Consider the following 57671-nt stretch of genomic DNA (forward strand, 5'->3'; position numbering starts at 1 on the left):
GCGTCGCCGTCGGAGTGGGCGATGATGCGCCAGGCGCAGGGGATGTGGACGCCACCAAGATGGACGCCCTCGCCCGCCTCGATGCGGTGGGCATCGAAGCCGTGGCCGATACGGAGTTTCACGGACTGTTCTCCTGTTGCGCCAGCCAGAACTCCGCCAGCGGCAGGTCTTCCGGATAGGTCACCTTGATGTTGCTCTCGCGGCCCCGCACCAGGCGCGGCTCGTAGCCGGCGCGCTCCATGGCGCTGGCTTCGTCGGTCACCGCCAGGCCGCGCTCGCTGCAGTCGCGCAGGGACTGCATCAGCAGGTCCAGCCGGAACAACTGCGGGGTCTGGGCGCGCCAGACGGACTCGCGGTCCACGGTGCCGGCCACCTTGCCCTTGCGAGCCTGCTTGAGGGTATCGCTGACCGGCAGGGCCAGCAGGCCGCCGTTCTCGTCGGCCGCCTCCTCGCAAAGGTTCTCGATGTCGCTCCAGGCGACGCAGGGCCGGGCGGCATCGTGCACCAGGGCATAGACCTCGCCGAAGACGGCGCTGCGCCGGGCCACCACCTCCAGTCCCGCCAGCACCGATTCGGCCCGGGCGGAACCGCCGGTGGTGGTGACGATCTTGGGGTGCCGGGCGATCGGCAGGCGCTGGAACTCGGTGTCGCTGCGGGCCAGCACCACCACCACGCCGTCCACCCACTCGGACTCGATGAAGGGCGCCAGGCTCCACTCGATCAGGGAGCGGCCGCGCAAGGGGAGATACTGCTTGGGGCGGGCGGCTCCCATACGGGTACCCCCGCCGGCGGCGGGAAGCACGGCCCAGTAACGCACCCGGGGATCCACGACGACTACTGGGCGACCACGAGGTAGAACGTTTCGTCCGACTTGATCATGCCCAGCGTGGTACGGGCCCGGGCCTCGATGGCCGCGGTACCGCTGCCCAGGTCCCGCACCTCGGCATCGCGGGCGGCGTTGCGCGCCCGCAGCTTGGCGTTCTCTTCCTGCTGCGCCTGGACCTGGGACTTGAGGCGGTGGGTGTGGGCCACACCGCCGTCGGCAACCCACAGCCGCCACTGCAGCCCCGTCAGCATCAGGGCGAGGACTGCAATGGCGACACGGTTGTTCATTACCCTAGCTTACAGCACCACGGGGAAAGCGCCAGCACCCGGGTAGCGGGCCCGCTTGCCCAGCTCGCGCTCGATGCGCAGCAGCTGGTTGTACTTGGCCATGCGGTCCGAGCGGCACAGGGAGCCGGTCTTGATCTGGGTGGCCGTGGTGCCCACCGCGATGTCGGCGATGGTGGCGTCCTCGGTCTCGCCCGAGCGGTGGGACACGACGCTGGAGTAGCCGGCGTCGGTGGCCATCTGGATGGCTTCCAGGGTCTCGGTCAGGGTGCCGATCTGGTTGGGCTTGATCAGGATCGAGTTGGCGGTGCCGCGGATGATGCCCTCGGCCAGGATCTTGGTGTTGGTGACGAACAGGTCGTCGCCCACCAGCTGCACCTTGTTGCCCAGCTTCTCGGTCAGGTACTTCCAGCCCTTCCAGTCACCCTCGGCGCAGCCGTCCTCGATCGAGATGACCGGGTACTTGGCGCAGATGCCGGCCAGGAAGTCGGCGAACTGCTCGGAGGTGTAGCTCTTGCCCTCGCCGTGCAGGGTGTACTTGCCCTTGGCGTAGAACTCGGTGGAAGCCACGTCCAGGCCCAGGTAGATGTCCTTGCCCGGCTTGTAGCCGGCCTTCTCGATGGCCTGCAGCAGCACGTCCAGGGCCGCGACGTTGGACGGCAGGTCCGGGGCAAAGCCGCCCTCGTCGCCCACCGCGGTATTCAGCTTGCGGCCCTTGAGCACGCCCTTGAGGGTGTGGAACACCTCGGCGCCCCACTGCATGGCCTCGGAGAAGCTCTTGGCGCCGACCGGCAGGATCATGAATTCCTGGATGTCGACGTTGTTGTCGGCGTGGGCGCCGCCGTTGATGACGTTCATCATCGGCACCGGCAGGGTCACGCTGGAGATGCCGCCCAGGTGGCGGTACAGCGGCAGGTAGTTCTCGGCGGCGGCGGCCTTGGCGGCGGCCAGGGACACGGCCAGGATGGCGTTGGCGCCCAGGCGCGACTTGTTCTCGGTGCCGTCGAGTTCGATCATCGTGCGGTCGACCAGGCCCTGGTCCTGCGCATCCAGGCCCAGCACGGCCTGGGCGATCTCGCCCTCGACGTTCTTCACGGCCTTCTGCACGCCCTTGCCCAAGTAGCGGGCCTTGCCCTTCTTGGGGGCGCCGTCACGCAGTTCCACCGCCTCGCGGCTGCCGGTGGAGGCACCGGAAGGCGACGCGGCGCGGCCGCGGGCGCCGGAATCCAGCACGACCTCGGCCTCCACGGTCGGATTGCCGCGGGAGTCGATGATTTCAAGGGCGGTGACTTGGACGATGTGGGACATGGAAGCTCGGCAGTTCGGGTGGTACGGATTTTGGGCGGCATTGTAGTGGAGGGGCGCAAGGCCCGCCACGCGGGGTTCCGGGGCGTTTCAGTCCTCGGCCAGCACGATCAGCTGGTCGCGGTCGCTGAAAGACACCCGCTCCGACTTCCTCGGGTTCACCACCACGCCGTAGCCCTTGTCGCGGTCGTTGGCGTTGGCGTGCAGCCGGTAGCCGATGGCGGTCTCTCCGCGTTGGGCGGCCGCCTCCAGGACGGTGTGGAAATCCACCGGCAGGCCGGGCCGCAGGTACTGGGTGACGGGACGGATGTAGATCTCCGAGCCCTCGGAGCTGAACAGGCTGCGGAACACCCGGTCCAGCTGCTTGTTTTCCGACAACTGCGACAGCATCAGGCTGACCAGCTTGTCGCTGACGATGAAGTCGTCGGCGCGGGCGACCTGGGCCAGCGCGCGATTGCGCATGTCCATCATCTCGCTGACGATCGAGAGGTGGCGGCCGCAGGATTCGGAGATGTTGCGCAGGTGCAGCAGCGCGATCAGCGTCTGGGCATCGGCCTCCTGCACCGGCAGGTCGCTGTAGCTGAGCAGGATGATGTGGTTGAACTCCGGCACCCGCAGCGCATCCAGCGTGGCCCGATCGGTGATGTCGCCGCCGGCGAAGCGCAGACGCTGGCGCTGCAGGCGCTTGGACAGGGACAGCAGCGTCTCGCGCGCCCCTTCGCGGCGGCACAGCACGATCACCTCGGAGCCGGGCGCCACATAGTTGTCCAGCTCGCGGATGATGGCCTCGGCCTTCTCGTTCCAGCCCAGGATCAAGGTGCGCTCCGGCACCGCGGCGGGACGCGCGCCGTTGACGATGGCGCGCAGGTTGGGTGCCGGCGGCGGGATGTCCGACAGCACCACGGTATCGTCGTCCTCGCTGATGGCGATCACCTGGTCGCCCGGGCCGATGCGCGTGTTCATCGGCGGGTTGACCAGGGCTTCGCCGTCGGCGCGCATCAGGCCCATGACGGTGGACTCCTCGTAGGCGCCGAGGGCCTCGCGGTAGGTCCGGCCGACGAGGCCCGGCTCCTGCTTGAAATAGATCTCGGCGCCGTCGAAGTCCAGCAGTTCGGTGTAGACCACGCTCAGGCCCGACTGGCGGCAGGTCTGGGCGGTGACCCGCGCGATCAGGTCCTCGCCCTGGATGAAGATCGCCTCCTGCCCGCCCACCAGCGCGGCCGCCTCCAGGTTCCTGGCGTCGCGGATCTCGCCGACGATGTGGTAGGGCTCGGCCTTGCGGGCGGGGTTGTTGGTGATGGCCAGCACCGACTTGATGACGTAGATGTCCGGGTTGTCGGACTCCGGCGCCAGCACGACGATGGACCGCGCCGAGTGCGGGTCCACCACCGCCAGGTCGTCCAGGTCCAGCGGGTTGCCGCGGCGGCAGATCACCCGGGTATTGCCGGTGTCCGGGAACTTGGCCTTGATGTCGTCCTCCATCTCCACCTTGTCCCGGTCCGCCAGGATCACGATGCGCGGATCCTTCTGGTTGGAGTTGGCGATCAGCAGCTCGCCGATGATCGAGTAGACCTTGCTGGACCAGCCCAGGATCAGGGTGTGGTTGGACTCGATCACGCGCGAGCGCCCCTTGCGCAGCTCGGTGAGCTGGGATTCCAGGCCCGAGGTGATGGTGCCGATCAGGATGCTGACCACGAACAGGCCGCAGATCGTCACCAGCAGCATGACCGCCCGCAGGCCCCAGCCCTGGTCGCCGGCCAGCGTGCCGGTATCCAGGGCATGCATCAGGCTCAGCCACAGGCCTTCGACCGGCCCCGCCCCCTCCGGCGCCACGCCGAACAGCATCAGCAGCAGCGAGGCGACGAGCACGACGGCGGCGGATACCAGCGCCAGCCAGCCGATGATGGCGATGGCACCCTTGGACAGGGTGTTCTCGAAGCGATAGCGCAGGTGGTCGCGCCAGTGGATCGACTTGGACGTCATGCCGCCCCCGGTTCGTGGACGTTGGAAAGCACAACGCCGCCCGGAAGGCGGCGTTGCGGACATCGGCGAGTATAGAGGAGCGCCTGGGCCGGACCCGGCCGCGGGCACTTCGCTCTGTGACGCAGTGCCCCGCAATCAGGGGCGAAAACGCAACCCGGCCCCTTCAGGCAACCTTGGCAGGGCTGACGCTGCCGGGCTGGCTGGACTGGTTGGCGATGTGATGCTCGCGGGCGGCACGGATGAAGCCCTCGAACAGCGGATGGCCATCGCGCGGCGTGGAGGTGAACTCCGGGTGGAACTGGCAGGCCAGGAAGAACGGATGGTTGGGCAGCTCCACCATCTCGACCAGCTCGTTCTCGGCCGACTCGGCCACCAGGTCCAGGCCGTTGTCGGACAGGATCTGCTTGTAGTTGTTGTTGAACTCGTAGCGGTGGCGGTGACGCTCGGAGATGATCTCCGAGTTGTACAGCGCGCGCGCCTTGGAGCCGGCCTTGAGGCGGCAGGACTGCACGCCCAGGCGCATGGTGCCGCCCTTGCCGGTCTGCGAGCTGCGCTGGTGCACGGAGCCCGAGGCGTCGCGCCACTCGGTGATCAGGCCGATCACCGGGTGCGGGGTATGCGGGTTGAACTCCGTGGAATGCGCGCTGCCGAGGTTGCAGACGTTGCGCGCGTACTCGATGACGGCCACCTGCATGCCCAGGCAGATGCCCAGGTAGGGAATGTTGTTCTCGCGGGCGTAGCGCGCCGCGGCGATCTTGCCTTCCACGCCGCGCTCGCCGAAGCCGCCGGGGACCAGGATCGCGTCCATGCCCTGCAGGATGCGCACGCCCTGGGTCTCGATGGCCTCGGACTCGATGTAGCGGATCTTGACGCGCGTCGCGGTGTGCAGGCCGGCATGGGCCAGGGCCTCGTTCAGCGACTTGTAGGCGTCGGCGAGGTCCACGTACTTGCCGACCATGGCCACCTGCACGTCCAGGTCGGTCTTGCTGCGGGCTTCGACCAGCCAGTCCCAGGCGGACAGGTCCGGCTTGCGCAGCTCCAGCCCGAAGTGCTCGACCACCAACTGGTCCAGGCCCTGCTGATTGAGCCAGGCGGGAATCTTGTAGATGTCGTCGAGGTCGATCGCGGCGATGACGGCCTGGTAGGGCACGTTGGTGAACAGCGCGATCTTGCGGCGCTCGGAATCCGGCAGCGTGCGCTCGGAGCGGCACAGCAGGACGTCGGGCTGGATACCGATGCCGCGCAGTTCCTTCACCGAGTGCTGCGTCGGCTTGGTCTTGAGCTCGCCGGAGGCCTTGACGTACGGCACCAGGGTCAGGTGCATGTACATGGCGTTCTTGCGGCCCAGTTCATGCCCCATCTGGCGGATCGCCTCGATGAAGGGCAGCGACTCGATGTCGCCCACCGTGCCGCCGATCTCGACGATGCAGATGTCGCAGCCGGCCGCGCCCTTGCGGATGCCCTGCTGGATCTCGTCGGTGATGTGCGGGATCACCTGCACCGTCTTGCCCAGGTAGTCGCCGCGGCGCTCCTTCTCGAGCACGTTGCGGTAGACCTGGCCGGTGGTCAGGTTGGAATAGCGCGTGGTCTTGCCACGCAGGAAGCGTTCGTAGTGTCCGAGGTCCAGGTCCGTCTCGGCGCCGTCCTCGGTGACGAAGACCTCGCCGTGCTGGAACGGGCTCATGGTCCCCGCATCGACGTTGATGTAGGGGTCCAGCTTGATCATGTGGACCTTGAGACCGCGCGATTCGAGGATCGCACCAAGGCTGGCGGCGGCAATGCCTTTGCCAAGCGAGGACACCACGCCCCCGGTTACAAAAATGAATCGCGTCTGCTGCGGCGCGTCGGGCATGGGAATCATCGGCAGGAAGTTTGCGGGATTTTACAGGCTGCCCCTCCCCCTCTCAATGATCAGAGTGACAAAGATGCTCCGGGACACCGGGCAGGTCGTGCAGCCAGGCCGCCTGCGGCGCGCCTTCCGCGCGCCAGAACCCCGCGACGGCCAGCAGTTCGCCGCCGCGCCAGATCAGGGGTGTGCGCTGCCGCACCCAGACCGGCAGGCCGGCCTCCTGGAACAGGTTCTTCAGGCTGCGGCGGTGCTTGGCGCCGGCCGGGCGCAGTTCCTCGCCCCCGGCGGGAAAACGCACGGTCAGCGGTGCCGCAGGGAGGCGCGCCAGGCGCAGGCGCCCGCAGCCCGGCGGCAGTTCCAGCTCGCGGCGCCCCGGCCAGGCCAGCTCCAGGCCCCTGGGCGGGGGCGGCAGGGCCGGCAGCCGGTACAGGACATCCCGGTAGCGCCGCAGTTCGGCACCGTCGTGCAGCAGGCGGGGCGAGGCGTCGGGCCGGGCCGCCAGCAGCTCCCGCTCCAGGCGGTCCAGCAGGGCGGCCGGCGGCGCCTGGAGCCCGGCCTGGGCCAGCCAGTGGCGCAGCAGGTTGTTGCGCCGGGCCACCGGCAACTCCAGCAGGGCCGGGATCGCCAGCCCCCCGTCCTTCCGGGCGGATTGCAGGTCGATCTCCGCCAGGTCGGCCAGCAGGCCGGCCGCTTCCGCGGCATGGCGCGAGAAGCGCCCCAGGGTCTCGGACGCCTGGGGCCAGCGCTGCTGCAGGCGCGGCATGACCTCGCGGCGCAGCCAGGAACGGGCATGGGCCGGGTCGCGGTTCTGCGGGTCTTCCACCCATTCCAGCCCCTGCGCCAGGGCCTGTTCGCGCAAGGCCTGCCGGGAAAGCGCCAGCAGCGGCCGCCACAGCTTGCCAGGCCCGAAGGGCAGCAGCGGCTGCATGCCGGCCATGCCGGCCACGCCGGTGCCGCGCAGCAGGCGCAGCAGCAGGGTCTCGGCCTGGTCGTCGCGGTGATGCGCGGTGACCAGGCAATCGCCGGGCCGCATCAGGCCGCGCAGGGCCTCGTAGCGCGCTTCGCGCGCTGCGGCTTCCAGGCCGCCCGGGTGCCGGCGATCCACCTCGACCCGGCACAGCGTAAGGGGAACGCCGAGGCGCCGGCAGACGCGCCGGCAGTGGGCCGGCCAGGCATCCGCCGCCGGCTGCAGGCCGTGGTGGACGTGCACCGCGCGCAGCCGCCGCGGCGCGGCCTGGGCCAGCCACTGCAGCAGCACGGTGGAGTCGCAGCCGCCGCTGTAGGCCAGCCAGAAGCGCGCACCCCGCGGCAGCTGCGGCAGTTCGGGCAGCTGCAGCGGCGGGCTCACGTCCGGCTCAGTTCAGGCGGTCGTGGGCGCCGTAGGACATCAGGCGCTGGTAGCGGTTGGCCAGCAGCTGCGGCATCGGCGTATGGCGCAAGCGCTCGAGGTTGGAGATGAGCTTCTGCTTGAGCGTGTTCATCATCGCGGCCGGGTCGCGGTGGGCGCCGCCCAGCGGCTCGCTCACGATCTCGTCCACCAGCTTGTGCTGGAACAGGTCGCGCGAGGTGATGCGCATGGCCTCGGCGGCCTCCGGCGCACGGCCGGCGTCCTTGAACAGGATCGAGGCGCAGCCCTCGGGCGAGATCACCGAGTAGATGCTGTACTGGAGCATCATCACGTGGTCGGCCACGCCGATGGCCAGCGCACCGCCGGAGCCGCCCTCGCCCGTCACCGTGGCGATCACCGGCGTGCGCAGGCGCGACAGCTCGAACAGGTTGCGGGCGATCGCCTCGGACTGGTTGCGCTCCTCGGCGCCGATGCCCGGGTAGGCGCCCGGGGTGTCGATGAAGGTGACCACCGGCAGGTTGAACTTCTCCGCCAGCTTCATGATGCGCAGCGCCTTGCGGTAGCCCTCGGGCTTGGGCATGCCGAAGTTGCGGTAGACGCGCTCCTTGGCATCGCGGCCCTTCTGCTGGCCGATCACGCAGACCGCGCGGCCCTCCAGCCGGGCGACACCGCTGACGATGCTCGGATCGTCGGCGTAGTGGCGGTCGCCGTGCAGCTCTTCCCACTCGGTGAAGAGCGTCTTGATGTAGTCCAGGGCATAGGGACGCTGGGGGTGGCGCGCCAGCTGCGCCACCTGCCAGGGAGTCAGGTTGGCAAAGATCTGCTCGGTCAGTTCGCGGCTCTTGAGGTCGAGCCGGGCGATCTCCTCGGTGAGGTTCACGCCGCTGCCGGAAGTGGCGAAACGCAGCTCTTCGATCTTCTGCTGCAGTTCCGCGATGGGCTGTTCGAAATCGAGGTAGTTCAGGTTCATAAGCGTCTATTCGTCGTCTCCGCCCCCGCCGCCGGAGAACGCGCGGTCGAAGCGGCGCTCGGTCACGGGGGGCACATATCGCTTGTACGTCACTTTAACGCAGTCCGGGCCGGCAATCTGCTGCACTGCGGTCAGGCAGTTCTCGTCCAGGCGCAGCTTCCATTCGGGAGCCAGGTCCAGCACGCAGGCCTGCCGCCCGTTGCGGTAGTGCACAACCATTCCGACATTGCCCTTCTGGTAGGGCTTGAGGGCCTTGTGCATCGCCTGGACGTCGGCCACCGGCTTGCACCATTCCAGGGCGAGCTTCTGCGGATAGTCCTTCAGCACGTCGGCCAGGGCGAAGAACTCCGGACGGTACATGCGCGGCTCGGACTCCCGGCCCTCGCGCGGCGGCGAAGCGCCGATCTCGGCGATCACGAAGACCAGGCTGTCCGGCTTGACCACCGGCTGCAGCCGCGGCCAGGCGTCCACGTCGATCCAGGTGGAAAGCTGGGCGGTCTGGTCGTCGAAGGTGAGCTTGTAGCTGGCACGCCCGCTCTTGCCGTCCGCCGACTTGTCGCCCTTGAAGAAACGGATGTCCACCACCCAGGCCGCGAACATGACCTTCTGGCGCGGCTGGAACTGCACCTTGCCGTCCGCTCCGACCACCGGCGGCCTGGCATGCTGCTCGATCAGCGGCCGCATGCGGTCGGTGCAGACCTGCTCGATGATGTCGCGATAGGCGTCGATCGGATGGCCGGACAGATAGAAGCCCAGGGTATCGCGCTCGTGCGCCAGCTTCTCCCGCTTGAGCCAATCCTGCGCAAGCTCCGGCTCGACCTTTTCCTCGATCGTGCCGGAACTGCTGCCGCCTCCCAGTCCGAACAGGTCCACCTGGCCGCTGTCGGCGGACTGCGCCGCCTTTTCCGCCAGCCCCAGGGCCTTGGGCAAGGTGGCCAGCAGCGAGGGCCGGTTGAGGCCGAATCCGTCCAGCGCGCCGGAGTAGATCAGCGCCTCGAGCACGCGCTTGTTCGCCTTCTTCAGGTCGATGCGGCGGCAGAAGTCGAACAGGTCCTTGAACCTGCCGTTCTTCTCGCGCTCGGCGATGATGCCCTCCAGCGCCGCCTCGCCCACGCCCTTGATCGCGCCCAGGCCGTAGAGGATCTGGTTCGGGCCGGGCACGGTGAAGCGGTAGAAGCTGCGGTTGATGTCGGGCGGGATCATCTCCAGCTTCATGCGCAGGCATTCGTCGCGCATCAGCACGACGGAGTCGGTGTGCTGCATTTCGCAGGACAGCACCGCCGCCATGAACTCCGCGGGGTAATGCGCCTTGAGCCAGGCGGTGTGGTAGCTCACCAGCGCGTACGCGGCGGCATGCGACTTGTTGAAGCCGTAGTCCGCGAACTTGGCCATCAGGTCGAAGACCTTGCTCGCGACCTCGCCGTCGATGCCGCGGCCGGTGGCGCCAGTGGTGAAGATCTCGCGCTGCTTCTCCATCTCGGCGCGGATCTTCTTGCCCATGGCGCGGCGCAGCAGGTCGGCGCCGCCCAGCGTGTAGCCGGCCATGCGCTGCGACATCTGCATGACCTGCTCCTGGTACACGAAGATGCCGTAGGTGGGCTGCAGCACCGCCTCCATCTCCGGATGCAGGTACTCGATCTTGCTGGTGTCGCGCTTGTTCTCGCAGAAGGTCGGGATGTTCTCCATCGGCCCCGGGCGGTACAGCGACACCAGGGCGATGATGTCCTCGAAGCAGTCGGGCTTGAGATCCCGGCTGGCCTTCTGCATGCCCGGGGATTCCATCTGGAACACCGCCGAGGACTCGCCGCTCTGGTAGATCTTGCGGAAGGTTTCCTGGTCGTCCAGCGGCAGGGCCAGCATATCCAGCTGGCGGCCGTGCTGGCGCACGATCGTGTTGACCGCCTCCTGGATCACGGTGAGCGTCTTCAGGCCCAGGAAGTCGAACTTCACCAGGCCCACGACCTCGAGGTCCTTCATGTCGAACTGCGTGCGCATGCCGCCGCCGCCGGGTTCGCACAGCAGCGGGGCGTAGTCCGTCAGCGGCCTGGGCGCGATCACCACGCCGCCGGCATGCACGCCGACCCCGCGCGTGGTGCCTTCCAGCGCCAGGCCCAGGTCCACCACCGCCTTCACTTCCTCGTCGGTGTCGTAGAGCCCCTTCAGTTCAGGGACCGTCTCCAGCGCGTCCACCAGGGTCGCGCCCGGGGTGCCCGGCACCAGCTTGGAAATCCTGTCGCCGAAGCCGTAGCCATGGCCCAGCACGCGCGCCACGTCGCGGATCACGCCGCGCGCCGCCATGGTGGCGTAGGTGATGATCTGGCCCACGTGCGGACGACCGTACTTCTGCGTGACGTACTCGATCACGCGGTCGCGGTTGTCCATGCAGAAGTCGACGTCGAAGTCCGGCATCGACACGCGCTCCGGATTCAGGAAGCGCTCGAACAGCAGGTTGTAGGGCAGCGGATCGAGATCGGTGATGCGCGTGGCATAGGCCACCAGCGAGCCGGCACCCGAACCGCGCCCCGGGCCCACCGGGCAGCCGTTCTGCTTGGCCCACTGGATGAAGTCGGCCACCACGAGGAAGTAGCCGGCGAAGCCCATCCGCTCGATGATGCCCAGCTCGTAGTCGAGCCGCTGCCGGTACTCTTCCTCGGGCTTGGCCAGGGTGATCTCGGTGAAGCGGCGCGCCAGGCCATCCTCCGAGACCTTCCTCAGCCAGGAGTTGGTGTCGTGACCCTCCGGCACCGGGAAGTTCGGCAAGTGGTAGGGCGGCGCGAACTTCAGCGTCAGCGTGCAGCGCCGCGCGATCTGCAGCGTGTTCTCCAGCGCCTCGGGGATGTCGGCGAACAGCGCCTGCATCTCGTCCGCCGACTTCAGGTACTGCTCCGGCGTGTAGTCGCGCGGACGCTTGTCGTCGCCCAGCACGCGGCCCTGCGCGATGCAGACGCGCGCTTCGTGCGCGTCGAACTCCTCGCGCGACAGGAAACGCACGTCATTGGTCGCCACCACGGGAACCTGAAAGTGGCGCGACAGGGCGCAGGCGGCCTGCACCCATTCCTCGTCGCCGGGCCGCTGGCAGCGGCTGATCTCCAGGTACAGGCGCTGCGGGTAGAGCGCCGACAGCTCGGCCACCGCGCTCTTCGCGGCCTCCACCTGGTCGCCGGCGGCGGCGCGGAACGTGCTGCCGTCGCGCCCGGTGAGGGCGATCAGGCCCTCGGCATGCGGCGCCAGCCACTCGCGCTTGACCAGCGGCGTGCCGCGCTGCTGGCCGTCGGTGTAGGCCAGCGAGATCAGCTTGGTGAGGTTGCGGTAGCCCGTGTCGTTCTGCACCAGCAGGGTCAGGCGCTCCGGCGCCTCGCCCGCGACACGCTCCTCCAGGCGGATGTCGGCGCCGATCACCGGCTTGATGCCGGCCCCTTCCGCGGCCTTGTAGAACTTCACCATCGCGAACAGGTTGTTGATGTCCGTGACGGCGATCGCGGGAAACTTCAGCTCCGCTGCGCGCGAGGTCAGTGTCGCGCCGACGCCGCCACCCTTGCGCTTGGGCGGCTCGACGCGCACCACGCCGTCGGTCAGCGAGAACTCGGTGTGCACGCGCAGGTGGACGAAACCGCTCATGCGTTCCCGCCCGCGAAGAGGTCTGGCTGCGCGCAGGGCGCGAAACCCATGCGATGGATGCTGCTGGGCCCCTGCCGGCGCAGCGCCGCCAGGTGCTCGGACGTGCCGTAGCCCTTGTGCTTGGCGAAGCCGTAGCCCGGGAATTCGGCGTCGAGCCGCTGCATCTCGCGGTCGCGCGCCACCTTGGCCAGGATCGACGCAGCCATGATCGGCGAGTGGATGGCATCGCCCTCCACCACCGCCTCGGCACTGCATGGCAATGCGGGGGGCAGGCGATTGCCGTCGATCAGGCAATGCCGGGCGGCGGGACTTAGCGCCTCCACCGCGCGCTGCATCGCCAGCATCGAGGCATGCAGGATATTGAGCCGCTCGATCTCCTCGACCTCGGCGCGGGCGATGGCGCAGGCCACGGCACGGCGCTGGATCAGGTCGAACAGGTTCTCGCGCTGCAGGGCCGTGAGCTGCTTGGAATCGTCCAGGCCGCGGATGCCGTGACCCGCGTCGAGGATCACCGCCGCGGCATAGACCGGACCGGCCAGGCAGCCGCGGCCGGCCTCGTCGACGCCGGCGACGAAGGACAGCGTGTACGAGGAAATGGCGACCCGGCGCGGCATGGGCTAAGCGGCGCGGGCGGCCAGCAGGCCGGCGATGGCTTCGGCGGCGCGGCCGGCCGCATCGCGGCGCAGCTCCTCGCGCACCGCATGGAACTGCGCCAGCTGGCGCCGGCGCGGCCCGTCGTCCGCCAGCAGCAGGCTCACCTCGTCGGCGATGCGCCCGGGCGTCGCGGCCTCCTGCAGCAGCTCGGTCACGGTGGGCTCGTCCGACAGCAGATTGGGCAGGCTGACGTAGCGGGTCTTGAGCAGGCCGGCCTTGAGCATCAGCCAGGCCGTGAAGGCGGCACCGCGGTAGGCCACCACCATCGGCCGGCCCAGCAGCAGGCATTCCAGGGTGGCGGTGCCCGAGGCCAGCAGCACGGCGTCGGCCGCGCGCATGCACTCGCGCGAACGGCCTTCCACCACGGTCCAGGGCAGGCCCGGGGCCTGCTCGCGGATGACGCGCTCCAGGCCCCCGCGCAGCTTGGGCTTGGCCACCGGCGTGACGAATCGGATGCCGGGATGGCGTTGCGCCAGCAGGACCGCCGCCTGCGCGAAGGGCTCGCCCAGGTACTTCAGTTCCGAGCCGCGGCTGCCGGGCAGGATCGCCACCAGCGGGCCCTCGGCCGGCAGGCCCAGTTCCGCGCGCGCCGCGGCCGGCGTCACCGAATCGTCCAGCTCGTCCGCCAGCGGGTGTCCGATGTAGTCGGCCGGCACGCCATGCTCGGCATAGAACTTCGGCTCGAAGGGGAACAGGCAGAGCATGCGGTCCACCGAGCAGGCGATGGTCTTCACTCGCCCCTGCCGCCAGGCCCAGACCGAGGGGCTGACCACGTGCGCGGTCTTCAGGCCGCGCTCGCGCAGCCGGCGCTCCAGGCCCAGGTTGAAGTCCGGCGCGTCGATGCCGATCACCACGTCCGGGCGATCCTGCAGGAAGCGGCGCAGCAGTTCCGCGCGCAGGCGGAACAGCCGCGGCAGCGCCGGGATCACCTCGGCGATGCCCATCACCGACAGCAGCTCGATGGAGGCGATGCTGTCGCAGCCGGCCGCCGCCATGCGCGGGCCGGTGACGCCGTAGATCTGCGCCTGAGGGTACCGCGCCTTGAGCGCGCGGACGATGGCGGCGCCGAGGATGTCCCCGGACAGTTCGCCCGCCACCAGAGCGATGCGCATCGGCCGCCCGAGCCTAGCGCGACAGGGAGCGCTTGGAGGTTTCGATGAAGCGCAGCATCGCGCCGGCATGCTCGGAGGACCTGGCCATCTCGGCCAGCTTCTCCTTGACCTCGGCCATGATCGAACCCGACATGTAGATCAGCTTGTAGGCGTCCTTGATCTGGTCGATCTGCTCGGCCGTGAAGCCGCGGCGCTTGAGGCCCTCGCTGTTGATGCCGCGCGGGCGGGCCGGCTGCCCTTCGGCGATGACGAAGGGCGGCAGGTCGCGCAGCACCACGGTGCCGCCGCCGGTGAAGGCATGGGCGCCGATGCGGCAGAACTGGTGCACCAGGGTATAGCCGCCGAGGCCGGCGTAGTCCTCGATCGTGATGTGCCCGGCGAGGGTCGTGCCGTTGGCCAGGATCGTGTGCGAGCCCACCACGCAGTCGTGCGCGATGTGGACGTTGGCCATGATCCAGTTGTCGTTGCCGACCCGGGTCACGCCCGTGTCCTTCAGCGTGCCGCGCTGGATCGTGACGTACTCGCGGATGGTATTGCCGTCGCCGATCTCCACCGAGGTGGCGTCGTCGTAGCGCGCGGTCTTGTCCTGCGAGATCTCGCCGATGGAGCTGAACTGGAAGATGCGGTTGTCGCGGCCGATCTTCATCGGGCCGCGCAGCACCACGTGCGGACCGATCCAGCTGTTTTCGCCGATCTCGACGTCGGCCCCGATGACGGTGTAGGGACCGACTTCGACGGTAGGATGCAGCCGCGCGCCGGCGTCGACGATCGCGGTGGGATGGATGCGTGTGCTCATCAGTCGCTCCCCGTGTCGCGGCCGGCGTTCTTCAGCACGCAGATCATTTCGGCCTCGCAGGCCAGGTCGTCGCCCACCTTGGCCTGGGCGATGAACTTCCACAGGTCGCGCTTGTGCTTGTCGAGCTTGATGTGGAAGTGCAGTTGGTCGCCGGGCACCACCGGCCGCTTGAAGCGGCAGTTGTCGATGCCGGCGAAGTACAGGATGTAGCCGGAGTCGCAGCGCAGCCCGGAGCGCATCACCGCCAGCAGGCCGCAGGCCTGGGCCATCGCCTCCAGCTGCAGCACGCCGGGCATGGTCGGCAGGCCCGGGAAATGGCCGGGGAAGAAGTTCTCGTTGTAGGTGACGTTCTTCAGCGCCACCAGGTGTCCGGCTTCGGCGTCGACCGACAGCACGCGATCCACCAGCAGGAAGGGATAGCGGTGCGGCAACAGCTTCAGGATTTCGCGGATATCAAGATTCACTGGATTCATTGTCCTGTTCCCGGGGGTCGAGTTGCAGGTGGCGCTCGACCTCGCGCAACCGCTCCTCAAGGCGCGCCAGGCGCCGGATGCGTGCGACGGTCTTGCGCCACTCACGCGCGTCGCTGAGCGGCAGGCCGGAGCCATAGACGCCCTTCTCGGTGATTGAATTGGTGACCATGCCGCGGCCGAGGATGACCACGTCGTCGGCAATGCTGATGTGGCCGGCCATGCCGACGGCGCCCCCGATCAGGCAGCGTGCCCCGACGGTGGTGCTGCCGGCGATGCCGGTGCAGGCGGCGATGGCCGTGTGCTGCCCGATGCGGCAGTTGTGGGCAATCTGGATCAGGTTGTCGAGGCGCACGCCGTCCTCGATCACGGTGTCCTCGATCGCTCCGCGATCGATGCAGGTGTTGGAGCCGATCTCGACGTTGTCGCCGATCACGACGGTACCGAGCTGCGGCACCTCTTCCCAGCCGTTGGGGCCGCGGGCATTGCCGAAGCCGCGCGAACCGATCACCGCTCCGGGCTGCAGGGTGCAGCGCCGGCCGATGCGCACGCGCGCGCCGACGTGGACCTGGGCCACCAGGCGCGTACCGGCACCGATCACGGCATCGCGGCCGACCAGGCAGCCGGGCCCCACGTAGGCGCCCTCGCCCAGTTCGGCCCCGGCCTCCACCACGGCGTTGTAGCCGACATGCACGCCGGCGCCGAGCTTGGCCTGCGGGGACACCTGGGCACCGGCCTGAATCCCGGCGGCGAACTCGCGGTCCGGGTCGAACAGGGCGGCCAGGCGGGCATAGGCCAGATAGGGGTCCTTGGCGACAAGGCCCGGGGTCGCCAGCGTCGCGGCGTCGCGCGGGCCGACGATGACGGCGGCGGCGCGGGTGCCGGCCAGTTGGGCGCGGAACTTGGGGTTGGACAGGAAGCCGATGCAGCCCGGCTTGCCGGGGTCCAGCGAGCAGACGCCCTGGATGAGCGTACCGCCCTCCCCCTTCAGTTCCAGACCGAATCTTGCGGCCAGGTCGGCCAGGCTATACGTGGTCATGCGTCGATTATCGCAGGTCCGGCGGGCCTGCGTCCCGCCCCCGGAAGCCTGTCGGCAGCATTGCAAGCGCCGCATCGGTCCGCAGAAAAGCGGTGGCAACCCTGCAGGGGGATCGCCTGGACACAGGGCTGCGCTCGGAGTCGCTTACGCACTGCTGTACGCCGCGCGCCTCGGGGCGCAGCCCTGCATCCGGGCGCGCACCGCCGCAGCGAACGCGATGGCGTCAGCAAGGCCTCAACGAAAAACGGCCCGCGGCGAGCCGCGGGCCGTCCTTGAAAAACAACCGTTTACTTGCCGCCGCCGGCCTGCAGGCGCTTCAGCACCTCGGCGGTGATGTCGACCGAGTCGGTAGCGTAGATCGGGTCCTGCACCACCAGGTCGGCGCCCTTCTCCTTGGCCACCTGCACGATCACGCCCTTGATCTTGGCCATCATCTCGGTGGTCAGCTGGCGGTCGCGGTTGGCGAAGTCTTCCTGGAACTGGCGCTGCTTGTACTGCAGGTCGAGCTGGCGCGTGGTGAGGTCCTTCTCGCGCTTGGAGGCGTCGGCGGCGGAGAGCATGTCGCGCTCCTTCTTGAACTTCTCGGCGTCGTCGACGAAGCGCTTGGCCTCGGCCTCGAGGTCGTTCTTGCGGCGGTCGAACTCGGCCTTGATCTTGTCGGCGCCGGCCTTGAACTGCGGCGACTGCTGCACCAGCTCGGCGGCGCGGATGCTGACGATCTTGCCGTCGGCGGCCATCGCGGGGGCAGCGAGCAGCGCCGCGGAAGCCAGGGCCATGACGCTGAGGATTCGGGTGAGGTTACGCATCGTTGGATCTCGGTGTTCCGTCTATGAATGGAGTAATGATGACAGGAGAGTATTGAAGCGGATTTGCAGCAGGATCAGAAGCCGCCGCCAAAGCGGATCTGGAAGCGGTCCACCTCGTCGCCCTGCTCCTCGTTCAGCGGGAACGCGTAGCTCAGGTCGAGCAGGCCGAGGAACGGCGTGAACCAGGAGAACGCGATGCCGGCGGACTGGCGCAGGTCGGCGGTGTCGAAGTCGCCCGGCTGCGGGAAGACCTGGCCGATGTCGAAGAACAGGTTCAGACGCGTCGACTTGCCGTCGCTGGCGATCGGCAGCGGGATGATCAGGTTGTTCTGCGCCGTGGTGCGGAACTTGCCGCCGTAGGGGTTATCGAACGGCGTGTCGCGCGGACCGAGCGAGCCGTCGCGGTAGCCGCGCACGGTGCGCGGGCCGCCGGCAAAGAAGTGCTCGTAGGGCGGCACTTCCTGGTCGTTGGCATAGGTGTCCACCAAGCCCACGGAGCCGTTCATTTCCAGGAACAGGCCCTTGTAGATCGGCACGTATTGCTGGCCGCGGTAGCTGAGGTTGTAGAACTCGATGTCGCTGCCCGGCATGCCCAGGTCGAGGCTGAGGGAGTGCATCGAACCGCGGTCCGCGAAGAAGGTGCGGTTGCGCGTGTCGTAGGTGATGCCGGTGCGGAACGAGTAGTTCAGGAAGCGCGTGCCGTTGTCGATCACGAACTGCAGGATCTCGTTCGACGAGGAGCCGGCGAAGGTCTCGATCGAGGTCTCGTCCAGGCCGAAGCCGGCACGCAGGGTCATGAACTCCGACAGCGGGATGCCGTAGGTCAGGTTCAGGCCCAGCACGTTGGTGTTGAAGCCCGAGCTGTAGCGGATCACCGACTCGGAACTGCGGTAGAAGGCCGACACCGTCTGGCTGATGCCGTCGGCGGTGAAGTAGGGATCGGTCCAGGACAGGCTCAACGCCTTGGAGATCGAGTTGTTCTCCGCCGACACCTCGACGCGGTTGCCGGTGCCCAGGAAGTTGGTATGCGTGAGGCTGCCGGTGATCAGGAAGCCCTGCGCACCGGAATAGCCGACGCCGAACTGCACCGATCCGGGCGGGCGCTCCTTGACCTTGAACTGGATGTCGACGAGGTCGTCGGAACCGGCCACGGGGCGGGTATCGACCTCGACGTCCTCGATGAACGGCAGGCGCGCCAGGCGCACGCGGGAGCGCTCGACGGCGCTCTTGGAGAAGGGCGCGGCCTCGAGCTGGCGCATTTCGCGGCGCAGGGTCTCGTCGTTGGTGCCGAGGTTGCCGCTGAAGCCGATGCGGCGCACGTAGGCGCGCTTGCCCGGCTGCACCACGTAGTTGAGGCTGACGAGCTTGCTGCCCTCCTCCACTTCCGGCACCGGGTTGACCTCGGCGAAGGCATAGCCGATGTCGGACAGCGCGGCCTCGATGCGGTTGGCGCTGTCGGTGGCTTCCTTGCGCGAGAAGATGTCGCCCGCCTTGGTCGTGACCAGGGCGTTGAGGAACTGCTCGTTGAGGATGGTCTCGCCCGAGAAGCGGCGATCCTTGATCTTGTAGATCTCGCCCTCTTCCAGGTTGACGGTGATGTAGATCGAGTCCTTCTCGGGCGTCAGCGCCACCTGCACGGAGGAGACGTTGGCCTTCAGGTAGCCGCGGTCCTGGTAGTAGGACTGCAGCTTTTCCAGGTCGCCGACCAGCTTCTGCTTGGAGTACTTGTCGCTGCTTTGGAAGGGCATCCAGTGGGTACCCTCGAGCGCGAACTGCTTGAGCAGCTCGCTGGTCTCGAAGGCCTGGTTGCCCAGCAGGTTGATGTCCTTGATGCGGGTGACCTTGCCTTCGACCACGTCGATCTTGATGCTGACGCGGTTGCCTTCTTCCTCGGTGACCGCCGCCTTGATATCGACGTCGTAGTAGCCGTTGGCGTAGTACTGGCGGCGCAGTTCCTGCTCGACGCCGTCGAGCAGTTCGCGCTTGAACAGCTCGCCTTCGGCCAGGCCCAGGTCCTTCAGCGACTTCTTGAGATCGTCGCCGCCGATCTTCTCGTTGCCTTCGATCGTGAAGCTGGTGATGGAGGGACGCTCCTTGATCACGATCACCAGGGCGTCGCCGTCACGCTGCAGCTGCACGTCCTGGAACAGGCCGGAACCGTACAGCGAGCGGATCGCCTGGCGCGAGGTGGCGTCGTTGAGCTCGTCGCCGACCGACAGCGGCAGGTAGGTCAGGATCGTGCCGATCTCGAGGCGCTCCAGGCCGTCGGCCCGGATTTCCTTGATCGTGAAGGGCTGGAAGGCATGGGCCTGGCCCGCCAACACGAGCGCCGCGATGGCGCTGGCCAGCGCCGTTTTCTTCGTTCTCAGCGGTTTCACTGATCTGGTTTCTTTTTTAGTCGGTGCCGCAGTTCAATTCAGCAGGCGCATCACGTCGTTGTAGAACGCCAACCCCATCAACATCACCAGGAAGGTCAGGCCCATCCGCTGGCCCGCCTCCTGCGCCCTCTCAGACAGCGGCGATCCCTTGACCGCCTCGATTGCATAGAACAGCAGGTGTCCGCCATCGAGCAGCGGCACCGGCAGCAGGTTGAGCACGCCGAGGCTGACGCTCACCACCGCCAGGAAGCTCAGGAAAGATACGAGACCGACCTGGGCGGAATACCCGGCCACCTGGGCGATCTGGATGGGACCGCTGACGTTCTTCACCGACACGTCGCCGAGCACCATGCGCCACAGCATCTTCAGCGTCAGCGCGGACATGCGCCAGGTTTGCTCGACGGCACCCGGCACGGCTTCGAGGGGGCCGCGCCGGCTTTCGGCGCGCAAATCCTGCCACAGATCGGGGGAGGCTGCTATCTCCACGCCGATGCGCCCGATGACCCGTCCGCCCTCCTCGACACGGGCCACGATGGCTTGCAGTTCAAGGGTTTCGGCGCCGCGGCGGACGCCGACCTTGACCACCTGCTCGGGCCGGGCGCTGAGCCAGGCGATCATCTCGCGGCGGCCGGCAATGGGCTGGCCGTCCAGGCTGACGATATGGTCGCCGCCCCTCAGGCCGGCGGCCTCGGCCGCCCCGCCCGGAATCACCCGGGCCACGATCGGGGGAATCGGCGGCTCGTAGGGCTCCAGGCCCAGATCGGCGAAGACGTACTCCGGGTCCACGCGGACCCCGCCGAGGTCGAGCCGGACGCTGCGCTGGCTGCCGTCGGCGGCCAGCACCCGCAGCGGCAGGCTGCCGCCGCCCAGGGCCTTGTCCAGCAGCTCGGTCCGCAGGTCGATCCAGGTGGGGGTGGCCTCGCCGTCCACCTCGACGACCTGCTCGCCCTCGCGCAGGCCGGCCTGGGCGGCGGCGCTCTTGGCGGCGGGTGCCGCGATCATGGGCTTGATGCTCTGAACGCCCATCAGCAGGACCAGCCAGTAGAAGGCGATGGCCAGCAGGAAATTGAACACCGGGCCGGCTGCCACGATCAGGAAGCGCTTGCCCACCGGGGCGTTGTTGAAGGCCTGGGAACGCAGCTCCGCCGGCACCGGGCCCTCGCGCTCGTCCAGCATCTTGACGTAGCCGCCCAGGGGGATGGCCGACAGCGTCCATTCCACGCCGTCGCGGGAAGTCCGGCTCCAGATGCGGCGGCCGAAGCCGATGGAGAAGCGCAGCACCTTGACGCCGCAGCGGCGGGCGACCCAGTAGTGACCGAATTCGTGGAACGCGACCAGGATGCCGATGGCAAGGATGAACCCGCCTAGCGACCAGAGGAAATCAGGCATGCCGCAGGCTCCGGCCGAGCTCGGCCACGGCCGCGGCGGCCGCTTCGCGGGCCCAGGCGTCCAGCGCCAGGATGCCGTCCAGGTCATCGCCCGCCTGGCGGCCGGCGGCGGCGTCCATCACCTCTTCGATCACGGCGGGAATCCCCGGGTAGTTCAGCCGATGCTGCAGGAACGCTTCGACAGCGACTTCGTTCGCCGCGTTCAATGCATTCGGCAGCGCCCCGCCCTGCCGCAGCGCAAACCGTGCCAGGCGCAGGCAGGGGAAGCGGCGCTCGTCCGGCGCCTCGAAGCGGAAACGGCCCAGGGCGGCCAGGTCCAGGCCGCCGACGCCCGACTCCCAGCGCTCCGGCCAGGCCAGGGCATGGGCGATCGGCACCCGCATGTCCGGCTGCCCCAGCTGGGCCAGCATCGAACCGTCGACGTACTCCACCACCGAATGGATCGCGCTCTCGGGGTGGATCACCACGTCCAGGCGGTCGGCCGGCAGGCGGTACAGCACGGCGGCCTCGATCAGTTCCAGGCCCTTGTTCATCATCGTGGCCGAATCGACGGAAATCTTCTGGCCCATCACCCAGTTGGGATGGCGCACGGCCTGCTGCGGGGTCACCGCCTCCAGCTGTGCCAGCGGTGTCTCACGGAACGGGCCGCCGGAGGCGGTCAGGATCAGCCGGTGGACCCCCTTGGGCCGCTCGCCGCAACGTGCCGGCGACGGCAGGCACTGGAAGATGGCGTTGTGCTCGGAGTCGATCGGGATCAGCGTGGCCCCATGGCGGGCCGATTCGGCCATCAGCAGCGCGCCGGCCATCACCAGCGGCTCCTTGTTGGCGATCAGCACGCGCTTGCCGGCGCGCACCGCCGACAGGGTCGGCAGCAGGCCGGCGGCACCGACGATGGCGGACATCACCTGCCCGGCCTCCGGGTGGGCCGCCAGCTCGCAGATCGCGGCCACGCCCTCCATCACCTCGCAGTCCAGCGCCGCGTCCCGGCACAGATCGCGCAGGCGCGCAGCGGCGGCGGGCTCGACCAGCACGGCATAGCGCGGCCGGTGCAGGCGGCAGAGTTCGAACAGGCCCTCGACATCGCGCTGCGCGGTAAGCCCCTGCACCCGCAGCTTGTCGGGGTGACGCGCGGCCACGTCGAGCGTATTGCGGCCGATGGTGCCGGTCGCACCCAGGACGACCAGGTTCTGCATCAGGCTAGAGTCCCGTGGCCAGCAGGCCCAGCACCATCACCGGCGCGGCGGCGAGGATGCTGTCGACGCGGTCCAGGATGCCGCCATGGCCCGGCAGGATGTTGCCGCTGTCCTTGATGCCGGCCACGCGCTTGAACATGGATTCGGTCAGGTCGCCGACGATGGACACCGCCGCGACGATCATCGTCAGCAGCAGCAGCAGCGCGGCCTGTACGGCTCCGGCGGGGGCAAAGATCGGGATACCGGCCAGCAGCGCCCATACGCCCGCGAGCAGCAGGCCGCCGATGGCGCCCTCCACGGTCTTGCCCGGGGAGATGTTCGGCGCCAGCTTGCGCTTGCCGAAGCGGCGGCCGGCGAAGTAGGCACCGGTGTCGGCGGCGAAGACGATGAACAGGAAGAACAGCAGCTTCAGCGGCCCCGTCGCATGCAGCGCCGCCAGGGACAGCAGGGTGGAGACCGTCAGCAGCAGCCCCAGCAGGGCCATCGGCAGGCCGGAGGTCTGCCGGCGGCTGAGGTTGTCCGGAAAGCCGGGGAACAGGCTGACGGCGAAGATCCACCACAGCACCGCGGCGCCCAGCAGCACGGGCAGCAGGATGTCGCGGCCCGGCGCCAGCCAGGCCAGGGCCAGCAGCAGGCCGCAAGCCGCGGTGTAGGCCCAGCGGCGGCCCTTGGCCGCCCAGCCCATCAGCCCGGTCCACTCCCAGGCCATCAGCAGTCCCACCAGGGCCAGCACGCCGTAGAGCACGGGCGTGGGGGCGTACCAGACCAGGGCCAGCAACAGGGGCAGCAGGACGAGGGCGGTGACGACGCGCTGGGCGAGCATGGAGGGCGGTGTTCGGTGGCGTCGGTAAGTTGGGCGCGCGGCGCGATGCCGCAGTTTGTCACTTAAGGCAGGAAACTACTACGGTTCAGGCCGACTCGGGCAGGCGCCCGAAACGGCGCTCGCGCCCGGCGTACCAGTCCAGCGCCTCGCGGAACTCGGCCTCGCCAAAATCCGGCCACAGCACGTCGCTGAAGTAGAGCTCGGTATAGGCCAGCTGCCACAGCAGGAAATTGCTGATGCGCTGCTCGCCGCCGGTGCGGATCATCAGGTCCGGCTCGGGCAGGCCTGCGGTCTGCAGGCGGGCTTCGATGCCCTCGGCGGTGATCGGCTGACCGGCCTCGGCCAGGGCCTGGGCAGCCTGGACGATATCCCACTGCCCGCCGTAGCCGACGGCAATGGACAGCTTCACGCCGGTGTTGGCCGCCGTGCGCCTTTCGGCGCGCTGCATCTCGGCGCGCAGCAGCTCGGGAAAGCCGCTGCGGTCGCCGATGAAGCGGATGCTGACGCCGTTGCGGTGCATGGCATCGAGCTCCCGGCCCAGCGTCCGTACGAACAGCTGCAACAGCAGCTTGACCTCGAGTTCGGGCCGCTTCCAGTTCTCCTGCGAGAACGCGAACAGGGTCAGGGCCTCGACGCCGGACTTGTGGGCGGCACGCAGCACGCGGCGCACCATCTTGACGCCGGCGCGATGCCCGAAGGCCCGCGGCTGCCCGCGCGACTGCGCCCAGCGCCCGTTGCCATCCATGATGATGGCGACATGCCGGGGCAGCGGTTGCGGCGGCAGCGGGGGGGCTTCTCGGGTCATGCGGGGCACAGGAGGGATCAGGTCATCCGGAAGACCGGATCACATCGACATCAGTTCCTTTTCCTTGGTCGCGGCAGCCTCGTCGACCTTGGCCACGAACTGGTCGGTCAGCTTCTGGATTTCGGCTTCGCCGCGCTTGACGTCGTCGGCGGTGATCTTCTTGGCCTTTTCCTGGTCCTTGATCGCCTGATTGGCGTCGCGGCGCACGTTGCGGATGGCCACCTTGGCACCCTCGGCCTCGGTCTTGACCACCTTGGCGAGGTCGCGGCGGCGCTCCTCGGTCAACGGCGGCATGTTGATGCGGATGGTCTGGCCGGCGGTGTTCGGGTTCAGGCCCAGGTCCGAGGTCATGATCGCCTTCTCGATGGCCCCGACCATGGGCTTCTCCCAGGGCGTGATGGTGATCGTGCGGGCGTCCTCGACCACCACGCTGGCCACCTGCGAGAGGGGCACGTCGGAGCCGTAGTAGTCGACCCGGACGTGATCCAGCATGGCGGCATTGGCACGGCCCGTGCGCAGCTTGGCCAACTCGGTCTTGAGCGTGTCCACGCACTTCTGCATGCGCTTGGTGGCGTCGTTCTTGATTTCGGCAGTCATTGCAATCTCCGGAATTCGGGTCGGGTTCAGGCGTCGACGTAGGTGCCGAAGCTGCGGTCGCCCATGACGATCTTCATCAGCGCACCGGGGCGGTCCATGTCGTAGACACAGAGTTTCATCTTGTTGTCGCGGCACAGCACCATGGCGGTCTGGTCCATCACGCCCAGGCGGCGGCTCAGGGCCTCGTCATAGGTGACCGTGTCGTACCGCGTCGCGGCAGGGTCCTTCTTGGGGTCGGCGGTGTAGATGCCGTCCACCTTGGTGGCCTTGAGCATCAGGTCGGCGCCGATCTCGATGGCGCGCAGGGCGGCCGCCGAGTCGGTGGTGAAGAACGGGTTGCCGGTGCCGGCGGCGAAGACCACGACCCGCCCCTTCTCCAGGTGGCGCACGGCCTTGCGGCGGATGAAGTCCTCGCAGACCTCGTTGATGCGGATGGCGGACTGCACGCGGGCCTGCAGGCCGGTGCTGCGCTCGATCGCGTCCTGCAGGGCCAGGGCGTTGATGACCGTGGCCAGCATGCCCATCTGGTCGCCGGTGATGCGGTCCATGCCGGCCTTGGCAAGGGGCTCGCCACGGAAGATGTTGCCGCCGCCCACCACCAGGGCCACCTGCACGCCGGCCTCGACCACGGCCTTGATCTCGTTGGCCAGGAAGGAGGTCACCGGGGGCGAGATGCCGAAGCCCAGTTCGCCCATCAGGGCCTCGCCAGACAGCTTCAGCAGAATTCTCTTGTACGCAGGCTGGGCGGACATGGTGGGCTCTATCTGGCGGATTTTGCTGAGTTTATATAAAAAGAGACCCCGTTGCCGGGGTCTCGTTCACAACTGTTGCCGATTTTAGCGCAAATCAGGCGGAGAGGCTGGCCTGGGTTGCGGCGACTTCGGCGGCGAAGTCTTCCTTCTTCTTCTCGATGCCCTCGCCCACGGCGAAGCGGACGAAACGGGCCACGGAAGCCTTCTTGTCGGCCAGCACCTTCTCGACGGACTCGCCGTTGGCAGCCTTGACGAACGGCTGGCCCAGCAGGGTCAGCTCGGCCTTGAACTTGGCGACCTTGCCGTCGACCATCTTGGCCAGGATCTCGGCGGGCTTCGGCTTGAAACCGCCGCCGAACTTCTTCTTGACCGCCGCGTACTCCTCGTCCCAGGCCTTCTTGCCCTCGTCGGACAGGCCGGCATAGGTGCCGTCCTGCTTCTCGCCGTCCATTTCCTTCAGGGCGGCGCCGTACTTGTCGGCATCGGCCTTGGCATCGGCCTGTTCCTGGGCCACGGTGGCGTCGATCACCTTGCGCTCGGCTTCGATCACCTCGGCGGGAATCTCGCTGGCGCTCAGGTAACGAGGAGCCATGGCGGCGGTGTGCATCGCCAGGTCCTTGGCCAGCTCGGCATCGCCCTTGTCCATGGCCAGGGCCACGGCGATCTTGTCACCCGGGTGCACGTAGGTGACGAGGTCGGCGCCGGCCTTGGAGACGATCTCGAAGCGGCGCAGGGTGATGTTCTCGCCGATCTTGGCCACCAGGCCGCGGCGCTTCTGGTCCACGGTCTCGCCGCCGGCCGACAGCTGGCCGAGGGCTTCGACGTCGGCCGGGCGGTGCTTCAGGGCCAGTTCGGCGGCCTCGCGGGCCAGGGCGCGGAAATCCTCGCCCTTGGCCACGAAGTCGGTCTCGCTGTTCAGCTCGACCAGGGCCACGGCGTCGTCCGACCTGGCCAGGGCGATGACGCCCTCGGCGGCGGTGCGGGCGGCCTTCTTGTCGGCCTTGGCAGCACCATCGAGGCGCAGCTTCTCGGCGGCGGCGTCGATGTTGCCCTCGGTGGCTTCCAGGGCTTTCTTGCAGTCGGACATGCCGGCGCCGGTGCGCTCGCGCAGTTCCTTGACCTGGGCAGCAGTAATCTGGGTCATGGGGTCTCTCTGTGGGTCTGCGGCTTACTCGCCGGCCTGGGGGGCGCCGCGGCCACGGCCGCCGCGGCCGCGGTCACCGCGGTCACGGTCGCCGGCGCCGGGCTTGCGCGGGGGGCGCGGCTTCTTCGGGGCCGAACGGTCCTCGGTCACTTCCGGCGGGGCCTCGCGGAACGGGATCGGGTTGGCGCCGCGGGCCTCGATGATGGCCTCGGCCACGCACTGGGTGTAGACGCGGATGGCGCGGGTGGCGTCGTCGTTGCCCGGGATCACGCACTCGATGCCCGAGGGGTCATTGTTGGTGTCGACCACGGCGATGACCGGGATGCCGAGCTTCTTGGCCTCGGCCACGGCGTTCTTCTCGTAGCCGGTGTCGATGATGAACAGGCCGTCCGGCAGGGTCGGCATTTCCTTGATGCCGCCCAGCGACTTGCGCAGCTTCTCGAGCTCGCGCTGGAAGGTCAGCTGCTCCTTCTTGGTCAGGCGGTTGATGGTGCCGTCCTCGACCGACTTCTCCATCTCCACCAGGCGCTTGATCGAGGCCTTGACGGTCTTGAAGTTGGTCAGGGTGCCGCCCAGCCAGCGCTGGGAGACGAAAGGCATGCCGCAGCGCTTGGCCTCTTCCTCGATGGCCTCACGGGCGGCGCGCTTGGTGCCGACGAACAGGATGCGGCCACCGTTGGCGGCCAGCTTGCCGGCGAAATTGCAGGCGTCCTTGAGCAGCGGCAGGGTCTGCTCGAGGTTGATGATGTGGATGCGGCTGCGTTCGCCGAAGATGAATTCGTCCATCTTCGGGTTCCAGTAGCGGGTGCGGTGACCGAAATGGACACCGGCTTCCAGCAGCTGGCGCATGGTGATGTTCGCCATTGACACTTCTCCTTGGGTTAGGCAAATCGCGCCCTATGTGAGAGCTCACCCAAGTGGGGCGCGAGTGGATTTTCAAAGGGGTTACAATCGGGGAATCCGGTTGATTGCCTTTGAAGGGCGCGCTTTATACCATAATCAACCTTTGATTTCAAAGATTTCCCGGTAGCCAAGCCCCCATGGGCGTCACCATCAAAACCCCCGCCGAACAGCAGAAGATGCGCGAAGCCGGACAGGCCGCTGCGCAGGTCCTGCAAATGATCGCCCCCTACGTGAAGCCCGGCGTCAGCACCGAGGAGCTGAACCGGATCTGTCACGACCATATCGTCAAGGCCGGCGATGTCCCCGCCCCGCTGGGCTACGGTGCCGCCCCCGGCCGGCCGCCGTTCCCCAAGTCGGTCTGCACCTCGGTCAACCACGTGGTCTGCCACGGCATCCCGGGGCCCAAGGTCCTGAAGAAGGGTGACGTGATCAACATCGACGTCACCGTGATCAAGGACGGCTTCCACGGCGACACGAGCCAGATGTTCTATGTCGGCGAGCCCAGCATCCTGGCGCGCCGCCTGGCCGAGACCGCCCACGAGGCCATGATCGAGGGCATCCGGCTGGTGCGCCCCGGCGCCCGCCTGGGCGACATCGGCCATGTCATCCAGAAGTACGCCGAGGCCCGCGGCTTCTCGATCGTGCGCGAGTACTGCGGCCACGGCATCGGCCGCATCTTCCACGAGGACCCGCAGGTGCTGCACTACGGCAAGCCGGGTAGCGGCATGGAGCTGGTGCCGGGCATGACCTTCACCATCGAGCCGATGGTCAATGCCGGCCGTCCCGAGGTGAAGCTGCTGCCGGACGGCTGGACCGTGGTGACCAAGGACCATTCCCTGTCGGCCCAATGGGAGCACACCGTGCTGGTGACCGAATCCGGCTACGAGGTGCTGACCCTGCGCGGCGGGGAGATGTGATGGGAGCCGAATTCGACCTGGCGGACGAAGACGCCTCCGCCATCTTCAGCGCACCCCGCATCCGCTCCCGCCTGGCCCAGGGGGCCTCCCCGGTAGCGGCCTTCCGCGAGACCCTCAAGTGGGGCCGCGAGCGGCTCTACACCCTGTTCCATGAGGGCACCGCGGCCGACGCCCTGGTGCACGCCCGCGCCCACCTGGTGGACGAGGTCCTGCGCACGGCCTGGCAGAAGTTCCTGCCGGAACTGACCGACGGCCTGGCCCTGGTGGCGGTGGGCGGCTATGGCCGCAGCGAGCTGCTGCCGCACTCGGACATCGACATCCTGCTGCTGCACTCCGGCGAGGCGCTGGAACAGCACCGCAAGGCGCTGGAGCAGATGACCGCCTTCGCCTGGGACATCGGCCTGGAAGTCGGCCAGAGCGTGCGCACCGTGCAGGAATGCGTCGACGAGGCGGCCAAGGACATCACGGTGATGACCAACCTGCTGGAGGCGCGCATGCTCACCGGCGACGCCGCGCTGTACCAGCAGATGCAGCAGGCCCTGACGCCGGAACATGTCTGGCCGGTCAAGGCCTTCTTCGAAGCCAAGAAGGCCGAGCAGGCGGCGCGCTACCGCAAGTACGACGACACCGGCTACAAGCTGGAGCCCAACGTCAAGGAAAGCCCGGGCGGCCTGCGCGACATCCATACCATCGGCTGGGTCGCCAAGCGCCACTTCAACGCGCAGACGCTGGCCGAGCTGCGCGAGCACGGCTTCCTCAACAAGCAGGAAAGCGACGAGCTGTTCGCGGGCCAGGACTTCCTGTGGCGGGTGCGCTTCGCCCTGCACATGATCACGAACCGCCGCGAGGACCGCCTGCTGTTCGACCACCAGATCAAGGTGGCGGCGCTGTTCGGCTACGAGGACAACGACAAGAACCGCGCGGTCGAGCAGTTCATGCAGCTGTACTACCGCACGATCAAGTCGCTGTCCTGCCTCAACGACATGCTGCTGCAGCTGTTCGACGAGGCGATCCTGCACCCGGACGCCGGCGAGCCGGAGGTGCTCAACGCCCGCTTCCAGGTCCGCAACCAGACCATCGAGGCGCGCGACGACGACGTCTTCCGCAAGCAGCCCTGGGCGCTGCTGGAGATCTTCCGCCTGCTGCAGGAGCACCCGAAGATCGCAGGCATCCGCGCGCAGACGCTGCGCATGATCATGCGCGACGGCCGCCTGATCGACGACGCCGTGCGCAACGACGTGCGCGCCCGCGCGATCTTCATCGACATGTTCCGCGAAGGCCGCGGCCTGACGCGCAACCTGCGCCGCATGAACCGCTACGGCGTGCTGGGCCGCTACCTGCCCTCCTTCGGCAAGATCGTGGGCCTGATGCAGTACGACCTGTTCCACACGCTGACCGTGGACGAGCACGTGCTCTACGTGCTGCGCAACGCGCGCCGCTTCGCCATGGGCCGCTTCCAACACGAGCTGCCATTTGCCAACGAGGTCTTCACCCGCATCGCCAAGCCCGAACTGCTGTACCTGGGCGCGTTCTGGCACGACATGGCCAAGGGCCGCGGCGGCGACCACTCGACGCTGGGTGCCGAGGAGGCCGAGCAGTTCTGCCTCGATCACGGCCTGTCGCATGCCGACGCGGCGGTGGTGGCATGGCTGGTGGAAAACCACCTGGTGATGTCGCTGACCGCGCAGAAGCAGGACGTGCAGGATCCCAATGTGGTCGCCAGCTTCGCCCGCAAGGTCGGAGACCGCGACCGCCTGGACTACCTGCTGCTGCTGACCTGCGCCGACATCCGCGGCACCAATCCGGCGCTGTGGAACTCCTGGCGCGAATCCCTGCTGAAGGACCTCTACAGCTCCACCGCCCGCGCCCTGGAGCGCGGCCTGGACGACCCGGTGGTGCCGGAGGAGCGCGTGGCGGAAACCTGCGCGCGCGCCCTCAAGCTGCTGACCGAGCGCGGTACCGATACCCAGGCCGCCGCGCAGGTCTGGCAGCGCTTCGACCGCGACTACTTCCTGCGCCACTCGCCCGAGGAACTGGCCTGGCACCTGCCGGCGATCGTGTCGGCCAAGGAAGCCGACCTGCCGCTGGTGCTGGTGGAAACGCTCAGCGACCGCGGCACCACGGTGTTCGTCTACACCCGCGACCGCGACCACCTGTTCGGCCTGTCGGCCGGCGTGCTCGCGCGCCTGGGCCTGAACATCCTCGACGCCCGCCTGCACACCACCAACGACGGTTTCGTGCTCGACTCCTATGCCGTGATGGAGAGCGACAATTCGCCGATCCAGCCGGGCATCCGCTTCGAGGAGATCCGCAACGCGCTGCGCAAGGTGCTGAGCGATCCGGAGATGTCGACCGTGGAGGTCAACCGCCGCGTGTCGCAGCGCCTGCGCCACTTCAACACGCCGACGCACATCCACTTCAGCCAGGACGAGGCGCGCCGCCGCACGGTCATGGAACTGGTGGCCGCCGACCAGCCGGGCCTGCTGTCCATGGTCGGCCGCGTGTTCCAGAAGCGCGGCATCCTGCTGGACGCCGCCAAGATCGGCACCATCGGCGAGCGCGCCGAGGACGTCTTCTACATCACCGACCGCATGCACCGGCCGATCCGCGACGAGCGCGTGCTGGACGACCTGCGCGAGGTGCTGACGCGCACGCTGGACCGCACGGACGCGGCCTGAACCTTTTTCCTTTTTCGCCCCTGACAGAATCATGAGCAACCAAGAACTCAAGAGCCGTATCGAAGCCGCCTGGGAGGCCCGTGACGGCCTCGACAAGAGCGACGCCGCCCTGCGCAACGACGTCCAGGCCGCCATCGAGCTGCTGGACAGCGGCCAGGCCCGCGTGGCCGAGCCGATCGGCAACTCTCAGTGGCAGGTCAACGATTGGCTGAAGAAGGCGGTGCTGCTGTACTTCCGCCTGCACGACAACATCGTCATCCCGATGGGCGAGCACCAGGGCTTCGACAAGGTCCCGCTCAAGTACAGCGGCTGGACGCAGGAGCAGTTCGCCAAGGCCGGCGTGCGCGTGGTGCCTCCGGCGGCGGTGCGCAAGGGTGCCTACGTGGCCCCCGGCGCGATCCTGATGCCTTCCTACGTCAACATCGGAGCCCACGTCGGCGCCGGCACCATGGTGGACACCTGGGCCACGGTCGGGTCCTGCGCGCAGATCGGCAGCAACGTGCACCTGTCAGGCGGCGTCGGTATCGGCGGCGTGCTGGAACCCCTGCAGGCCTCGCCGACCATCATCGAGGACGAGTGCTTCATCGGCGCCCGCTCGGAGATCGTCGAGGGCGTGGTGGTGGAACGCGGCTCGGTGATCTCGATGGGTGTGTTCATCGGCCAGTCCACGCCGATCTACGACCGCGAGAACGACCAGATCCTCTATGGCCGCGTGCCGGCCGGCAGCGTCGTGGTGGCGGGCTCCCTGCCCAAGAGCGAGCGCTACAGCCTGAACTGCGCCGTGATCGTCAAGCGCGTCAACGAGCAGACGCGCAAGAAGGTCGGCATCAACGCACTGCTGCGCGACCTGTAAGCCTGCCATGGCAGACGGCGCCTCTCCGGTCCTGGACTTGCTGCGGCAGCTGATCGCCCGGCGCTCGTTGACGCCGGACGATGCCGGCTGCTGCGAGCTGATCGGCGAACGGCTGAAGAAACTGGGCTTCGCGCTGGAATACATCGATGCCGGCGGCGTCACCAACCTCTGGGCCACCGCCGGCAGCGGCGGCCCGCTGATGATCCTGGCCGGCCATACCGACGTGGTGCCCACGGGGCCGCTGGAGCAGTGGACCAGCGACCCGTTCCAGCCGCAGGTCCGCGACGGCCTGCTCTACGGCCGCGGCGCCGCCGACATGAAGTCGGGCATCGCCGCGATGGTCTGTGCCACCGAGCGCCTGATGGCGCGCCGTCCGCTGCGCGGCACCCTCGGCTACCTGATCACCAGCGACGAGGAGGGTGTGGCGCAACACGGCACCCGCCACGTGGTGGAGGTGCTCGAGGCCCGTGGCGTGAGGCCGGACTACGCCATCGTCGGCGAAGCCTCCAGCAACGAGAAGCTCGGCGACCGCATCGTCATCGGCCGCCGCGGCTCGCTCAACGGCATCCTCACCGTGCTGGGCAAGCAGGGCCACGTGGCCTACCCGCACAAGGTCGAGAACCCCATCCACCGCCTGGCCCCTGCCCTGGCGGAACTGGTGGGCACGGCCTGGGATCCGGGCAACGCGCATTTCCCGCCCACTTCCTTCCAGGTCTCGAACATCCACGCCGGCACCGGCGCGAACAATGTCGTGCCCGGCGAGTGCCAGGTGGTGTTCAACTTCCGCTACTGCACCGAATCCACCGCAGCCTCGCTGCGCGAGCGCGTGGAGGCCACGCTGCAACGCCATGGCCTGCGCTACAGGCTGGACTGGCAGCTCTCCGGAGAGCCCTTCCTGACGCGCCAGGGCGGCCTGATCGCTGCTGCCGAGGCCGCCATCGGCGCGGTCACGGGACTGAAGCCGGAGCTGTTCACCGGCGGCGGCACCTCGGATGCGCGCTTCATCTCGCCCTGGGGTGCCGAGGTGGTGGAGATCGGTCCTATCAACGACAGCATCCACAAGATCAATGAGCACGTCCGCGTCGCCGACCTGGAGCCCCTGTCGGCGATCTACGAGAAGGTGCTGGAGCAGTTGCTGTGAACGACGCGGGCTTCCGCCCGCCGCTGCTGATCCGCCATGCGCAGCTGCAGTCGATCCTGGCCACCAAGAGCCCGCGGCGCAGGTTGTGGCTCCGGCGCGGCAGCCGCATGGAAGCAGTGGCGAGCCGCCATGAACTGGACTGCGGCGACGGCGTGCGCCTCGCCGGCTTCCACTCGCGCCAGCCGGAAGGGAGCCCCCCGCTGGGCCTGGCGCTGCTGATCCATGGATGGGAAGGCAGCCACGAGTCCTCCTACCTCTACTCGATGGCCTGCACGCTGTATGCGGCCGGCTACAACGTCTTCCGCCTCAACCTGCGCGACCATGGCGGCACCCATGGCCTGAACCGCGAGCCCTTCCATTCGGCCCGTATCGACGAGGTGCTGGGCGCGGTGCGGGCGGCGCAGCAGCTCGACGGCGACGGCCGCCTCTACGTGGTCGGATTCTCCCTGGGAGGCAATTTCGCCCTGCGTGTCGGCCTCCACGGGCCGCGTGCCGGCGTCACCCCCCGGCTTTCGGTGGGCATCTCGCCGGCGATCCATCCGGGATCGACCCTGGACGCCATCGAATACGGGCCGCTGATGTTCCGCTGGTATTTCATGGACAAGTGGCGCAAGACCCTGCGCGCCAAGAAGAACGCCTGGCCGGAGCACGACTTCTCCGCCTTCGACGGTGTCCGCAGCTTCACCGAGTCGACGCGGCGCTTCGTGGCCGGTTTCACCGACTATCCGTCGATGGACGACTACCTGGCCGCCTATACGCTGACGCCGGAGATGCTGATGGCGGCGCCCAGCCCGCTGGCGGTGCTGACGGCCAAGGACGATCCGGTCATTCCCTGGCGCTACTTCGACGGCCTGCGCGCCGAGGGCGCGGTGCGCGCCTTCCTGGCGACGGACCAAGGGGGCCACTGCGGCTTCATCGAGGACCTGCGGATGACCAGCTGGGCGGAGGCGCGCGTGCTGGAACTGCTCGCGACAGCCTAGAGTCCCCACAACGAAAAAGGCCGCCCCGAGGCGGCCTTTTTCGTTCAGCGGACAGCTCAGGCCGCCTTTTCCAGCGCGGCGCTCCACTGGCCCAGCGCGGCCAGGCCATTCATCTTGGCGCGGTGCAGGTGGGCCTTGCGGCCGGCGTCGGCGTTGTTGCCGCCCCAGGCCTTCAGCGCAGCGGCCTGCAGGGCGCGGCCGTAGGAGAAGGTCAGCTTCCAGGGGTTGGGGCCGAGCTTGTTCATCTCGTCCAGGTGCGCGGTGGCGTCTTCGTCGGACTGGCCGCCGGAGAGGAAGGCGATGCCCGGCACGGCGGACGGCACGTGGCGCTTGAGGGTGCGCAGCGTGGCGGCAGCCACCGTCTTGCGGTCGGCCTGCACCGGGCACTTCTTGCCCGAGATGACCATGTTGGGCTTGAGCACCATGCCCTCGAGCAGCACGCGCTGCAGGTTCAGTTCCTGGAACACGGCGGCCAGCGTACGGTTGGTGACCTCTTCGCAGACTTCCAGGCTGTTGTCGGCGTCCATCAGCACTTCCGGCTCGACGATGGGCACGATGCCGGCTTCCTGGCACAGGGCGGCGTAGCGGGCCAGCGCATGGGCGTTGGTGTGGATGCAGTAGTCGGAGGGGATGCCGTTGCCGATGGTGATGACCGCGCGCCACTTGGCGAAGCGGGCGCCCGCCTCGTGATACTTGGCCAGGCGCTCGCGCAGGCCGTCGAGGCCCTCGGTCACCAGCTCGCCCGGGGCGCCGACGAGATCCTTGGCACCCTTGTCGACCTTGATGCCCGGGATCACGCCCTTGGACTGCAGGAGCTTGGAGAACGGCGTGCCGTCCAGCGCCTTCTGGAACAGGGTTTCCTCGAACAGGATCACGCCGCTGGTGTACTGCTCGAAACCGGCGGTGGTGAAGAGCATGTCGCGGTAGGCCTGGCGGTTGGCCTCGGTGTTCTCGACGTTGATGCTCTTGAAGCGCTTCTCGATGGTGCCGGTGGATTCGTCGGCGGCCAGCAGGCCCTTGCCGTCGGCCACCATGGCCAGCGCGATCTGGTTGAGGGTTTTCTCGTTCATGTAATCAAAAGCTCCGCGGTCAGGTGCGTTAGTTGAGAAGTCTTTGCGTTTCAGGGCGCGCGAATTTTAAAGAAACAGGCGGGCAAATTCAGCTATGGGACGTGAAATAGGGCACGGAAAGTCAATTTTTCGCGCCATTCCGGGGGATTGCGCCGGAGATTCCGACACCTTGGGTACGGCCTCGTTCCCGCAAGGATCGCCACCAGGCCATCCTTGTCCTCCGCAGAAATGGCCGGGTCGGCGCCTGCCCCCGGCCGTGCTGCCCTGCGCCTTCGCGCAGGGCCCGAACCCTCATCCGTACGGTCCGGGGGTTCGAATCCCCGTTTCCATCCCGTCGCTTACCGCACATCCTTGAAGCTGGCTGATTCTGGCGGAGAGAGAGGGATGGCTCGCCGCCTGAGGCGGCTCGGGGCTGCGCCCCGCGTCCCTCCGGGACGCGCAGCCCTGCGCCTTCGCGCAGGGCCCGAACCCTCATCCGTACGGTCCGGGGGTTCGAATCCCCGTTTCCATCCCGTCGCTTACCGCACATCCTTGAAGCTGGCTGATTCTGGCGGAGAGAGAGGGATTCGAACCCCCGGACCCGTGAAGGTCAGCGGTTTTCAAGACCGCCGCAATAGACCGCTCTGCCATCTCTCCAGAGATGGGCATTTTACCTACAAATCCTTGGCCCTGGACGGATTTTTACCACCATAAAGGGGGTGCGTCGGCACTTTGGCAGCCGCTAAGCTTTCAGCATGGACCTCCGCCCGCCCCATTCCGCACCCGCTCGCTGGCTTGCAGCGCTCGGTGCCGTGGCCGCGGCGGCCGCGGCGGCGGTGCTGGCGCTGGCCCTGTCCCAGCCTTCGCTGGGCTTGGAACTGGGCATGGCGGATACGGCCGGGGCACCTCCGCTGATACCCCAGCGCCACCAGGGCGGGAGCGTCATGGCGGTGCTGGCCGGCCTCGGCACCGCCGACGGCCTGCGCATGGAGCTGCGCAGCGACGACCTGGCTCCCGAGCCGGACACCACCTTCCCCGCCTATGTGGACTACAACCGCTTCCTCCAGCGCCAGGGCGAAATCGCCGCGCTGCTGCAGGCCCCGGAGGTGACTCTGTACGGGACGCAGGGCTCCCTGCAGACGCTGGCGCCGGCACCGCGCCGGCTGGACCAGTTGCCCTGGCAGTTCTGGCTGCAGCTGATCGTCTCCGTGGCAGGCCTGGTGGTCGGCGGGCTGGTCTGGATCTTCCGCCAGCAGGACCAGGCGAGCCGCTATTTTGCGCTGACCGGCGTGGGCCTGTACCTGAGCGCTGGCAGCGCGGCGGTCTACAGTACCCGCGAGCTGGCGCTGGCATCCGAACTGTTCAGGGCCCTGCACATGGCCAATGGCCTGGGAACCATGCTCTTCTGCGGCGCCTTCGCCGCAGTGTTGCTGCACTACCCCACGCGCCTGACCCGGCTGAGCCTCGGACCGCTGCTGGTGAGCGTCTACCTCCTGCTGTCGCTTGCCAGCGCAGCCCAGTTGTTCGATGGATTCGACACGGCCTTGCGCGTACCGGTGCTGCTGGGCTTCCTGGCGACTCTCGGCCTCGCGGCCTGGCAGTGGGCCCGCGTGCGCCAGGACCTGGTGCTGCGTGCGGCCTTCCAGTGGTTCCTGTTCGCCTGGTTCGTGGGCAGCGGCCTGTTCCTGATGCTGGTCTTCGTGCCGGCGCTGATGGGGCGCGACACCGGCAGCGCACAGGCGCCGTCGTTCGCCCTGTTCCTGCTGATCTACCTGGGTGTCGCCTTCGGCATCGCCCGTTACCGCCTGTTTGACCTGGGCCTGTGGTGGTTCCGGGCCTGGGTCACGGTCATCAGCGTGGGCAGCCTGGTGGCACTGGATCTGGCCCTGATCGCGGTACTGCACGTCGACCGGGCACTGGCGCTGACGGTGAGCCTGCTGGTGATCGGCACGCTATACCTGCCGCTGCATGCCTGGCTGTGGCGCCGCCTCACCGGCAATGAACAGAAGCGCGATCCCATCGCGGTGATGCAGGACATGGTGCTGTCGGCCCACCGCGGACCGGCCGAGGCCTGGAGCGACACCCTGCGCGGCCTGTTCCAGCCGCTGCAGATGGAACGGCTGTCCCCCTCGCCCCCGCAGCACCGGCTGGCCGATGATGGGCTCACCCTGGAGCTCCCGGCGGATCGGCTGCTGCCCGCCTTGCGGCTGCGCTACGCGGACCATGGCCGGCGCCTGTTCTCCCCGCACGACGTCCAGACCGTACGCACCCTGCAGATGCTCTGCGGCCGGATCTTCGCGTACGGCGAAGCCACCCGCCTGGGCATGGAGCAGGAACGCCAGCGGATCGCCCGCGACATGCATGACAGCCTGGGCGGACGCCTGCTGACCCTGCTGCACCTGGCCCCGGAAACGCTGCAGCCACAGATCCGCGAGGCCCTGGACGACATGCGCCTGACCGTGAACTGCCTCAGCAGCGGCGGCGCCTCGTTGGGCGAGGCCCTGGGCCAGTGGCGTGCGGAAGTGGATGAGCGCTGCGACTCGGCGCAGGTACAGTTGCGCTGGCAACAACCGGAACAGGGCCCGGGCCTGGACCTGCAGCTGGAGCCGGAAACGCTGCTGCACCTGCAGCGCTTGCTGCGCGAGCTGGTCAGCAATGCGCTGCGCCACGCCAAGCCCACCGTGCTGCAGGTGCGCTTCATGCTGAGCGGCGGCGCACTGTCCTTCAGCGTCGAGAACGATGGCTGCCGCCTGCCGCCCTCCGGCTGGAAGTCCGGCGTGGGGCTGAAGAGCATCCGCTACCGGGTGGAAACACTGGGCGGCCAGGTCAGTTGCCAGGAGCCGCTGCCCGGCAGCGTGCGCCAGACCTGCATCCTGCCGCTGATGCCGGAACCGGTGGAACCCGGAACCTCCGGTCCATCCGCCGCGCCGGCGGACATGGTGGATCTGCCGAAACAGGCACTGGGCAGCCCCTCATGAGCACCTACTTCCCGGACCGCAGCGATCGCCTCGATGCCACGGCCGTGCCCCGGAAGCTGCCGCGCCATCTGCTGGCCGCGGCAGCGGTGATGCTGCTGGCGCTGGCGGAGTTGCTGCTGAGCCTGCAGCTGGCCACCCGGCAACCCTGGCTGGGACTGGACCTGGCCGTGCCGGCCGATGGCCAGGGCCTGGAGGTGGAGAATGTCGCCGCCGACGGCCCCGAGGCGCAGTTGCGGCACGTGGGACTGCGACTGCTGGCCCTGCGTGGCAGCGACGGCCGGGCACTGCGCCTGGAGCCCGGCGACCTGGTCGAGGAACCGGATTACTTCAACGCCTACGCCGACTACCGCGCCTTCTTCGCCCGGCAGAGCCAGCTGCACCGGCTGCTGCAGGACCCGCAGCTGGAGGCGCTGGGCTCCGACGGCCGCTGGGCACCCCTGCCGCGCGCCGCGACCCGCGATCTTTCCGACCTGCCCAGCCTGTTCTGGCTGCAGCTGCTGTTCGCCGTAGCCGCGCTCAGTGCGGGCGCCGCCGTGGTGGCGATCCGCCCGCAGCGCGAAACCTGGTGGTACCTGGCCACCAGCCTGGCGCTGTCGCTCACCTGCGCCACCGCGGCGATCTACAGCACGCGCGAACTGGCGCTGAACGGTGAGCTGTTCCACCGGCTGTCGCTGCTCAACCACCTGGGCGGACTGCTGTTCCCGGCCTGCGCGATGAGCATGCTCTGGCACTATCCGCGCCCGCTGGGCCGCCGTCAGGTCGCCTGGCTCTTCCCCGGTGCCGCCGTGGCGATCTGGTGCCTGCACGCCCAACAGCTGCTCGGCAATCACGACCTCGGCTTCCGCCTGCAGGTCATGTTCGGCATGCTCGGGTTCTGCTGGCTGGCCTGGAGCCAGTGGCAGCGATCCATGGCCTATCCCGCCGATCGGGCCGCCCTGAAGTGGTTCCTGTTCTCCTGGGTGGCCGGCAGCGGCCTGTTCATCGTCGCGCTGTTCCTGCCGCTGATGCTGGGCCTGGGGCCGTTGATCCCGCAGGGCTACCTGTTCGGCCTGCTTCTGCCCTGCTACCTCTGCATGCCGCTGGGCCTGACCCGCTACCGTCTGTTCGACCTCGACCGCTGGTGGTTCGAAGCCTGGGCCCTGTTCGCGGCCGCCTGCTCGATCCTGGTGCTGGACGGTGTGCTGATGCACCTGCTGGAACAGTCCGCCCAGTCCGCACTCGTCGTGGCCCTGGCAGTGACGGGCTGGTTGTACTACCCGCTGCGCCGTCTCGCCTGGCAGTGGCGGCAGCGCGAGCGCCAGGCTTCGCGCATCGAGCGCTATACCCAGGCCTCGGCCCTGATGCTGACCCTGGCGCCGGACACGGTGCCGATCCACTTCTGGAAGAAGCTGCTGCAGGCGGCCTTCGCGCCGCAGCAGATCCGCGCGGCGGGCGAAGCACTGCGGGACATCGCCCTGCTCGACGAAGGTAACGTGCTGGCGCTGCCGCCCGCGCCGGGGACCGAAAGCCTGCTGCTGTTCGGCGCCGAAGGCGGCCAGCGCCTGTTCGACCCCGACGACCTGAAGACGGCCCAGACCCTGGCCGGGTTGTTCGGACAGGCGATGGCGGCACGGGATGCCTATGCCCGCGGCGCCGAGGAAGAGCGCGGCCGCCTGCGGCGCGAGTTGCACGAGGATCTGGGGGCGCGCCTGCTGAATCGCATGCACAGCACGGCCGACAGCGGCGAAGCCGCCAGCAGCCGCGTGCTGCTGGAGGAAGTCCGCTCACTGATCGACCTTCTGGACCACCGCGAATTCCTGCTGGACGAGTGCCTCAACGAGTGGCGCGCGCAGTTCGAGGAGCACGGCGAGGCTGCCGGCACGGCCTGCCGAGTGACGGTACCGGCTACGGCGCCGGCGCTGCGCCTGAGCGTGGTGGAGCGCAGCTACCCCGCCCGTATCCTGCGCGAGGCCGTCAGCAACGCGCTGCGGCATTCGAAGCCCACCCGGCTTTCGCTGGAGATCACCATCGTGGGCCGCGATCTGGTCTGCGTTTTCGAGCATGACGGCCTGACCCACCCGGTTGCGGGGTGGCGCCCTTCGCGTGGAATTCGCAATATCGACATGCGGGTGCAGGATCTCAAGGGCAGCCTCCAGTGGCAGCAGGCAGCGCCCGACCGACTCCGCATGGAGTTGCGGTTCCCGCTGACTGATGGAGGCTCGAATTGAAAACCGGACTTGTCGTTGAAGACCTGCCTGCACCGGCCCAATGGCTTGCGGCCGTGCTGGAGGAAGCCTTCGCCGGCATCCGCGTGGACGTCGCGTCCAGCCTGGCGGAGGCCCGTGCGATCCTGGAGAAGCGCAGCCCCGACATCGCGCTGATCGATCTGGGCCTGCCGGACGGCTCCGGGGTGGACCTGATCCGAGACATCGCGCAGTCGCAGCCTCACTGTCAATGCGTGGTGACCACGATCTACGCCGACGACCGGCACCTGTTCCCGGCCCTGCGCTCCGGTGCCTCCGGGTACCTGCTGAAGGACCAGCCCAAGGAGCGCGTGGTGTCGGCGCTGCGCGGCATCGCCTCCGGCGAGCCGCCGCTGTCGCCGGTGATCGCCCAGCGCCTGCTGCGCGTGTTCGGTCAGGACCAGGCCGAGACCGCCGCCCAGGACAACCCCCTGTCCAGCCGCGAGCGCGAGGCCCTGGTGCTGATCGCCAAGGGCTACAAGCTGCCCGAAGTCGCCGAGCAGCTCGGCGTGACGCGCAATACCGCGGCCGGATTCATCAAGTCGATCTACCGCAAGCTCAATATCTCCAGCCGGGCCGAGGCGACGCTGGAAGCCGCCCGCATGGGCCTGGTGAGCACGCGCTTCTAGGGCCATTTCAGAACGCGATTGTTTGCGGTGGGGGCTTCCGCCTATAATCCGCGCCCTTCTACCATGCCGAAATAGCTCAGTCGGTAGAGCGACTGATTCGTAATCAGTAGGTCGCAGGTTCGATTCCTGTTTTCGGCACCAGCACTTAGGTACGTTTCCGGTTATGCAGATCCGGAAGCTTTTTACAAAAAAGGGGCAGCTTCGGCTGCCCCTTTTTTGTTTCCGGCTCAGGACTGACGTTTCCCCTCCCCTCGCGGCGCTCGCGCCTATGGGGCGTTGCCATGGTCGTTTTAGGCCGAATTAGGCTCAAAAGTCACCGAATGACGCCTCATAAACCCGTTGGCAATACCCTGGTCGGGCAATTCACACCGTCTGTCGCTACCGTCCGTCGGCGAAGAACCGCCCATTCCAGACTGTGAGTATGTTTTCTCTAACCGCTTTGGAGCGGTTCAGGGATGCTGGAGAGGCAGTATGAAAAACACTGCCCCTGGCCGGGGGAGGGAACGGATGAAGCGCGGTTTTGTTGCGACCAGATCAGATCGGAAAGTGCCCCGAGTGACGGGTGGGCGGAGCCGTACCCGGCCTTCCGCGGCGCTCCGGAACCGCGACAGGGGGTTCAACCTGCTGGAGGCCATGATCGTGGTGTCGATCGTCTCCATCTTGGCCATCATCGGCGTTCCATCCTTCCGGGACTTTTCCGCCTCCCGCGCGGTACGCAGCCACGTCGACGATCTGGCCGGCGCCATACGCTTGGCGCGCACGGAGGCCCTCAAGCGCGGTGTCCCCGTGACGCTTTGCCGTACCGGTAACGCCAACGCGGCAAGCCCCAATTGTGAAGCCGGCACCGACTGGTCCTCGGGATGGCTGATGTTTGCGGACCGCAATCCGCGCGGCACCGTGGATGCCAACGATACGCTGATCCAGGTCCAGCAGGCTTCCAGCAATACCGACGGCATCATCCGGACCGGCACTGCCGCCATCACGTTCATCCCGGCAGGCATCGCGCCCGGGGCCGATGGCAACTTCCTGATCAGGCCCAGGGTGAACGCCAGCTCGCCCCGCTATACCACGCTCAGCCGGCGCATCTGCGTGACCAACAGCGGCGCGACCCGGCTCATCAATGGTACCGGCGCATGCTGAGCCCACTGCCATCCCCGTCACTCCAGGGCCAGCGCGGCGCGAGCCTGATCGAGGTACTGGTCACGGTCCTTCTGCTTTCGTTTGCCATGCTGGCCATGGCCAACATGCATGCCATGTCCCTCAAGTACGTCAAGATGGCGGAGTTCCGCGGTATCGCCACCGAGCTGGCCCTGGACCTTGGGGACCGCATGCGGGCCAACGCCAGCGGGGCCGGCAGCTACGTCTACACAGCCACTTACAGTCCCACCTCCTCCGCCGTGACCGTTCCGGCCTGCTCCAACACCCTGGTCTGCACGCCGGCGGAGATCGCGGCGATCGACCTGGCGGAGATTCGCAATGCCGTGCGTCTGGCCGTTCCCGGCGGCGGCCTGCGAGTGGAGCGCGATGCCGCCAACCCCACCGTCATGAACGTCTGGGTCATCTGGCAGGACCCCGAGGGCAATGTGGCATCCACCCTGCTGACCTGCCCGGGCACCATCACCGCGACCCCGCAACCCAACTGCCTGGCCATGAGGGTGGCGCTATGAGCAGCATCCGGATGCCTCCCCACCGGACCCGTCAGCGCGGCTACTCGCTGATCGAGATCATGATCTCGCTGCTGATCGGCGCCGTGATGATCGGGGCGGTGCTGACGGCCGTCTCCGGCACTGGGCTCAGCGGCACCCGCCAGAGCGGGCATGCCCAGTTGTCGGAAGACGGGCAGATCGCCCTGAACCTTATCGCCACCCAACTGCGCATGGGCGGGTTCTGGGAGCCCACGTCTCCGGTCTCCTCGCTGCACAACACGCAACCCATGCTGTTCGGCTGCCGCAACGGATTCTCCAGCGTGACCGCCGCCTTCGGCTCACTGGCTTGCGCAACCGGCACCGGTAACGACTCCGTGGCGGTCCGCTACGACACCAACGAGGGCGGCACGACCGGCTTCGATTGCCTGGGTGCCGCAGTACCTGCCGGCGCCACGCCTCCAGGCTGGGTCGACAATCGCTTCTACATCGCCACCGGCCCCAGCGGGAACCCCTCGCTGTTCTGCCGCGGCAACGGCGGCGGCGATCCCCAGATGCTGGTCGATAACGTGGAGACGCTGCAGTTGCGCTACGGCATCGCCCAGGCTGCCGCGGCCGGGAACTCGGACCTGCTTTTCGACCGGGGCACCTTCGCGGGACAAACGGTGCGATACGTCAGGGCCGATGCCCTGCTGACGACCTGCCCCCGCTTGTCGCCAGCTTCCAACTCTTGGTGCGGCGTCACCGCCGTGCGTGTCTGCATCACCATGCGCACGGCGCCCGGGGCAGGCCCCACCACCGGCACCGCCTTCGTCAACTGCGACGGGACCAGCACCACGATCGCCGACAGCCGGCTCCGGCGAAGCATGGTGACGACCGTCAGCCTTCGCAACCGCATGCCCTGACCGTATGCCCTCCATGACCAGCACACGCCATATTCGTTATCACCCCGGATTCCACGGCAGGCGCAGCCGATCCGGCGGCGTGGTGCTGGTACTCGCCCTGGTCCTGCTCGTGGTCATGACCGTCTCGTCGGTGGTAGCCATGCGCGGCGCCACCGCCAGCGACATGGTCAGCCAGAACATCCGCTCGCAGAACCTCGCCTTGCAGGCCGCAGAGATCGCATTGCGCTACTGCGAGCGCCAGTTGATGAACAACGCGACGCTCAACGTCTTCTCCTTGAACAACGGAGCCGTGCTGGACGAGTGGCGCGTCGCCGGCAACTGGACGGACACGACGCGCGTCAATACAACGCCCTCTTCGTTCCTGGGCAGCACGGTCACCTACGCGACACCACCGCAATGCATCGTCAGGCGGCTTTCCTACGACGAGATGTATGGCTCCATCAACATGGACCAAACCACGATCCGCCCCGAAGACCGCGGAGTGCCGCCGGGCAACGTCTTCATCTACCGGATCACGGCTCGCGGATTCAGTCCCGAATTCCAGCGCAATTCGTCCGGCAAATCGATCTCGGGCTCCGAAGCCTGGGTCCAATCGACCATCCGGACCATTCTCTAGGCCATGGCCCAAACAGGGGCTCACCGCTTGCAGCAACCGAGGCTTCATATGAACACGCAGAAGGCCGGCTCCAGTCTCGCTTCGCTCTTCCTCAACCGTATACCACTGCGAGAGGCAGCGGCACTGGCCGCATTCTTCGGCGCCGCCGCACTGAATCCGGCCTGGGCAGACCCGGCGCAGTCACCGCTGCTGACCCGTTCGGAGAACCCCGCAAAGCCGAACGTCATGTTCACTTTCGACGATTCGGGCTCCATGGCCTGGCGCTTCATGCCCGACGCCGCCTCCTGGAGCACGACCAACGCGGTCCGCTGGTCGACGACTTTCCACCCGCTTGACGACGCCACCTTCGGCAATGGTGGTTCCGGCGATGGCGTACAGTTGGTCGCTACGCGACCCAATTTTCGAACCAGTTCCACGACCACGGTTTGCAGCCCTGACACCCAGTTCGCCGACTGCCGCGCCTTGGATCTGATCTCCGCGCGCATGCGCTCGTCGGCATGGAACACGGTCTATTACAACCCGGAAATCCGCTACCAGCCTTGGTACAACTCGGACGGTTCGCAGTTCCCGAATTCACCCCCCACTGCTGCCTGGCTGAACCCGAACAATCGTGTTGCCACCGACTCGGTCGATCTAACCGGCCTGCAGCCGATCCCGTCCGGGACCTACGTCTGCCGCTCGTCCACGACCACCACGCCGAACACCACGCTGACTGCAGACCGCAACAAGACGGCCACCTGTGGCCCCATCTCCACGGCTCCAGTCGGCACGGCCATCGCCTACGGCACGGGAAACTGCACTGCCGCCGTGCTGGGTACGACAGCGACCTACAATGGCACCGGCACCGGCAGTTCGACCTATTGCCGACTGACTGCTCCGACGACGCAGGCCCAGTGCACCACGCTGACCGGTGACAGCGCCAATTGGACCAGCAGCCAATGCCGCGTCAACTCCTCGCGCTGGGCCACCGCCACCTTCTGCACCACCCGTCTCGGTGGCGTCTGGCTCAACAGCGCGTGCTACCCAGGGAGCGCGGATGAGGCTTTCGCGCCGGCGACCTACTACGAGTACGTGAGCGGTGCCACCAGCACGTCGGAGGCCCAGAACTACCGCCGCATCCGCATCATGGACTACAGCACGTTCACCCGTGGCGCCGGCCGTACGGATTGCACGGTCTCGGGCTCCACCAGCTCCTGCACCCAGGCGCAGGAGTATCAGAATTTCGCCAACTGGTTCACCTACTACCGTACCCGCAACTACCTGTCGATCGCGTCCGCCAGCCGCGCGTTCTCCGAGCAGGGCACTGAACTGCGCGTGGGCTACGGCCGGATCAACAAGGCCAGCGCCAGCGTTGACGGCACGGCCGCCGCCACCGTCCAGCGTGGTGTCAGGACTTTCACCGGCAACGACCGTACGGCCTTCTTCAACTGGCTGTATACGGTACCGGCTTCCGGAGGTACGCCGCTGCGCCGCGCCATGGACGACGTCGGCAAGTACTACCAGCGAACTGACAACAGAGGGCCTTGGGGCAACACTCCGGGCACGGACGATGGCGTCGCCGTCAATACGCACCTGCAGTGCCGCAAGTCCTACCACATCCTGATGACCGACGGCTTCTGGAACGGAGACACTGCCTCCAGCACCATCAACGGTTCAAATGTGGACAATGTCGCCGGCCCGACGATCACCGGCCCGAACAGCCAGTCCTACCGTTACGTCAAGGCACGGCCCTACCAGGACGCCAGCGACAGCACCACCGGCACCCTGGCGGACGTCGCGATGTACTACTGGAACCGCGACCTGAGGACAGATCTCGACAACCGCGTCAAGCCGGATGCCAAGAATCCCGCGTTCTGGCAGCACATGGTCAATTTCACCGTGGGCCTGGGCGTCGGCGGCACGCTGACCTATCCCGACGATATCGCTGCGCTGCAGGCAGGCACGAAGAACTGGCCGGTCCCGGTCGGCGATACATCCACCGCGGTCGACGACCTCTGGCATGCCGCCGTCAACAGCCGCGGCGAGTATCTCAGCGCCAAGGACCCGGATGAGTTCGCCGCCTCGCTTTCCTCGATCCTCAATGAAATCACGGTTCGTAACGCCAGCGAAGGCGGCGTGGCTGCTACGGCCGCTACCCTGCAAGCTGGCAACCGCAAGTACGTCCCCGAATACAAGACTGCGATCTGGACCGGCAACTTGACCGCCTACGAGCTGGATCAATTCGGTCAGCAGCTCTCCCCGATCTGGAATGCCGCCAGCTCGCTTCCGGCGCATGGGTCACGCAACATTTTCGTCGGCACGCGCAACGGGACCCCGAAGGCTGAGACGTTTACCTGGAGCGGCATGAGTGCCGGCGTCAAGGCCGATCTGCCGGGCGCAACGGAAAACCTGGTGAACTACCTGCGCGGCGATGCGACCTATGAGGGCGGCCTTTACCGGGAGCGTGCCTCGCGCCTGGGCGACTTCGTGAATTCGCAGCCGGTTTACGTCAAGAGCCTGGTCGACATGCAGTACAACTTCTTGCCCAACGGGACAGCAGGTCGCACGACCTACAAACAATTCCTGACGGACAAGGCGGCGCGTACCGGGGTGGTGTTCATCGGCGGCAATGACGGCATGCTGCATGCCTTCCGCGATAGCGACGGCCGCGAAATCTTCGGCTTCATTCCCCGCATCCTGCTGCAGTACCTGCCGGCCCTGGCGTCCACCTCCTACGAGCATCGCTTCTATGTGGATGGACAACTGTCGGAAAGCGACGCCTACCTGGGCGGCGGTTGGAAGAATGTACTGGTGGGAGCCACGGGCGCCGGTGCCCGCGCCGTGTTTGCTCTGGATGTGACCAGCACCAGCACCATGAATGCGGGCAACGTGCTGTGGGAAATGGATTCCACGACGCAGTCCGAGCTGGGTTACGTCATGGCGCCTATCGAAATCGGCCTGATGAAGAATGGCCAGTGGGCCGCCATCTTCGGCAACGGTCCCAACAGCAATAGCGGCACCGCGCAGTTGTTCATCGTCAACCTGCAGACCGGGGCCCTGATCAGCAGGATCCAGGCGTCCACGGCGACCGGCAATGGCCTCGGCGGGGTGCGCGTGATCCGTGACGCCAATCGGGTGATCGTGGGCGCCTATGCCGGAGACCTGCTGGGCAACGTCTGGAAGTTCGATCTTGCGTCCACGAGCAGCGGCAGCTGGGGCGTTTCCTTCGGCGGCACTCCCCTCTTCCAGGCCGGCAGCACCAAGCCGATCACGGCAGCGCCGCAGTATCTCGCCCATCCGCTGGGCGGCTACATGGTGCTGGTGGGCACGGGCAAGCTGTATGACGAGGGCGATCAGGCCACCACGACCCAGCAGGCGCTCTACGGCCTCTGGGACAAGCAGCAACTCACCGTCGACGGCAGCGGCGTCGCTTCGTGGGCCACCATCACGCCGGCGGATGCCCAGGTCCTGAGCAGTGCCCTGGCCAACCATGCCTTCAATTCCACGACCATCAACGGACCTGATGGTGCGATCTACTACAGGCTCACCACGGCGCCGCTCAACTGGGCCACGCAACGCGGCTGGACCCTGCCGCTGACGATCGTGGCGGGGCACCGCAACCTGCTGTCGCCAAGCTTCATCTTCGGCTTTGCGCTATTCGAAACCATGTCGCCGACGACGCAGGGGGCCCTGAACCCCTGCGACGATACCGGCACCGGGGGCGCCTACAACCTGCTGATCAACCCCATCGACGGCACCATGCCGCAGTCGGCGCTTTTCGACACCAACGGCGACGGCTACGTCAACAGCAGCGACACGATCGTAGCGGGATACCGCGGCACCTGGGACGGGCGCGACGTGGTCCTGGCGCAGAAGCCCTGCCTCAATCCGGACGATTGCCCGCCGGACCCCGAGAATCGCTGCGAGGACGGCACCAAGCTCGTTAGTGTCCAGAGCGCCATCGGCGGCAACAGCAACATCTGCGTCAAGCTGCCGCCCCGCGAGCGCTGGTGGTGGCGCCAGATCCAGCAGGTACCGGAATAAGGAATGCCCATGACCTATCGCAACACCCAGGCCGCACGGTCCAGGCAGGGACACCCCCACCAGGGCTTCACCCTGCTCGAGCTGATGATCACGGTGGGCATCGTCTCCATCCTGGCGACGATCGCCCTGCCGAGCTACACCGCCTATATCGATCGGGCCCGGCGTGCCGAGGCACGTACCGCCCTGCTGGACGCGGCACAGTTCATGCAGCGCTTCTACGCCGCCAACAACACCTACGTAGGCGCGGGTACCGCGATGCCGGCGGCACTCAAGCGAACGCCGGCGAACGGAACCCAGGCCTATGCGATCCAGGTCGCCGCGGGCGCGACGGCGACTTCCTATACGCTCCAGGCCGTGCCACAGGGTCCCATGACCGGCGATGAGTGCGGAACCCTGAGCATTACCAGCACGGGGGTGCGCGGCCGCACCGGTTCGCAGACGCTCGAACGCTGCTGGAAGTAGGAGGCACTGAGCTGACCGCTCGAAAAAAGGCGCCGCAAGGCGCCTTTTTGTTGATGATCGATCCCGGGGCTTAGCTCGCCGGCCCTGCAGCGGGCCGCCGCAGCGGCTGCGGCAGCGAGAAGACGATGTGTTCCTGCCGCCCCGGCAGTTCCTGCGCGGTTTCGCCGCCCAGTTCGCGCAGGCGCGCCACGACCTGCTTGACCAGGATTTCCGGCGCCGAGGCGCCGGCGGTGACGCCCACGGCCTTGCGGTCGGCCAGCCAGGCGGGGTCGATGTCCTGTGGCCCGTCGATCAGGTAGGAGGGAACGCCGCGCAACTCCGCCAGCTCGCGCAGGCGGTTGGAGTTGGAGCTGTTCTTGGAACCCACCACCAGCACCACGTCGCACTTGGAGGCCAGGTCCTTGATCGAGTCCTGGCGGTTCTGCGTGGCATAGCAGATGTCGTCCTTGCGCGGGCCGTGGATCTGCGGGAAGCGCTGGCGCAGGGCATCGATCACGCGCGAGGTGTCGTCCACCGACAGCGTGGTCTGCGTGACATAGGCCATGTGCGACGGGTTGCGGATGTCCAGGCTGGCCACGTCGTCCGGCGTTTCCACCAGGAGGATGCGGCCGCCCTGGGACTCGTCGAACTGGCCCATGGTGCCTTCCACCTCGGGGTGGCCGGCATGGCCGATCAGCACCACTTCCCGGCCCTCGCGCGAGTAGCGCTTGACCTCGATGTGGACCTTGGTCACTAGCGGGCAGGTGGCGTCGAACACGGTGAGGCCGCGGGCGGCGGCATCCTCGCGCACTTTCTGCGAGACGCCGTGGGCTGAGAAAATGCAGGTGGCGCCTTCGGGAATCTCGTCCACCTCCTCGACGAACACGGCGCCCTTGGCGCGCAGGTCGTCGACCACGAAGCGGTTGTGCACCACCTCGTGCCGCACGTAGATCGGAGCGCCCAGCACCTCCAGGGCCCGCTCGACGATCTCGATCGCGCGATCCACCCCGGCACAGAAGCCGCGCGGGTTGGCCAGAAGAATCTGCATCAGGACCTCATTTCTGCGGCGTGGCCGCCATTCTGCCGCGCCGCAGGTCCAGAAGCATGTCCAGGATCAGGAAGCCGGCACCGAAGGTAATGGCGATGTCGGCGACGTTGAACGCCGGAAAATGCCAAGTACCCACATAGAAATCTATGAAATCAACGACATGGCCGCGGGTGGCGCGGTCGATCACATTCCCCAGCGCCCCGCCCAGGATCAGCGCCAGGGCCACGGCGACCAGGCGCTGGCTGGAGGGGTTGGCGCGCATCCAGACCAGGATGCCGACGCTGACCACGGTGCCCAGCAGCACGAAGGCCAGCGGCGGCAGCTCGCTCATCATGGAGAACGCCGCGCCGGTGTTGTGGACACGGCAGAGGTTGAGGAACGGCGTCAGCGCCAGGCGCTCGAACTCGGCGAAGTTCTTCACCACCAGCTGCTTGGTGATCTGGTCCAGCACGATGATCGCGGCCGAGAGCCAGAGCCAGTAGACGTTCTTGTACTGGAAGGACATGGCGGTTTCCTAGATATAGCGGCGCGTCTCGCCCGCCCCGTCGACATTGACGATGCAGCGGTCGCAGAGCGCGGGATGCGCGGCGCGCTGGCCGACCTCCGGGCGCTGGTGCCAGCAGCGCTCGCACTTGGCATGGGCGCTGGCGCTGGCGGCGATCCACAGGGTCTCGCCGCCCGGCAACGTGCTCTCCACGGCCTCCGGCGGACGAGCCGCGGCAGGCTGCAGCGTCACGGCGGAGGTGATGAACCAGAAGCGCAGTTCCTCGCCCACCGTCGCCAGGGCGCCGGCCAGGGCGCCGTCGGCATGCAACGCGACCTCGGCGTTGAGACCGGAGCCGATCTGGCCGCCGACGCGCAGGTCTTCCAGCACCTTCTTCACCGCCTCGCGCACCGCGGCGAGCCGGGTCCAGTCCACTTCCGAGGCGCTGGCCTGCGGCAGCGCATGCCAGGTCTGCGCGAACACCGAGCCGCTGCGGTCGCCCGGCAGCGCGGCCCATATCTCGTCGGCGGTGAAGGACAGGATCGGCGCGATCCAGCGCAGCATGGCCTCGGCGATATGGAACATCGCGGTTTGCGCGGAGCGCCGCGCCAGGCTCTTGGGCTGCGAGGTGTAGAGGCGATCCTTCAGCACGTCCAGGTACAGGCCGCCGAGGTCCACCACGCAGTAGTTGTGCAGCTTGTGGTAGACGAGATGGAACTCGCGCCGGCCGTAGGCCGCGCGGATTTCCTGCTGCAGGGCCTCGGCCTGCTGCAGGGCCCAGCGGTCGATGGCCAGCATCTGCTCCGCCGGCACCGTGTCGGCGGCGGGATCGAAGCCGTTCAGGTTGCCCAGCAGGTAGCGCGCGGTGTTGCGGATGCGGCGGTAGGCGTCGGCCATGCGCTGCAGCAGCTTGTCGGAGATCGCGATCTCGCCGGAGTAGTCGGAGCTGGAGGCCCAGAGGCGCAGGATGTCGGCGCCCAGGGTCTTGGTCACCTGCTGCGGCGCCACGACGTTGCCGAGCGACTTGGACATCTTGCGGCCCTGCTCGTCCACCGTGAAGCCGTGCGTCAGCACGTGCGTATACGGGGCATGGCCGTCCATGGCGACGCGCGCCAGCAGCGAGGAATGGAACCAGCCGCGGTGCTGGTCGGAACCCTCCAGGTAGAACACCGTGGACTTCGCGCCGTTCTTGCCGGTGGCCGGATCGCGGTTCGGCTCGCTGTCCAGCGCGGCATAGTCAGGCAGCTCGAAGCCGTTGCTCCTGAAGAAGCACTGGTGCACCACGCCGGAATCGAACCAGACATCCAGCGTATCCGTGCACTTCTCGTAGCGCGCCTCGTCCACGTCCCAGGCGGCGGGCGTGCTGCCCCACCAGGCCTCGAGGCCTTCGGCGTCCACGCGGTCGGCGATCTTCAGCAGCAGCGCGGCGCTGTCCGGGTGCAGGCTCTGCGTCTCGCGCTCCACGAACACGGCCAGCGGCACGCCCCAGGTGCGCTGGCGCGAGATGCACCAGTCCGGGCGGTCCTTGACCATCTCGTGGATGCGCGCCTCGCCCCAGCCCGGAATCCAGTTGGTGCGGCGGATCGCTTCCAGCGCCTGCGGGCGCAGGCCGTTGGCGTCCATCGAGATGAACCACTGCGGCGTGGCGCGGAAGATCAGCGGCGTCTTGTGGCGCCAGCAGTGCGGGTAGCTGTGCGTGATCTGCGTGACGTGCGCCAGCGCGCCGCTCTCGCGCAGCGCGGCGATGATCGGCTCGTCGGCCTTGCGCACGTGCTGCCCGCCGACCAGCGGCGTGGCCTCCGTGAACTTGCCCGAGGACTGCACCGGGTTGTCCACCGGCAGGCCGTAGAGCTTGCCGACCACGTAGTCCTCCACGCCGTGCGCCGGCGCGGTATGGACCAGGCCGGTGCCGGCATCGAGCGTGACGTGCTCGCCGAGGATCACCGGCACCTGCCGGCCGGCGAAGGGATGCTGCGCCCTGGCCCCTTCCAGCGCGGCGCCGCTGGCGCGGCCCAGGACGGCGGCCTCGCTGCCGTAACGGCGCGCGATGCCTTCCAGCAGTTCACCCGCCACGATCACGCGGCCCTGCTCGGGGAACTGCGCCAGCACGTACTCGATGTCCTTGCCCGCCGCGACCGCCTGGTTGGCCGGCAGCGTCCAGGGCGTCGTGGTCCAGATCACGAAGGCGGCGCCCGCGGCATCGGCCACGCCGAAGCGCCGGGCGATATCCGCCGCATCGGCGGCGGCGAACTTCACGTCGATGGCGAAGGACTTCTTGTCCTCGTACTCCACCTCGGCCTCGGCCAGCGAGGAGCCGCAGTCCAGGCACCAGTGCACCGGCTTGAAGCCGCGCACCACGTGGCCGTTGGCGACGATGCGCGACAGCGCTCGCAGCTGCTCGGCCTCGAAGGACGGCGCCATCGTCAGATAGGGGTGGTCCCAGTCGGCCAGCACGCCCAGGCGCTTGAAGTCCTCGCGCTGGCGCGCCACCTGCTCGGTGGCGTATTCGCGGCACTTCTGGCGGAACTCGCGGGCGTCGAGCTTCTCGCCGACCTTGCCGAACTTCTTCTCCACCTGCAGCTCGATCGGCAGGCCGTGGCAGTCCCAGCCCGGCACGAAGGGCGCATGGTAGCCCTCCAGGCGCGCGGACTTGCAGACGATGTCCTTCAGCACCTTGTTGACGGCGTGGCCGATGTGGATGTCGCCATTGGCGTAGGGCGGACCATCCACCAGCCAGAACGGCGGGCGGCCGGCGGTGGCCTGCTGGACCTGGGCATAGAGGCCGTCGCCCTCCCAGCGCCCGAGCCAGTCCGGCTCACGCTTGGCGAGGTTGGCCTGCATCGGGAACGGGGTCTCCGGCAGGTTGATGGTCGGCTTGTAGTCTTTCTTGTCGCTCACGGGGTGTCACTACGGCTGGCGCGGGCCCACGGGGCACGAATGCTGGAGGCCCCAAGCGCTTGGGCGGAAAGGCGAATTATGAGGCAAAGAAGGCCATGGCGTCGGCCTTGTCGCGCTGCATCTGTGCCGCCAGGTCGTCCAGGGAGTCGAAACGCTCCTCGGGACGCAGGAACTGGCGGAACTGCACGGTCATGGCATGGCCGTAGAGCTCGCCGGGCTCGCCGAAGACATGGGTCTCCAGCAGGCAGCGGGTGAAGCCCAGGGTGGGCCGCACGCCCAGGGCCGCCACGCCCTCGTAGTCGCGGCCGTTGGCCCGGGCGCGCACCGCGTAGATGCCCAGGCGCAACGCCGGCGGGCGGTGCAGGAAGATATTGGTGGTGGGCATGCCCAGCTTGCGCGCCAGCTGCAGGCCGCGGCGCACGTGGCCGGTCATCTCGTAGGGACGGCCCAGCATGGCCTCGGCACGGGCCAGGTCGGCCTCGGCCAGGGCCTGGCGCAGGGCCGTGGAACTGCAGCGCTCCTGCCCCACCGCCACGGTCCCCAGGCCCTCGGCGACGAAGCCCAGTTCCCGCCCCATGGCCCGCAGCAGGGCCAGGTCGCCAGCGCGCTTGTGCCCGAAGCGGAAATCGTCCCCGATCACCACGGCGCGTGCACCGGCGGCCCGCACCAGCGCCTCGCGCACGAAGTCCTCGGCCGGCATCGCCGCCAGCCGGCGGCCGAAGCGCTCCACGATCATGCGGTCCACGCCCAGCTCTCGCAGCACCTTGACCTTGCCGCGGAAGGTGCTGATGCGCGGCGGCGGGTTGTCCTGCGCAAAGTACTCGCGCGGGGTCGGCTCGAAGGTCATCAGCGCCACCGGCAGGCCCCGTTCGCGGCCCAGGCTCCCCGCCCGCGCGATCAGGGCCTGGTGGCCCCGGTGCACGCCGTCGAAATTGCCGATCGTCAGCACGCAGCCATGGTGCCGGGATTGCAGGTTTCGGTAGCCGCGGATCAGTTCCATGGGGTCCGGATTCAGCTGCGGCGGAAATGGGCCAGGCGCATGCCGCAGAACCATAGCGTAGCGAAATACACGGCCATCGCCCCGGCCAGCAGGCCCAGCACCCAGACGCCGCGCTGGCGCAGGCCGGCATCGATCCAGGCCTGCAGCGCCGGGCTGCACAACAGCAGCAGGGCCGCCATGGCGCCGTTGGCGGCGATCAGCCGCAGACCGAAGCTGCGCCAGCCCGCCCTGGGGCGGTAGATGCCGTCCTGGCGCAGGCGGCGGAACAGCAGGGTGGCATTGATCCAGGCCGACAGCGAGGTAGCCAGGGCCAGGCCCGCATGCGGCGCCTCGAAGTCCAGCAGCACCGACAGCCCCACGAAACTGCCGCTCATGACCATGCCGGAAACGATGGCGATCAGGCCGAAGCGCACCGGCAGCCGGGTCTCCTGGCGCGCGTAGAAGCCCGGGATCAGCACCTTGACCAGGGAGAAGCCCATGAAGCCGAAGGCATAGGCCATCAGCGCCCAGGTGGTCATGCGCACGTCGTGGGCATTGAAGGCGTGATACTGGAACAGCGTGGTGGTCAACGGCCCGGCCAGCAGGAACAAACCCAGGGCCGCGGGCACGCCGATCAGCAGGATCGTGCGCAGGCCCCAGTCCAGCGTCGCCGAGAAATCCTCGGCCGAACGCTTGGCGTGCTGCGCCGCCAGGCTCGGCAGGATCACGGTCGCCACGGCGATGCTGAAGATGCCCAGCGGGAATTCCATCAGGCGGTCGGCGTAGTAGAGCCAGCTGACGCTGCCGGTCACCAGCAGCGAGGCCAGGATGGTGTCCAGCAACAGGCTGATCTGCTGCACCGAGGCGCCGAACAGGATCGGCAGCATCAGGGTCACCACGCGGCGCACGCGCAGGTCCTTCCAGCCCCAGCGCGGCCGCGGCAGCAGGCCCAGCTTGCGCAGCGCCGGCCACTGGAAGGCGAACTGCAGGATGCCGGCCGCGAACACCGCATAGGCCAGCACCTGCACCGAGTCGTTGTCGACGAAGGCGGCGCCGATCAGGCAGAGGTTGAGGATCACCGGCGTGATCGCCGGGATGGCGAACTGGCCATAGCTGTTCAGCACGCCCGAAGCCATGGCCGTCAGCGAGATGAACATCAGGTAGGGGAAGGTCCAGCGCAGCAGGTCGGCACCCAGCGCCGCCTTGGCCGGATCGCTGCCGAAGCCAGGGGCGAACAGCCACAGCAGCAGCGGTGCCGCCAGGCAGCCGACCAGGGTGATCATCGCCAGCACGCCGCCCAGGGTGCCCATGGTGGCCGCCACTAGGTCGCGGACCTCCTCATGCGGCCGGGTGGTCTTGACCTCGGTGAAGACCGGAACGAAGGCCTGGGAGAAGGCCCCCTCGGCGAACATGCGGCGGCCGAAGTTGGGGATCTTGAGCGCCACCAGGAAGGCGTCCATGCCGGCGGAGGCACCGAAGGAGGCGGCGAACATCACGTCGCGCACGAAGCCCAGGACGCGGGACAGCAGCGTCATCAGGCCGACGATGCCGGAGGACTTCAGGAGGGACTTGGACATGGGCGCGCAGTGTACAGAAGGCTTTGTTTTCTGGCGCTTAAAGTTGACAAAAAATGCGCCAACCCGGAGAATTCGCCCCCTTCAAAAGTCCGTTTGAACCGAATTCTTCAGGAGTTTCACCTTGGCCAACATCGCCAGCGCCAAAAAGCGCGCCCGCCAGTCCGTCAAGCGTCGCGAGCACAACGTGGCGCAGCGTTCGATGATCCGTACCAGCATCAAGAAGGTCGTCAAGGCCGTCGATGCCAAGGACAAGGCCGCGGCCGAAGCCGCCTACAAGGAAATGGTGCCGGTCCTGGACCGTTACGCCGACAAGGGCCAGATCCACAAGAACAAGGCTGCCCGCCACAAGTCGCGCCTGGCCGCGCACATCAAGGCTCTGGGCTAAGTCTCTAAGCCGCAAACAAAAAAGCCGGGCATCGCCCGGCTTTTTTGTTGCCTGTGCTCGCCTCGCCCGCCTACGGCATGGGTTCGTGGGAGAGGGTTTCCGTGGAACCTTCCGCGCTGAACCCGGCTTTACAGAAACCTCTCCCGCCCTTCGGGGACCCTCTCCCGCAAGCGGAGAGGGACAGAGGATCTCAGGCCAGCACCAGGTTGTCGCGGTGGACGATCTCCACCTCGCCGACATAGCCCAGCCGGGCCTCCAGCTCCTCGCTGCGGGCGCCGGCGATCTTCTGGGCCTCGGCCGCCGCATAGTTGGACAGGCCGCGGGCGATCTCGCGACCCTCGGCATCCAGGCACTGCACCAGGTCGCCGCGCTCGAACTCCCCTTCCACCCGCTTCACGCCCACCGGCAGCAGGCTACGGCCCTGCTCGCGCAGGACACGCACGGCGCCGTCGTCGAGCACCAGCTTGCCGCGAAGCTGCAGCTGGCCGGCGATCCAGCGCTTGCGGGCCGCCATGACGCCCTGGGCAGGCTTGAGCAGCGAGCCGATGGTCTCGCCCTGCGCGATGCGCAGCAGCGCGTCGGACTTGCGGCCGAAGGCGATCACCGTGGCGGCGCCGGAGCGGGCGGCCGTATGGGCGGCCGAAAGCTTAGTGCGCATGCCGCCGCGCCCCAGTTCCCCCTTGCTGTCGCCGGCCATGCCGGCCAGGCGGGAATCCGACAGCTCGGCCTCGGAGATCAGCTTCGCCTCCGGGTTGTGGCGCGGATCGGAGTCGAACAGGCCCTCCTGGTCGGTGAGGATCACCAGCAGGTTGGCGTCGATCAGGTTGGCGGTCAGCGCGCCCAGGGTGTCGTTGTCGCCCAGGCGGATCTCGTCGGTGGAGACGGTGTCGTTCTCGTTGACCACCGGCACCACGCCGAACTCCAGCAGCGTGTTGAAGGTGCTGCGGGCATTGAGGTAGCGGCCGCGGTCGGCCACGTCCTCATGCGTCAGCAGCACCTGCGCGGCACGCAGGCCGTGCTTCTTGAACTCGTCCTCGTAGGCCCGCACCAGGCCCATCTGGCCCACGGCGGCGGTGGCCTGCAGCTCGTGCAGCGTGCCCGGACGCTTCTTGAAGCCCAGCCGGGCCATGCCCTCGGCCACGGCGCCGGAGGACACCAGCACGATCTGCTTGCCCTGGCGGCGCAGAGCGGCGATCTGGGCGCACCAGTCGGCGATGGCCTCATGGTCCAGCCCCTGCCCCTTGGCAGTGACCAGGGAGCTTCCCACCTTGATGACCCAGCGCTTGCTGACGGCGAGCTTGTGGCGATCCATGTGCGCCTATGCCTGTGAAGGCTCGTTGTTGTTGTCGGACTCGATGATCCTGGGCGCGGCATGAGCCTCGACCCACTGCATGGCGGCCTCGCTGAGCTCTCCCAGCCCGCGCTGCGTGGCGGCGGAGATGGCGAACCAGCGGCCCTTCCAGCGCAGGCGGCGCAGCGCCTTCTTGATCAGCGCCTGCCACTCGTCTTCCGGCATGACGTCGATCTTGTTGAACAGCAGCCACTGCTCGCGCCCGGCCAGTTCTTCGCCGAATTCCTTCAGCTCGCCGTTGATCGTGCGGATGTTGTCGACGATGTCGCTGCCGTCGGGCGGCAGGATGTCCACCAGGTGCAGCAGCAGACGCGTGCGCTGCAGGTGCTTGAGGAAACGGATGCCCAGGCCCGCGCCGGAGGAGGCGCCTTCGATCAGCCCGGGAATGTCCATCATCACGAACGAGCGGTTCATGCCCACCGACACCACGCCCGGCTGGGGATAGAGCGTGGTGAAGGGATAGTCCGCGATCTTGGGACGCGCGGCGGAAACGGAAGCCAGCAGGGTCGACTTGCCGGCATTGGGCATGCCCAGCAGGCCCACGTCCGCCATCAACGACAGCTCCAGGCGCAGCTCGCGCTGCTCGCCGGGGTAACCCTTGGTGGACTTGTAGGGCGTGCGGTTGACCGAGGACTTGAAGCGGACGTTGCCCAGGCCGTGGAAGCCGCCCTGGGCCACCTTGATGCGCTGGTCGATCCTGGTCAGCTCGCCGATCAGTTCGTTGGTCTCGACGTCGTAGATGCGCGTGCCCAGCGGCATGCGCACCTCGAGGTCGTCGGCGCCGGCGCCGGTGCGGTTGGAGCCGGTGCCGTCCTCGCCGCGCGCGGCACG

General features: G+C 67.8%; 47 protein-coding genes, 2 tRNA genes and 1 pseudogene (2 of these 50 cut by a window edge). 17 read left to right on the forward strand and 33 right to left on the reverse strand.

Annotated elements, in window-relative coordinates; genetic code table 11:
• From ispF to rpsB, 24 genes are all read right to left on the reverse strand, one after another.
• A protein-coding gene (ispF, locus tag C3942_RS19315; RefSeq protein ID WP_104232013.1) for a 2-C-methyl-D-erythritol 2,4-cyclodiphosphate synthase crosses the window boundary here: on the reverse strand, positions 1 to 122 show its start. It extends 364 nt beyond the left edge of the window; the window shows 122 of its 486 coding nt (coding positions 1-122); the start codon lies at positions 120 to 122; the stop codon falls past the left edge of the window.
• On the reverse strand, positions 119 to 829 hold the full coding sequence (gene ispD / locus C3942_RS19320) for a 2-C-methyl-D-erythritol 4-phosphate cytidylyltransferase (RefSeq protein WP_366516643.1): 711 nt from the start codon (positions 827 to 829) through the stop codon (positions 119 to 121). Before ispD ends, ispF begins: the two co-directional genes overlap by 4 nt.
• Before the next feature lie 5 nt (positions 830 to 834).
• The gene (locus C3942_RS19325; protein ID WP_104232015.1) at positions 835 to 1113 is read right to left on the reverse strand and encodes a septum formation initiator family protein; all 279 of its coding nucleotides are present in this window, start codon (positions 1111 to 1113) and stop codon (positions 835 to 837) included.
• A 9-nt stretch (positions 1114 to 1122) separates the two neighbouring features.
• Positions 1123 to 2418, reverse strand: coding sequence for a phosphopyruvate hydratase (gene eno / locus C3942_RS19330; protein WP_104232016.1), 1296 nt, complete (start codon positions 2416 to 2418; stop codon positions 1123 to 1125).
• Positions 2419 to 2505: 87 nt separating this feature from the next.
• Positions 2506 to 4398, reverse strand: a complete 1893-nt coding sequence (locus C3942_RS19335; RefSeq protein ID WP_104232017.1) for a CASTOR/POLLUX-related putative ion channel — start codon at positions 4396 to 4398, stop codon at positions 2506 to 2508.
• Between the two features lie 163 nt (positions 4399 to 4561).
• Complete coding sequence (gene pyrG, locus C3942_RS19340; RefSeq protein WP_207766154.1) at positions 4562 to 6250, reverse strand: CTP synthase; 1689 nt, start codon at positions 6248 to 6250, stop codon at positions 4562 to 4564.
• 52 nt (positions 6251 to 6302) lie between these two features.
• Positions 6303 to 7595, reverse strand: coding sequence for a tRNA lysidine(34) synthetase TilS (gene tilS, locus C3942_RS19345; protein WP_104232018.1), 1293 nt, complete (start codon positions 7593 to 7595; stop codon positions 6303 to 6305).
• A gap of 7 nt (positions 7596 to 7602) precedes the next feature.
• Positions 7603 to 8565, reverse strand: a complete 963-nt coding sequence (locus C3942_RS19350; RefSeq protein ID WP_104232019.1) for an acetyl-CoA carboxylase carboxyltransferase subunit alpha — start codon at positions 8563 to 8565, stop codon at positions 7603 to 7605.
• 6 nt (positions 8566 to 8571) lie between these two features.
• On the reverse strand, positions 8572 to 12183 hold the full coding sequence (dnaE, locus tag C3942_RS19355; RefSeq protein ID WP_104232020.1) for a DNA polymerase III subunit alpha: 3612 nt from the start codon (positions 12181 to 12183) through the stop codon (positions 8572 to 8574).
• Entirely contained in the window at positions 12180 to 12797 is a 618-nt protein-coding gene (gene rnhB, locus C3942_RS19360; protein ID WP_104232021.1) for a ribonuclease HII, read from the reverse strand. Before rnhB ends, dnaE begins: the two co-directional genes overlap by 4 nt.
• A gap of 3 nt (positions 12798 to 12800) precedes the next feature.
• Entirely contained in the window at positions 12801 to 13949 is a 1149-nt protein-coding gene (gene lpxB / locus C3942_RS19365) for a lipid-A-disaccharide synthase (protein ID WP_104232022.1), read from the reverse strand.
• 13 nt (positions 13950 to 13962) lie between these two features.
• Complete coding sequence (gene lpxA / locus C3942_RS19370; protein WP_104232023.1) at positions 13963 to 14745, reverse strand: acyl-ACP--UDP-N-acetylglucosamine O-acyltransferase; 783 nt, start codon at positions 14743 to 14745, stop codon at positions 13963 to 13965.
• On the reverse strand, positions 14745 to 15209 hold the full coding sequence (gene fabZ / locus C3942_RS19375; RefSeq protein ID WP_243393678.1) for a 3-hydroxyacyl-ACP dehydratase FabZ: 465 nt from the start codon (positions 15207 to 15209) through the stop codon (positions 14745 to 14747). Before fabZ ends, lpxA begins: the two co-directional genes overlap by 1 nt.
• Positions 15199 to 16254: a UDP-3-O-(3-hydroxymyristoyl)glucosamine N-acyltransferase gene (gene lpxD, locus C3942_RS19380; protein ID WP_104232025.1), complete on the reverse strand. Its 1056-nt coding sequence runs from the start codon at positions 16252 to 16254 to the stop codon at positions 15199 to 15201. Before lpxD ends, fabZ begins: the two co-directional genes overlap by 11 nt.
• A gap of 287 nt (positions 16255 to 16541) precedes the next feature.
• A complete protein-coding gene (locus tag C3942_RS19385) occupies positions 16542 to 17060 on the reverse strand; it encodes an OmpH/Skp family outer membrane protein (protein ID WP_104232026.1) in 519 nt (172 codons plus the stop codon).
• A 74-nt stretch (positions 17061 to 17134) separates the two neighbouring features.
• Entirely contained in the window at positions 17135 to 19438 is a 2304-nt protein-coding gene (bamA, locus tag C3942_RS19390; protein ID WP_243393679.1) for an outer membrane protein assembly factor BamA, read from the reverse strand.
• Between the two features lie 33 nt (positions 19439 to 19471).
• Positions 19472 to 20827 (reverse strand): RIP metalloprotease RseP, encoded by a 1356-nt coding sequence (rseP, locus tag C3942_RS19395; protein WP_104232027.1) that lies wholly within the window; start codon positions 20825 to 20827, stop codon positions 19472 to 19474.
• Complete coding sequence (gene dxr / locus C3942_RS19400; RefSeq protein WP_104232028.1) at positions 20820 to 22019, reverse strand: 1-deoxy-D-xylulose-5-phosphate reductoisomerase; 1200 nt, start codon at positions 22017 to 22019, stop codon at positions 20820 to 20822. The genes rseP and dxr overlap by 8 nt, the downstream gene beginning before the upstream one ends.
• Positions 22020 to 22023: 4 nt before the next feature.
• Positions 22024 to 22842, reverse strand: coding sequence for a phosphatidate cytidylyltransferase (locus tag C3942_RS19405; protein WP_104232029.1), 819 nt, complete (start codon positions 22840 to 22842; stop codon positions 22024 to 22026).
• Between the two features lie 85 nt (positions 22843 to 22927).
• Positions 22928 to 23647 (reverse strand): polyprenyl diphosphate synthase, encoded by a 720-nt coding sequence (uppS, locus tag C3942_RS19410; protein WP_104232030.1) that lies wholly within the window; start codon positions 23645 to 23647, stop codon positions 22928 to 22930.
• Positions 23648 to 23686: 39 nt separating this feature from the next.
• Positions 23687 to 24244: a ribosome recycling factor gene (frr, locus tag C3942_RS19415; RefSeq protein ID WP_104232031.1), complete on the reverse strand. Its 558-nt coding sequence runs from the start codon at positions 24242 to 24244 to the stop codon at positions 23687 to 23689.
• A 26-nt stretch (positions 24245 to 24270) separates the two neighbouring features.
• Positions 24271 to 24996: a UMP kinase gene (gene pyrH, locus C3942_RS19420; RefSeq protein WP_104232032.1), complete on the reverse strand. Its 726-nt coding sequence runs from the start codon at positions 24994 to 24996 to the stop codon at positions 24271 to 24273.
• A 94-nt stretch (positions 24997 to 25090) separates the two neighbouring features.
• The gene (gene tsf, locus C3942_RS19425; RefSeq protein WP_104232033.1) at positions 25091 to 26140 is read right to left on the reverse strand and encodes a translation elongation factor Ts; all 1050 of its coding nucleotides are present in this window, start codon (positions 26138 to 26140) and stop codon (positions 25091 to 25093) included.
• Between the two features lie 24 nt (positions 26141 to 26164).
• Entirely contained in the window at positions 26165 to 27004 is an 840-nt protein-coding gene (gene rpsB / locus C3942_RS19430) for a 30S ribosomal protein S2 (protein WP_104232034.1), read from the reverse strand.
• 176 nt (positions 27005 to 27180) lie between these two features.
• On the opposite strand from rpsB, the gene map reads away from it, so the two are divergent.
• From map to C3942_RS19455, 5 genes are read left to right on the forward strand one after another with little or no spacing between them, the layout of a single operon-like run.
• The gene (map, locus tag C3942_RS19435) at positions 27181 to 27960 is read left to right on the forward strand and encodes a type I methionyl aminopeptidase (protein WP_104232035.1); all 780 of its coding nucleotides are present in this window, start codon (positions 27181 to 27183) and stop codon (positions 27958 to 27960) included.
• A complete protein-coding gene (gene glnD, locus C3942_RS19440) occupies positions 27960 to 30638 on the forward strand; it encodes a [protein-PII] uridylyltransferase (protein WP_104232036.1) in 2679 nt (892 codons plus the stop codon). Before map ends, glnD begins: the two co-directional genes overlap by 1 nt.
• A 31-nt stretch (positions 30639 to 30669) precedes the next feature.
• The gene (gene dapD / locus C3942_RS19445; protein WP_104232037.1) at positions 30670 to 31491 is read left to right on the forward strand and encodes a 2,3,4,5-tetrahydropyridine-2,6-dicarboxylate N-succinyltransferase; all 822 of its coding nucleotides are present in this window, start codon (positions 30670 to 30672) and stop codon (positions 31489 to 31491) included.
• 7 nt (positions 31492 to 31498) lie between these two features.
• Positions 31499 to 32632, forward strand: a complete 1134-nt coding sequence (gene dapE / locus C3942_RS19450) for a succinyl-diaminopimelate desuccinylase (RefSeq protein ID WP_104232038.1) — start codon at positions 31499 to 31501, stop codon at positions 32630 to 32632.
• Entirely contained in the window at positions 32629 to 33612 is a 984-nt protein-coding gene (locus tag C3942_RS19455; RefSeq protein WP_104232039.1) for a YheT family hydrolase, read from the forward strand. Before dapE ends, C3942_RS19455 begins: the two co-directional genes overlap by 4 nt.
• 56 nt (positions 33613 to 33668) lie before the next feature.
• Here the strand turns inward: C3942_RS19455 and C3942_RS19460 are convergent, their stop codons facing one another.
• Both C3942_RS19460 and C3942_RS19465 read right to left on the reverse strand, forming a co-directional pair.
• Positions 33669 to 34682 carry a class I fructose-bisphosphate aldolase gene (locus C3942_RS19460; RefSeq protein ID WP_104232040.1) on the reverse strand — a complete coding sequence of 338 codons (1014 nt, stop codon included), beginning with the start codon at positions 34680 to 34682 and terminating at the stop codon, positions 33669 to 33671.
• 548 nt (positions 34683 to 35230) lie between these two features.
• Positions 35231 to 35318, reverse strand: a tRNA-Ser gene (locus C3942_RS19465).
• 98 nt (positions 35319 to 35416) lie between these two features.
• On the opposite strand from C3942_RS19465, the gene C3942_RS19470 reads away from it, so the two are divergent.
• The 11 genes and pseudogenes from C3942_RS19470 to C3942_RS22875 all read left to right on the forward strand — a co-directional run bounded on the left by C3942_RS19470 (position 35417) and on the right by C3942_RS22875 (position 48139).
• Complete coding sequence (locus C3942_RS19470; RefSeq protein WP_133164367.1) at positions 35417 to 37639, forward strand: sensor histidine kinase; 2223 nt, start codon at positions 35417 to 35419, stop codon at positions 37637 to 37639.
• Positions 37636 to 39846, forward strand: a complete 2211-nt coding sequence (locus C3942_RS19475) for a sensor histidine kinase (protein ID WP_104232042.1) — start codon at positions 37636 to 37638, stop codon at positions 39844 to 39846. The genes C3942_RS19470 and C3942_RS19475 overlap by 4 nt, the downstream gene beginning before the upstream one ends.
• The gene (locus C3942_RS19480; RefSeq protein WP_104232043.1) at positions 39843 to 40490 is read left to right on the forward strand and encodes a response regulator; all 648 of its coding nucleotides are present in this window, start codon (positions 39843 to 39845) and stop codon (positions 40488 to 40490) included. Before C3942_RS19475 ends, C3942_RS19480 begins: the two co-directional genes overlap by 4 nt.
• Positions 40491 to 40555: 65 nt before the next feature.
• A tRNA-Thr gene (locus C3942_RS19485) sits at positions 40556 to 40631 on the forward strand.
• Positions 40632 to 40997: 366 nt separating this feature from the next.
• Positions 40998 to 41159, forward strand: a pseudogene (locus tag C3942_RS23050) (prepilin-type N-terminal cleavage/methylation domain-containing protein); the annotation flags it as partial.
• Positions 41133 to 41630: a GspH/FimT family pseudopilin gene (locus C3942_RS19490; RefSeq protein ID WP_436286244.1), complete on the forward strand. Its 498-nt coding sequence runs from the start codon at positions 41133 to 41135 to the stop codon at positions 41628 to 41630. The pseudogene C3942_RS23050 and the gene C3942_RS19490, both read left to right, overlap by 27 nt.
• The gene (pilV, locus tag C3942_RS19495; RefSeq protein ID WP_104232045.1) at positions 41624 to 42157 is read left to right on the forward strand and encodes a type IV pilus modification protein PilV; all 534 of its coding nucleotides are present in this window, start codon (positions 41624 to 41626) and stop codon (positions 42155 to 42157) included. Before C3942_RS19490 ends, pilV begins: the two co-directional genes overlap by 7 nt.
• Positions 42158 to 42168: 11 nt before the next feature.
• The gene (locus tag C3942_RS19500) at positions 42169 to 43038 is read left to right on the forward strand and encodes a PilW family protein (protein WP_165797542.1); all 870 of its coding nucleotides are present in this window, start codon (positions 42169 to 42171) and stop codon (positions 43036 to 43038) included.
• Positions 43039 to 43051: 13 nt separating this feature from the next.
• Positions 43052 to 43654, forward strand: coding sequence for a pilus assembly PilX family protein (locus C3942_RS19505; RefSeq protein WP_165797543.1), 603 nt, complete (start codon positions 43052 to 43054; stop codon positions 43652 to 43654).
• Between the two features lie 48 nt (positions 43655 to 43702).
• Entirely contained in the window at positions 43703 to 47677 is a 3975-nt protein-coding gene (locus C3942_RS19510) for a pilus assembly protein (protein ID WP_165797544.1), read from the forward strand.
• A 9-nt stretch (positions 47678 to 47686) separates the two neighbouring features.
• The gene (locus C3942_RS22875) at positions 47687 to 48139 is read left to right on the forward strand and encodes a type IV pilin protein (protein ID WP_104232048.1); all 453 of its coding nucleotides are present in this window, start codon (positions 47687 to 47689) and stop codon (positions 48137 to 48139) included.
• A 70-nt stretch (positions 48140 to 48209) separates the two neighbouring features.
• Here the strand turns inward: C3942_RS22875 and ispH are convergent, their stop codons facing one another.
• The 5 genes from ispH to murJ form a co-directional block, all read right to left on the reverse strand.
• Complete coding sequence (ispH, locus tag C3942_RS19520) at positions 48210 to 49166, reverse strand: 4-hydroxy-3-methylbut-2-enyl diphosphate reductase (RefSeq protein ID WP_104232049.1); 957 nt, start codon at positions 49164 to 49166, stop codon at positions 48210 to 48212.
• Between the two features lie 7 nt (positions 49167 to 49173).
• The gene (lspA, locus tag C3942_RS19525) at positions 49174 to 49671 is read right to left on the reverse strand and encodes a signal peptidase II (RefSeq protein ID WP_104232050.1); all 498 of its coding nucleotides are present in this window, start codon (positions 49669 to 49671) and stop codon (positions 49174 to 49176) included.
• Positions 49672 to 49680: 9 nt separating this feature from the next.
• Entirely contained in the window at positions 49681 to 52491 is a 2811-nt protein-coding gene (gene ileS, locus C3942_RS19530; protein WP_366516645.1) for an isoleucine--tRNA ligase, read from the reverse strand.
• Positions 52492 to 52624: 133 nt separating this feature from the next.
• Positions 52625 to 53548, reverse strand: a complete 924-nt coding sequence (locus tag C3942_RS19535) for a bifunctional riboflavin kinase/FAD synthetase (protein WP_104232052.1) — start codon at positions 53546 to 53548, stop codon at positions 52625 to 52627.
• 11 nt (positions 53549 to 53559) lie between these two features.
• Positions 53560 to 55104, reverse strand: coding sequence for a murein biosynthesis integral membrane protein MurJ (murJ, locus tag C3942_RS19540; RefSeq protein WP_104232053.1), 1545 nt, complete (start codon positions 55102 to 55104; stop codon positions 53560 to 53562).
• 121 nt (positions 55105 to 55225) lie between these two features.
• Here murJ and rpsT point away from each other — a divergent pair, with 121 nt between their 5' ends.
• The gene (gene rpsT / locus C3942_RS19545) at positions 55226 to 55489 is read left to right on the forward strand and encodes a 30S ribosomal protein S20 (RefSeq protein ID WP_104232054.1); all 264 of its coding nucleotides are present in this window, start codon (positions 55226 to 55228) and stop codon (positions 55487 to 55489) included.
• A 190-nt stretch (positions 55490 to 55679) separates the two neighbouring features.
• Here the strand turns inward: rpsT and proB are convergent, their stop codons facing one another.
• Positions 55680 to 56801, reverse strand: a complete 1122-nt coding sequence (proB, locus tag C3942_RS19550; RefSeq protein ID WP_104232055.1) for a glutamate 5-kinase — start codon at positions 56799 to 56801, stop codon at positions 55680 to 55682.
• A gap of 6 nt (positions 56802 to 56807) precedes the next feature.
• On the reverse strand, positions 56808 to 57671 hold the 3' portion of the coding sequence (gene cgtA / locus C3942_RS19555) for an Obg family GTPase CgtA (RefSeq protein ID WP_104232056.1). It continues 195 nt past the right edge of the window; 864 of the gene's 1059 nt are visible here — the last part of the coding sequence; the start codon falls outside the window, past its right edge — the gene reads right to left on this strand; its stop codon occupies positions 56808 to 56810.

This window comes from Solimonas fluminis (assembly GCF_002930645.1).
GTDB classification, from domain to species: Bacteria; Pseudomonadota; Gammaproteobacteria; order Nevskiales; family Nevskiaceae; genus Solimonas_A; species Solimonas_A fluminis.

Coding starts and splice junctions, on each gene's coding strand:
- C3942_RS19475 (WP_104232042.1), top strand. CDS start 37,636: ATGAGCACCTACTTCCCGGACCGCAGCGATCGCCTCGATGCCACGGCC.
- pilV (WP_104232045.1), top strand. CDS start 41,624: ATGCTGAGCCCACTGCCATCCCCGTCACTCCAGGGCCAGCGCGGCGCG.
- frr (WP_104232031.1), bottom strand. CDS start 24,244: ATGACTGCCGAAATCAAGAACGACGCCACCAAGCGCATGCAGAAGTGC.
- C3942_RS19470 (WP_133164367.1), top strand. CDS start 35,417: ATGGACCTCCGCCCGCCCCATTCCGCACCCGCTCGCTGGCTTGCAGCG.
- dnaE (WP_104232020.1), bottom strand. CDS start 12,183: ATGAGCGGTTTCGTCCACCTGCGCGTGCACACCGAGTTCTCGCTGACC.
- C3942_RS19335 (WP_104232017.1), bottom strand. CDS start 4,398: ATGACGTCCAAGTCGATCCACTGGCGCGACCACCTGCGCTATCGCTTC.
- C3942_RS19500 (WP_165797542.1), top strand. CDS start 42,169: ATGCCTCCCCACCGGACCCGTCAGCGCGGCTACTCGCTGATCGAGATC.
- murJ (WP_104232053.1), bottom strand. CDS start 55,104: ATGTCCAAGTCCCTCCTGAAGTCCTCCGGCATCGTCGGCCTGATGACG.
- rnhB (WP_104232021.1), bottom strand. CDS start 12,797: ATGCCGCGCCGGGTCGCCATTTCCTCGTACACGCTGTCCTTCGTCGCC.
- dxr (WP_104232028.1), bottom strand. CDS start 22,019: ATGCAGAACCTGGTCGTCCTGGGTGCGACCGGCACCATCGGCCGCAAT.
- lpxD (WP_104232025.1), bottom strand. CDS start 16,254: ATGACCACGTATAGCCTGGCCGACCTGGCCGCAAGATTCGGTCTGGAA.
- uppS (WP_104232030.1), bottom strand. CDS start 23,647: ATGACCCGAGAAGCCCCCCCGCTGCCGCCGCAACCGCTGCCCCGGCAT.
- lpxB (WP_104232022.1), bottom strand. CDS start 13,949: ATGCGCATCGCTCTGGTGGCGGGCGAACTGTCCGGGGACATCCTCGGC.
- ispH (WP_104232049.1), bottom strand. CDS start 49,166: ATGCAGATTCTTCTGGCCAACCCGCGCGGCTTCTGTGCCGGGGTGGAT.
- tsf (WP_104232033.1), bottom strand. CDS start 26,140: ATGACCCAGATTACTGCTGCCCAGGTCAAGGAACTGCGCGAGCGCACC.
- lpxA (WP_104232023.1), bottom strand. CDS start 14,745: ATGAGCACACGCATCCATCCCACCGCGATCGTCGACGCCGGCGCGCGG.
- glnD (WP_104232036.1), top strand. CDS start 27,960: ATGGGAGCCGAATTCGACCTGGCGGACGAAGACGCCTCCGCCATCTTC.
- map (WP_104232035.1), top strand. CDS start 27,181: ATGGGCGTCACCATCAAAACCCCCGCCGAACAGCAGAAGATGCGCGAA.
- lspA (WP_104232050.1), bottom strand. CDS start 49,671: ATGTCCTTCCAGTACAAGAACGTCTACTGGCTCTGGCTCTCGGCCGCG.
- C3942_RS19535 (WP_104232052.1), bottom strand. CDS start 53,548: ATGGAACTGATCCGCGGCTACCGAAACCTGCAATCCCGGCACCATGGC.
- eno (WP_104232016.1), bottom strand. CDS start 2,418: ATGTCCCACATCGTCCAAGTCACCGCCCTTGAAATCATCGACTCCCGC.
- C3942_RS19505 (WP_165797543.1), top strand. CDS start 43,052: ATGACCAGCACACGCCATATTCGTTATCACCCCGGATTCCACGGCAGG.
- rpsB (WP_104232034.1), bottom strand. CDS start 27,004: ATGGCGAACATCACCATGCGCCAGCTGCTGGAAGCCGGTGTCCATTTC.
- C3942_RS19405 (WP_104232029.1), bottom strand. CDS start 22,842: ATGCTCGCCCAGCGCGTCGTCACCGCCCTCGTCCTGCTGCCCCTGTTG.
- proB (WP_104232055.1), bottom strand. CDS start 56,801: ATGGATCGCCACAAGCTCGCCGTCAGCAAGCGCTGGGTCATCAAGGTG.
- dapD (WP_104232037.1), top strand. CDS start 30,670: ATGAGCAACCAAGAACTCAAGAGCCGTATCGAAGCCGCCTGGGAGGCC.
- C3942_RS19325 (WP_104232015.1), bottom strand. CDS start 1,113: ATGAACAACCGTGTCGCCATTGCAGTCCTCGCCCTGATGCTGACGGGG.
- C3942_RS22875 (WP_104232048.1), top strand. CDS start 47,687: ATGACCTATCGCAACACCCAGGCCGCACGGTCCAGGCAGGGACACCCC.
- ileS (WP_366516645.1), bottom strand. CDS start 52,491: ATGCAGGCCAACCTCGCCAAGCGTGAGCCGGACTGGCTCGGGCGCTGG.
- C3942_RS19510 (WP_165797544.1), top strand. CDS start 43,703: ATGAACACGCAGAAGGCCGGCTCCAGTCTCGCTTCGCTCTTCCTCAAC.
- C3942_RS19385 (WP_104232026.1), bottom strand. CDS start 17,060: ATGCGTAACCTCACCCGAATCCTCAGCGTCATGGCCCTGGCTTCCGCG.
- C3942_RS19460 (WP_104232040.1), bottom strand. CDS start 34,682: ATGAACGAGAAAACCCTCAACCAGATCGCGCTGGCCATGGTGGCCGAC.
- pyrG (WP_207766154.1), bottom strand. CDS start 6,250: ATGCCCGACGCGCCGCAGCAGACGCGATTCATTTTTGTAACCGGGGGC.
- dapE (WP_104232038.1), top strand. CDS start 31,499: ATGGCAGACGGCGCCTCTCCGGTCCTGGACTTGCTGCGGCAGCTGATC.
- C3942_RS19350 (WP_104232019.1), bottom strand. CDS start 8,565: ATGAACCTGAACTACCTCGATTTCGAACAGCCCATCGCGGAACTGCAG.
- rseP (WP_104232027.1), bottom strand. CDS start 20,827: ATGCCTGATTTCCTCTGGTCGCTAGGCGGGTTCATCCTTGCCATCGGC.
- pyrH (WP_104232032.1), bottom strand. CDS start 24,996: ATGTCCGCCCAGCCTGCGTACAAGAGAATTCTGCTGAAGCTGTCTGGC.